Origin of the sequence: Bacteroides sp. AM41-16 (genome assembly GCF_003603495.1) — a bacterium.
GTDB lineage: Bacteria > Bacteroidota > Bacteroidia > Bacteroidales > Bacteroidaceae > Bacteroides > Bacteroides uniformis.
This window is the reverse complement of the sequence record NZ_QTNE01000030.1, coordinates 1-52,161: the sequence shown is the minus strand read 5'-3', so window position 1 is coordinate 52,161 and position 52,161 is coordinate 1. Positions and strand designations below refer to the sequence as shown.

Genomic DNA, 52,161 nt, shown 5'->3' with positions numbered 1-52,161 from the left:
TTATTAGTTTGTAAATGTGTCTACCTATATCAGGATAAGACAGTAAACAAGCGGTAAATACAATACGCTGATTTAAAGGGAAGTATTCAGTATAAGATTATGGCAGTATTTCACCTTCCGCTGTCACCTTTACGTAGATTTCCCTTTCCCCTTGCTCCATCTCTACCAAAAAGTAACTGCCATCGGGAGTCTCAATAAAGTCGGCATCATCAATGACATAACCGGGATGGGCAGCCGTAACGGCGTTCTTCACTACATCCTCCAGATGTCTCTTACTGATATCCCAGATAGTATAGGCCCATGCACCCTCAGCGGTGAACATCACATCCTTGCTGATACTTCCGTGCACGATTTCGACTTCCGTCATACCGTTCTTTTCTTTTTCAATATCCACAATGCGGGCATTGGGATATTTCTCTGCTATAAAATCTTTGATGGCAGCGGAAATATCAGAAGGGAGATAATCTTCGGGAGAACCGCCGTTGTGCGCATCGGCCACTTCCTTCACCAGAATGCCGTCCTCCGAATAATAGAGGTCCATTTCCTGATTACCTTTCTCCACTTCGATGATGTAGACAACAGCCATTTCCTTACGTTCCAGCTTGTCTACATCTTCCACCTTCCATACATTATAATAGGTACTACTCTCGTAAGAGCTTCTCACCGGAGCGGGAAGGTCTGCATAACGGAGGTCGGTTTCGGTCATCTGCCATACACCGTCTTTGGTGAACCAGGCCTCCTTTTCGAAATTGTCCTCATGGAAATCAGCCACATAATATGCACCTTTTGTTTCCCATTCTATACGCTGGGCATTGGGATGCTCCTTGGCCAACGCATTACTCAGTTCCGCGGGCACGGAGATTCCGTCGTTGTCGTCATCATCACAGCTTTGCAAGGCAAAGGCAAACACGCCTAACGCCAATAATAAGAAGTACTTTTCCAGTTTCATAGTCATTTCGTTTTTTTACATTATCAATACCAAGTTTGTTCATTTTGTATGGCAAAGATGAAGCCTAAATCTGGAAAGAATCTGGAAGAATACTCATATTTTGCAGAAAACAGCTATCTTTGTGCCACTAAAAGCGTTCATAACAAAAGAGATACATAATAACACAATGGAAAAGAAATTCAAACGTACCACCGTGACCTCGGCATTGCCGTATGCCAACGGCCCGGTTCATATCGGACACCTGGCAGGCGTTTATGTTCCTGCCGACATCTACGTCCGCTACCTGCGACTGAAAAAGGAAGATGTTATCTTCATCGGCGGCTCCGACGAACACGGAGTGCCCATCACCATCCGCGCCAAGAAGGAAGGCATCACCCCGCAAGACGTGGTGGACCGCTATCATACGCTTATAAAGAAGTCTTTCGAAGAGTTCGGCGTCTCCTTCGACGTGTACAGCCGTACTACCTCAAAGACGCATCACGACACGGCTTCCGACTTCTTCCGCAAGCTGTACGATAAGGGAGAATTCATCGAAAAGACCAGCATGCAGTATTACGACGAAGAAGCCAAGACCTTCCTTGCCGACCGCTACATCACCGGCGAGTGCCCCCACTGCCATGCCGAAGGCGCTTACGGCGACCAATGCGAGAAGTGCGGCACCAGCCTCAGCCCCACGGACCTGATTAATCCGAAGAGTGCCATCAGCGGCAGCCAGCCCGTGATGCGTGAGACGAAGCACTGGTATCTGCCGCTGGACAAACACGAGGAATGGCTTCGCCAATGGATTCTGGAAGACCATAAGGAGTGGCGTCCCAATGTTTATGGCCAATGCAAGAGCTGGCTCGACATGGGCTTGCAGCCGCGTGCCGTGAGCCGCGACCTGGATTGGGGTATTCCCGTTCCCGTAGAGGGTGCCGAGGGCAAAGTGCTCTATGTATGGTTCGACGCCCCTATCGGCTACATCAGCAACACCAAAGAGTTGCTGCCCGACACATGGGAGAAATGGTGGAAAGACCCCGAAACGCGTCTGGTACACTTCATCGGAAAAGACAATATCGTGTTCCACTGCATCGTGTTCCCCGCCATGCTGAAGGCAGAGGGTAGCTACATCCTGCCGGACAACGTGCCGAGCAACGAGTTCCTGAACCTGGAGGGCGACAAGATTTCCACTTCACGCAACTGGGCGGTATGGCTGCACGAGTATCTCGTTGACTTCCCCGGCAAGCAGGATGTGCTGCGCTACGTGCTGACCGCCAACGCACCGGAGACAAAAGACAACGACTTCACCTGGAAGGACTTCCAGGCACGTAATAACAACGAGCTGGTTGCCGTTTATGGCAACTTCGTGAACCGCGCCCTGCAACTCACCAAGAAGTACTTCGACAGCGTAGTGCCCGCCGCAGGCGAACTGAACGACTACGACCGCGAGACGCTGAAAGAATTTGCCGACGTCAAGGCAGAAGTGGAGAAGTTGCTGGACGTATTCAAATTCCGCGACGCACAGAAGGAAGCGATGAACCTTGCCCGCATCGGAAACAAATACCTTGCCGACACCGAGCCGTGGAAGCTTGCCAAGACAGACATGGAGCGCGTAGCCACCATTCTCCACATCTCGTTGCAGTTGGTCGCCAACCTTGCCATTGCTTTCGAACCGTTCCTGCCCTTCAGCAGCGAGAAGCTTCGCAAGATGCTGAACATGGACAGCTTTGACTGGGCAGAGCTGGGACACACCGACCTGTTGCCTGCCGGACATCAGCTGGGCACCCCCGAACTGCTGTTCGAAAAGATAGAAGACGACGTCATCCAGGCACAAGTAGACAAGCTGCTTGCCACCAAGAAGGCAAACGAAGCCGCCACCTACAAGGCAAACCCCATCAAGCCGACCATCGCCTTCGAAGACTTTGAAAAGCTGGATATCCGCGTAGGTACAGTGCTTGAATGCGAGGCAGTGCCCAAGATGAAGAAGCTGCTGAAGTTCAAGATTGCCGACGGGCTGGAAAACCGCACCATCGTCAGCGGCATTGCCCAGCACTACAAACCGGAAGAACTGGTAGGCAAGCAAGTGCTGTTCATCGCCAACCTCGCTCCACGCCAATTCAAGAACGGGCTGGTAAGTGAGGGAATGATTCTCTCTGCCGAGAATTATGACGGCTCGCTGGCGGTGACTTCACTGCTGAAAGAGGTGAAGCCGGGCAGCGAGGTGAAATAAAACAGTAACAAGGTAACGAGTTAACAAGGCTACAAGGAGGAAGGAAAAGCCTCGTGGCCTTGTTAACTCGTTGCCTTATCAACCAATAAACTATGTCCGATACATCACTCAAAGAAAAAACAGCCAAAGGCCTCTTCTGGGGAGGATTCAGCAACGGCATACAGCAGTTGTTAAATCTGGGATTCGGAATAGTCCTTGCCCGTCTGCTGGATGCTTCGGATTATGGTATGGTAGGGATGCTTACCATCTTCTCCGCCATTGCCGCCGCCTTGCAGGAGGGTGGGTTCATTTCGGCACTGACCAACCGGAAGGAGACTTTGCACAAGGATTACAACGCCGTGTTCTGGTTCAGCCTGATGTGCAGCACTACTATATATATATTACTCTTCTTTGCCGCACCGCTGATTGCCGACTTCTACGATACGCCCGAGCTGATACCGCTGTCCCGTCTCTCCTTCTTGGGATTCGTCATTTCCAGCATGAGCATTGCACCGAGGGCATATCTATTCAAGAACCTCAGAATCAAGGACACTACCGTCATTTCTATTTCAAGTCTGATAGTCTCCGGTATTGTGGGCATCACATTGGCGGCAAACGGATTCGCCTATTGGGGGATTGCATTGCAAAGCATCTCTTTCATCACCGTAATGACGATTCTTAACTTCTACTTCTCGCATTGGAGACCCCGCTTCCGGTTCGACTTCACACCCATTAAGGAGATGATAGGGTTCAGCAGTAAGATAATCATTACGAATATCTTCACCATAATCAATAACAATTTGTTTTCCGTCTTGTTGGGTAAGTTCTATTCGGAACGGGAAGTGGGTAACTTTACGCAGGCAAACAAGTGGAACGGCATGGGACATACCACGATTACGGGCATGATAAACGGCATTGCACAACCCGTCTTTACCCGGGTTGCCGACGACAAGGCACGGCAACTTGCCGTATTCAGAAAGCTGCTGCGCTTCACCGCCTTTATCTCTTTCCCCGCCATGCTGGGATTGAGCTTGGTATCGAAAGAACTGATTATAATCACTATCACGGAGAAGTGGCTGCCCAGTGCCGATATCTTGCAACTGTTATGTATTTGGGGAGCATTTATTCCCGTCATCAATCTGTTCTCCAACCTGCTCATCAGCCGGGGACATTCTTCTATCTATATGTGGAGCACCATCAGCTTGAGCCTGCTGCAAATAGCAGCTGTATGCGCCATATACCCATACGGGTTGGAATGGATGCTGCGTATTTTCGTCATTATCAATATCGGCTGGCTGTTTGTATGGTTCCGTTTTGTCAAGAGGGAGATAGGATTAAGACTGCGCGATATGCTGAAAGACATCTCTCCTTATCTCTCCCTATCCATTGTACTCGTAGTGTCAACTCACTATGCTACTCAGCCCATAGAAAACCTATACTTAAATATGGCAGCCAAAATCATTATGGTAGCTGGGCTTTATGCACTGGTTTTGTGGAAACTACAATCTACCATCTTCCGGGAAAGCATTGAATTCCTCTTAAAGAAAAAAAGAGCATGAGCCGCATAGCCTACATCATATCCGCCTACAAGGATGCCCCACACTTGGCACGCCTGGTTGCCGCACTGGATGACCGGGCAGACTTCTACGTGCACATCGACCTCAATGCCGATATACACCCTTTTGAAGAAGCCTTGGGAGACAAGGTCACTTTCGTGCCCCGCCACCGGATAAGCTGGGGAGGATGGGAACAAGTGGAATATCAGAAAGAATTGCTTGCCGCCGTATTGCACAGCGGCATCCCCTATACCCGTGTAGTATGCCTGAGCGGGCAAGACTATCCGTTATGGAACAACAACGCCATCCACCACTATTTCGAGGAGCATCAAGACACTGAATTCATCGGCGGTTTCAACCTGACACGCTGCACCGTGAAACAGCAGTTGCACAAGATAACCCATTACCACCCTTTCCGTGACCTGCCTTGGAAGAGTATATGGTGGAAGAACAAACTCATCGTAGCATCGCGCAAGCTGGCACAGATACTCCCCATCCGGAAAGCCCCTTTTGCACCCTTGGAGGGCAAGCAGGCAGATGTCTATTTCGGTTCCGACTATTGGGCCATCACGTTGCCCTGCGCACGATATGTATATGAAAAGTTGTGCACGGAGGAGAAGCTGGTGAAGTATTTCAGAACCAGCTTTGTACCCAGCGAACTGTGCATACAGACCATCGTATTCAACTCCCCTTTTGCCTCAAAAGGGCTTCTTTTAGAGGGAGAATACCCCGGACTTACCCGTCTCACCCCCTTGCACTACATAGACTACGGCGCATCCATCCGCGTGATGACACTCGAGGACCTGCCGGTATTGCAGCAGTCTGGAAAGATGTTCTGCCGGAAAGTGGTAAGCGGGGAGTCCGACACACTGATAGAAAAACTCAAGTCCGATTTCGCAAAAGAAGATTGAAATGGAAAGTGCTCCTTTCAACTATTATCATTATTTTTGCAGACATCAATCAAAAATGGTATCCATGGTGAAGCAATATACCCCAGAAGAACTGACCCAACTACATCAGGTGCTATACGAAATACTGGAAGAGATTGTGCGCATCTGCGACAAACACAATATTCCCTATTTTGTAATCGGCGGAACAGCAATAGGGGCACTCTATGACAAAGCGATTCTTCCTTGGGATGACGACATAGATATAGGTATGAAACGGGAAGACTACAATAAGTTTCTCCAGATAGCCTCCCAAGAACTGAGAGAACCATACTTTCTTTCATGGATACATACCGACCCTCATAGTCCTTATTACTTTGCCAAAGTCAAGAAAAACAACACCTTGTTTGTCGAAGAGATGTTTAAAGATGTACCTATGCATCAGGGAATCTTTGTCGATATATTCCCTTTTGACCGTATTCCAAACAATAAGCTATTAAGGAAGATACAATATGAAGCCGTCAACTTTCTGAAATGCTGCCTGATGGGAAAAGAGGTATGGCTATGGAAACACTTCGGAAAATGTCAAATATCCAACCCTACCAATCGTGGAGCTGTTGCCTGCCTTCTGAACCGGATAGTTGATATGACACTCTCTAAAAAGACAATCTACCGTTTGATGGTGATAATGCAAAGTTGTTTCAACTCATGGAAAACTTTGTATTACAACAATGTGATTACCACTACCGACCATGTTTTGGAGACGAGTCTCAACCATTTACAACCAATCAAATTCGGTCCACTTTATCTGAAAGCACCTGATGGATTGGAAAACTTTCTACGGTACAACTATCCCACTTTACACCGGTATACAGAAGAAGAGCAGGACAAGATAAACAATCATTATCCGGCAGTTCTTTCTTTCAACATACCAAATGACCATATAGCCACCTCCTAATCCAACAAAATTGCCATGAAACCAGCCCTTGTAGATGTATCTGTACTGATTCTTTTCTTCAACCGCCCCAAACTGCTGGCGCAAGTATTCGAACAAGTGAAGAAAGCACGCCCCGCACGACTGTTTCTCTATCAGGACGGCCCGCGCGGCGAACGCGACATGCCGGGCATAGAAGCTTGTCGCAAAGTAGTGGCAGACATCGACTGGGAATGCGAAGTACACCACAACTACCAAGAGAAGAACTACGGCTGCGACCCATCGGAATACATGGCACAGAAGTGGGCATTCTCCTTGTCGGACAAATGTATCGTGCTTGAGGATGACGACGTGCCTGCCGTCTCTTTCTTCGGCTTCTGCAAGGAACTGCTCGACAAGTATGAGCACGACACACGCATCAGCATAATTGCCGGATTCAACAACGAGGAGATTACACCGGACATCACTTCCGACTACTTCTTCGCCACCACCTTCTCCATCTGGGGATGGGCGAGCTGGCGGCGGGTGACGGACCAATGGGATGAATTCTACACCTTCCTGGACGACAAGGAGAACATGCGGCAACTGAAGAACCTCATCCACACACGGCGCTACCGCAAAGACTTCATCTACATGTGCCAACGCCACCGCGAACACGGGAAAGCCTATTACGAAACCATCTTCCACGCTTCCATGTTGTTCAATTCGGGTCTGAGCATCGTGCCCACCCGCAACATGATAAACAATCTGGGAGCCACTGCCGACTCCACCCACTTTGCCGGCTCCGTACACACCATGCCGCGCGGTTACCGCCGCATCTTCACCATGAAACGCTACGAAGTGGAGTTTCCGCTGAAGCACCCTCGCCACGTCATCGAGAACACTGCCTACAAGGATAGCGTTTACCGCATCATGGCATGGCGGCATCCCTGGATAAAGATTGCACGGTCGTTCGAGGAACTGGCGTTGAACCTACGGTACGGCAACTTCACCATCATATGGCAAACGCTGCAAAAGCGTATCCGGAAATGGATGAAACAAGACCGGCATCTGTAACAAGAAAAAACATTCAAAAAAGAAGAAACGAACAACAGTCATGAGAGTACTACTTATCAATACATCCGAACGCATCGGCGGCGCAGCCATCGCCGCCAGCCGTCTGATGGAATCACTCAAGAACCACGGCATCAAAGCCAAGCTGCTGGTACGCGACAAGCAGACCGACCAAATCTCCGTTGTGTCACTGGACCATAACTGGCGCATGGTGTGGAAGTTCGTCTGGGAGCGCATCGTCATCTGGAGCGCCAACCGCTTCAACAAGAAGAACATCTTTGCCGTAGACATTGCCAACACGGGGACAGACATCACCTCACTGCCCGAATTCCAGCAAGCAGACGTCATCCATCTGCACTGGATAAACCAAGGGATGCTCTCGCTGAAGAACATCGAGAAGATTCTCGCCTCGGGCAAGCCCGTCGTCTGGACCATGCACGACATGTGGCCCTGCACTGGCATCTGTCACCATGCCCGCGAGTGCACCCACTACCAGCAGGAATGCCACAACTGCCCCTTCATCCACGGAGGCAGAGGCAAACGTGACCTTTCCTACCGCATCTTCCACAAAAAGCAGGCATTGTATCGCAACCGTCACATCAACTTCGTCACCTGCAGCCGCTGGCTGGAAGAACGTGCCCGGACAAGCGCCCTCTTCTGCGGACATGCCGTGACGTGCATCCCCAACCCCATCAACACCAACCTCTTCAAGCCCCGCAACCGACAGGAAGCCCGCAGCCGTTGCCTACTGCCGCAAGACAAAAAGCTCATGTTGTTCGGCTCGGTGAAGATTACGGACAAACGGAAAGGCATCGACTACCTGATAGAATCGTGCCGACTGCTGGCTGACAAGCATCCCGAACTCCGGGAACAGTTGGGTGTCGTCGTCTTCGGCAACCAATCGCAACAACTGGAAAACCTGCTTCCATTCAAAGTCTACCCGCTGAACTTCGTCAGCAACGAACACCAACTGGTGAACATCTACAATGCCGTGGACATCTTCGTGACCCCCTCGCTGGAAGAGAACCTGCCGAACACCATCATGGAAGCCATGGCATGCGGCATTCCCTGCGTCGGATTCAACGTGGGCGGCATCCCTGAGATGATAGACCATCTGCACAACGGCTACGTGGCACAATACAAATCCTCGGAAGACTTTGCCAACGGCATCTACTGGACGCTGACCGAACCCGACTACCCCAGCCTCTCGGAACAAGCCTGCCGGAAAGCCATCTCCCACTATTCGGAGAACGTCGTCGCCAAGAAATACATTGACCTTTACAACAAAGTAACCGGAAGAAATGCATAACCACCCCACCCCGAAATTCAGCATCATCACCGTGACCTACAATGCCGAAGCGGTACTGGAGGACACGATTCAAAGCGTTATCTCGCAAACCTACCACCACGTAGAATACATCCTTGTGGACGGTGCGTCCAAAGACGGCACGCTCTCCATCATCGACCGTTACCGCGACCGCATCACCCGCATCGTGAGCGAACCGGACAAGGGACTGTACGACGCCATGAACAAAGGCATCCGCCTTGCCACCGGCGATTACCTCTGCTTCCTCAATGCCGGCGACAGCTTCCACGAGGACGACACCTTGCAGCAGATGGTGCGTTCCATCTCCGGCAACGAACTACCCGACGTGCTGTACGGCGAAACGGAACTGGTGGACAAGGAAGGTCACTTCATCCGCATGCGCCGCCTCGCCGCCCCGGAAGTGCTTACCTGGCGAAGCTTCAAGCAGGGCATGCTGGTCTGCCATCAGGCCTTCTTTGCCAAAGCTTCCCTTGTAGAACCCTACGACCTGCAATACCGCTTCTCCGCCGACTTCGACTGGTGCATCCGGGTGATGAAGAAGGCACGGACCTTGCACAATACCCATCTCACCCTCATCGACTATCTGGAAGAGGGAATGACCACCCAGAACCGGCAAGCATCCCTGCGCGAACGCTTCCGCATCATGGCGCGGCATTACGGACTGATGAGTACCGTAGCCCATCATGCCTGGTTCGTATTACGGGCCGTGATAAAGAAATAGCACAAATTTCGAGGACAAATATACTTTGTTCCCGCAAGACCTATACCTTGCGGGAATCTCCCCTATACCCAGCTCTCTACAGTATAGGAGTGAGTACCCAAAACATCCCCATGTTTTCACCTAAAACATCCGGATGTAATGGGGCAAAACATCCCCATGTTTTGGGGTAAAACATCCGGGTGTTTTGGAGAAAGACATCTGGATGTTCTGCATATTAAGTCCTATACCGTGAGGGGCTAAGTCCTAAGACGTAGGAGATTAAGTCCTAAGGCAAAGGAGGCTGGGTAACTGTAAGCAGCGCCTTCAACTCTTTTACCCCTTCCGAAGCTCCCTTTTGAATGACATGTATCGGACGCATGACGTGCGTGTCCACCGGCTTGGGGTCTATCAGATACACTTCGGCGGCACGGGGCACGTAGTTCAGCAGTCCCGCAGCGGGATAAACGTTCAGGCTGGTGCCGATGATGACGAAGATGTCCGCCTGCTCCACATACCGGATGGCAGTCTCAATCTCCGGCACCGACTCGCCAAACCACACGATGAACGGGCGGAGCTGCGTACCGTCGCCCGCCTTGTCGCCCAACTTTACTTCATATTCCTCCGGCGCCAGTTCCTTGACGAAATGCGGATTATAAGGGTCGCGGCTGGAACAAACCTTCGTCAGTTCCCCATGCAAGTGTATCACGTGCGTACTGCCGGCACGCTCGTGCAGATTATCTACGTTCTGGGTGACGACCGTTACATTGAAATCCCTCTCCAGGTCGGCAACGCCCAGATGCCCGGCATTCGGCACCACATCGAGCAACTGCTTGCGACGTTCGTTATAGAAATTAATGACCAGTTCCGGATTACGTGCATACCCCTCGGGAGTCGCCACCTGCTCCACCGGATATTTGTCCCATAATCCGCCCGCATCACGGAATGTGCTGATGCCGCTCTCGGCGCTCATACCAGCACCCGACAATATGACCAAGTTCTTCATTTTCCGCTCCTTTCCTTTATTAAAGTAAGACAAATATAAGAAGAATGTTCAAGTTGTGATATAAATAAGAAAAATTAAATACTTAAAAGCCTTATCATTCAAATAAAAGACGTACTTTTGCCACTCATAAATTTGCAATAGACTGGAAAAGAAACCAATCCGGTCGTCAACAAAAGAATCTTATGGACAAATTCAGTTATGCTATCGGCCTTGGAATAGGTCAGAATCTTTTAAGCATGGGTGCCAAAGGCATTGCAGTAGATGACTTTGCACAAGCAATCAAAGACGTTTTGGAGGGCAACCAGACGGCAATCAGCCACACAGAAGCCCGTGACATCGTCAACAAGTACTTCGCCGAACTGGAGGAGAAGATGAACGCAGCAAACATAGAAGCCGGCAAAAAGTTCCTGGAAGAGAACAAAAAACGCGAGGGAGTTGTTACGCTGCCCAGCGGACTTCAATACGAAGTTATCACGGAAGGAAACGTGGGCCGCTATGCCAAAGCCACCGACCAGGTGCAATGCCACTACGAAGGCACACTGATTGACGGAACGCTGTTCGACAGCTCCATCAAGCGCGGCCAGCCTGCCACGTTCGGTGTAAACCAAGTGATACCCGGTTGGGTGGAAGCCCTTCAGCTTATGCCCGAAGGTGCCAAGTGGAAACTCTACATCCCCAGCGACCTGGCATACGGAGCGCAGGGTGCCGGCGAGATGATTCCTCCCCACAGCACGCTCGTATTCGAAGTCGAATTACAGAAAATTTTATCTAAATAAACAACAAGTAAAAGCAAAATGAAAAAAGTAACATTTCTCATGGCTCTTGCAGTAGCTGCCGGTATGGCATCTTGTACTGCTCAAAGTCCGAAAGCTGATTTGAAGACGGACATCGACTCATTATCTTACGCCATCGGTATGGCACGTACAGAAGGTTTGGACCAGTATCTTGCACAGCAAGGAATTGACTCAACCCAGATGTCAGAATTCCTGAAAGGTTTCAACGAAGGCGCAGCCAAAATCGATAAGAAAGACGTGGCTTACATGGCCGGTCTGCAAGTAGGCCAGATGGTCAGCAAGCAATGGGTGGAAGGCTTCAACCAACAAATCTTCGGCAACGACTCTACACAGAGCATCAGCCGCGAAAATCTGCTGGCAGGTTTCGTAGCAGGTGTCATCGGCAAGGGTGGTGCTATGGATATGATGAAAGCTCAAGAGTACATGCGTACTCAGATGGATGCCATCAAAGAAAAAGCAACCGCAGAAAAGTATGCTGACAACAAAGCTGCCGGTGAAAAGTTCCTGGCTGAGAACAAGGCTAAAGAAGGTGTAGTAACTACCCCGAGCGGTCTGCAATACAAAATCATCACCAAGGGTAACGGTGCCGTTCCTGCTGACAGCAGCAAGGTGAAAGTAAACTACAAAGGTACGCTGATTGACGGAACAGAATTCGATAGCTCTTACAAGCGCAACGAACCTGCTACTTTCCGTGCCAACCAGGTAATCAAAGGCTGGACAGAGGCCCTCACCATGATGCCCGTCGGCTCTAAGTGGGAACTCTATATCCCCTACGACCTGGCATACGGTTCAAGAGAAACCGGTAGCCAAATCAAGCCGTTCTCTACTTTGATATTCGAAGTGGAACTGCTGGGTATCGAGAAGTAATGTAACAATCCGAAGGGAGGGGCAAAACCCTCTTGATACTTCTTTTAGGCGCGGATTACGAGGAATAACGCGGATTTGGTAAACTAAATCCGTGAAATCCGCGTAATCCGCGCCTTATCGTTACCCCTCACTTTTATTCATTTTTCCGTCCCTTTTTATAGATAAATTAAAATAAAGTCCTATATTTGCTTACTATTTGATAACAACAAGAACTTTACTTATTTACTATTATGGAAAAAATAGACAATCTTGACCGGCAGATTCTGGAAATCATTTCCCAAAATGCCCGTATCCCTTTCAAGGACGTAGCTGCTGAATGTGGCGTGTCACGTGCTGCCATCCATCAACGTGTACAGCGCCTGATTGACCTTGGCGTTATTGTTGGCTCAGGCTATCATGTAAATCCCAAGTCCCTTGGATACAGAACCTGCACTTACGTAGGAATCAAGCTGGAAAAGGGCTCCATGTATAAGACGGTAGTTGCCGAGCTGGGCAAGATTCCCGAAATCGTAGAATGCCACTTCACCACTGGTCCGTACACCATGCTGACCAAGGTATATGCCCGCGACAACGAGCATCTGATGGATTTGCTGAACAACAAGATGCAGGAGATTCCTGGCGTAACCGCTACCGAGACCTTGATTTCCCTGGAACAGAGCATCAAGAAGGAGATTCCTATTTGCCCCGAGAAATAACGAACAACAATGGATTTCTTGAACGAATATCATCTGTCGGGCCTTGTCATAGGTATCTGCACATTCCTCATCATCGGCTTGTTTCACCCCATAGTTGTGAAAGCCGAATATTATTGGGGCACCAAGTGCTGGTGGATTTTCCTTTTACTCGGCATCGGCGGCATCATTGCCTCCCTTTATACGGAGAACATCATGATAGCCTCCCTTTTGGGCGTCTTTGCATTTTCCTCGTTCTGGACCATCAAGGAGATATTCGAGCAGGAAGAACGAGTGAAAAAAGGCTGGTTTCCCAAGAATCCAAAACGAACTTATAAGTTCTAAGGACAAAGGTTATAAGGAATTTTATCCAAAAGTCTTGCATATTTCAATAGAAAATGCTACTTTTGTCCCCGCTATCCAAGCAAGGATGCATCGGACTTGTAGCTCAGTTGGTTAGAGCAACAGACTCATAATCTGGAGGTCCCTGGTTCAAGCCCAGGCTGGTCCACAAACTAAAAGGCTCATCTCTAACGAGATAGAGCCTTTTTTAGTTCATGGAGACCTCCGATTAAGGGTCTGTTGCTTGGTTATATTTAGTATTGTATTAGGTATTTGTTGACTAATTGTTGACTGATTTAAACATTACTAACATGCTGACTATCAAAGCCGAAATCAAGAAGAGTGAACTAAAAGTTGACGGAACGTACAATGTTAAGATTAGATTTACTTTAGACCGTAAGGTTAAAAGACTATCAACTAATCTATTTATAACTTCAAAAGACCTAACTAAATCCCTCAAATTTAAAGAGGACACTTCCATTAAAAGAGCGATAGATGGACTGGTGCTTTATTACAGAGAACAGTGTTTCAAACTACAATTAGACCAAAATCATTATTCGTTAGATGAGATAATTGAATTCTTAAACGGAGAACAAGAGAAGCAACAAACCATTGACTTTATAAAGTTCAGTCGTGAGTGGATAGCTTCTACCACCATAAAAGGAGCACCCAATTATACAACTGCCATCAATGCTTTGGTACGGTTTGTTGGCAAGGAAGAATTGGATATTAATTTGATTACCCTTGACTTCTTAGAAAGTTTTAAAGCATTCTTGAATAAAGAACGCGAGATACGGACTAAAAGATTAATGCAGCAGGGTAAACGGATACCTTCCAATCGTTCACTCTCTCTATATTTGATAAGCATTAAGAAGCTGTTCAATGAAGCCAAGAAGAAATACAATAAGAAGGAGAAGAATTTAATCCTAATCCCCAACTCACCCTTCATGGAACTTGAAATACCCAAGCAGGAAGCAACAAGAAAGAGAGCCATATCCGCAGATATTATAAAGAAGCTATGGAAGCTACCCTATAAAGATATGAAGAAAGGCTACAAATCTACCTGCCGTTATAATTTGGCAAAGGATTGTTTCATTCTATCATTCTGTCTTATGGGAATCAATTCAGCAGACCTTTACAATGCCACTGAAATGGAAGGTAATACAATCGTCTATAATCGTACCAAGACGAAAGACCGTAGATTGGATAAGGCTCAAATGAAGGTTGACATACCCAGATTAGTCCTGCCTCTTGTTGAGAAGTACAAGGACAAGACTGGTAAACGTCTCTTCAATTTCTATCAATATTATGCTGACGAGAAGGGTTTCAATAAGGCTATCAACTACGGCTTAAAAGAAATTGGTACAATATTAGAAATTGACGATTTGGAATACTACGCAGCAAGGCATAGTTGGGCTACCATTGCACTTAATAAAGTTGGCATTGATAAATATATAGTCCATGCAGCACTTAACCATATTGACGATGCAATGAAAGTAACGGACATCTATATTGAACGTGATTTCGTAAATGAGAACAAGGCTAATGCCAAAGTCGTGAAGTACGTGTTTGGAAAGCAGTAGTTACAATCTGTAGTAATTTATAATGCCGCTCTGTTGCATAATGGAGTGGCATTATTTATCTTTACGGCACTAATACAATTAACCATGCCAATAGATAATTTCACAACAGATAAATATGTAGGGCAAGAAGAGGAATTACTGGAATATGTAACTGTAATTGCCGATAAGTTTCACCCAGACATGGAAATTCAAGAAGATGGAAGCTCTGTTCTTTTACCGTCACAATCCCCTTATCAATTCATGCAACGGTACAATGCAGGTAAGCTAAATGTATTCTTCAATTATGACAACTATATGAGGAATGACAATATAGACAGTATTCAAGCCATCATAAAGGCATTGGGCATTGACTCCGATAAATTCTGGTATCTACTTCTGTTTATAAGCGATTACGTTAGTGGGAAGGCATTAAATACTTGGAAATTCAATGACACGTCCAAAGGAGAGATAACAAAGTTCATTGAAATGGTAAAGCTGAATGAAGCTGATTTTAATGATGCAATAGGTTTCTCCCATAAACTCCCAATGACATTAAGTTTACAAGTGAAAGGCAAACGACTAATCATCGATAACCCCAATACCATATCATTCATGGCGGCTTTCTGTGAGGAAGTATTGGCAGAGGTTTCAGAACATGGTTTGTTCAATCAAGCAAGGTTTGAGCCAAACGGCTACAATACATCAGACTCCGTACAGATATGGCTGTTCACCCAAATGCTACTGTACTTCTTTGAAGCCTATCCCCAGTTCGATAACCAGCGTGGCAAGAGCGGTGACACTCCCAAGAGCAAACTACTGTTCATATCCAAACTGGTCTATTTCACCAAGCTGACCAGAAATGAGGCATATAATGACAATGACGATAATATAAAGAAGATAATCAAGCAATACAAGGATACTAAGATAAACACAATAAACCCCATATACGGATAGTATAACTATCTGATAATTAAGCAATCCACTTTTATATTCTCTTAAGGGGAGTATAAAGGTGGATTATTTTATTCCCTAATGCCCTCCCCTAATATCCCCAACTTTGCAGCGTAATCGAAAGACAAACGGTGCGCACCACTCTCGATTCACAAAATAAACTAATGTCTAATTTCTAAATTTTAAGATTATGTCTAAATTTAGTTTACAAGGTTTGGGCACACCTAAAAGTGCATCCTACGACAATGAGAGTGCGTACAAAGAATTACTCTCAAGAATGGATAAAGGTGAACGGCTTACTATAGAAGTTTACACAGACAAGGATGGTTACTCCTCATTTGGTATTCAGACCGGGGTAGTATCTAAATTCAAGCTGAGACTCAACCAAGACATCTTACTCAAGATAATGCAATACTTGACCAACAATGAAACGGAGGATGTGAAAGTAGAGCCCAATGATGTAGAGCCTTATGGAGAAGGCAAGGACTTCACAATGGACTTGTTCAAGCTTATGGTCGATAATGGGTTCAAACCACAGACCGTTCCCTTGTTTAGAGCAGTCTATGGCAAGGTCAAATCGATATTCCATTTCCCCAAAGGACGGGTAGAGTTTAATCTTGAACGTACCGACGAACTGATGGACTACTTGGCAGATAAGCATCTGTTGTAATCTGTACACTCAAGGGGAGAGTTACCAGTAAAGCTCTCTCCTTGTTTCCCCCAATCAATAACATTTTAAAGATATACCATTATGAAGATTAATACTATAAAACTGAATAAAGACAAGAACGGTAAGGTTCCCTATCTGAAAACCATCCTTAAAGAGATACCGACCGATACGGTACTTTGTAAGACGCTGACAGGTTTAGGGGCTACCTATGGCGAGATTAAAGCCAAACGCCATTCCATAATCATCGAGCCTAATGTGTCAACCATCCAGTGCAAATGTGATGACCCGAAACACGTCCATGACAATCTGATAGGGGTAATTGAGAAAGTGGGAGTGGATGATATTAAGGAGTATATCATCGCTTCCGAAGGCAAGTTTTACAAATTCTTGGTAACTCCCGAATCATTCAGCAAGGTTAAAGCGGCATTCAAGGAGCTGGATATGTATATGTACAGTGAATGCTTCATGTTGATTGACGAATCCCACAAGCTCGTGAAGGATGCGGACTATAGGGAAAGCATTGACTTGCCTTTAGACGACTTCTTCCAGTTCAAAGGCAAGGCACTGGTATCTGCCACTCCGGTTGAACTGTCCGACCCACGGTTCAAGGATTTCCAGATGTTGGTGATTGAGCCACAATTTGACTATCATGTGGATATACATATCCAATACACCAATAACACACTGGAACGTTTCAAACGGACTATCCATGAATTTGACAGCGGTTGTGTCTGTATCTTCTTCAACTCTACGGATGCCATTCACGCCCTCATGAATAAGGCTGGAATACTTGAAGAATCCACCATATTCTGTGCTCCCAAGAGTGTCCGTAAGTTAAAGTATTCATTGAATTTCAAGAACGCCCATTCCAAATTCGACCCTAAACTAATGAAGAAGTTCAACTTCTTCACAAGCAGATTTAACGCAGGCATGGATATAGAACTGGACTACAAGCCCGACCTTATAATGATGTCCGACATGTATCTGGTTGAGCATACGGTGTTGGACCCCTATTCCGATATGATACAGATAATAGGCAGGTTCAGAAACGGGCTCAACCGCATTACGCACATTACCAATTCATTCAATGATTACACTTATAGAAGTAAGGAAGATGTATTGCGTGAAGTGAATACATACGAGGTTTGCTATAAATTCACAAGAAGGGAACTTAACAATGCCACTGATAACGGTGCTCAATATGCCTTCCGCAAATTACTTGAGACTTCCCCGTTCAACAAATTTCTGGATGCCAATAAGAGAAAGTCGTATTGTAAGGTAGATAACTATGTGAATGATGTAATGGTAAGGAATATATATCTGAATGAAGACACTCTGTTTGCTGTTTATACAGACGAGGCGCTGATGAGATACTTCTTTGCATTTAGGGGCTCATATCTGTATAAAGCAGGCAATGCGGAATGGCTGCAACTGCGTAACGCCAATAAGTCTATCATTTCCAAGAGGAAAGTGATAGTGGATATTTTGGAGAAGGTCTTACCTTATGAGACCGAATCCGACTATGAATTTAGGGATGGCATCTATGAGGCTGACCCTCTGATAGTGGAAGCGGTTGATACGTTAGGAATTGTAGAAGTACGCAAGCTGCGATACATCACCAATAACTTGAAGTTGGCTATCTATAAGGCTAAATGCAAGTCTCCACAAGTAACGGAGTTAATGCATGACTATTTCAAAGTTGGCGGCAGATACCTGCTGACCTATATAAAGGCTACAATCAAGCGGATTTATGAAGAATGCGGTATCGAACCCCCTAAAAGAGTAACGGCACAGACTTTGAATGATTACTTTAACTATACCCGAACCACCATCAACGGTAAGGAGGGTTTAAAGATAATCAGCGAACTTTATTAGCGAGGTCTGGGGAAATTCGGAGGAAGCTTACTTTATAGACCCCCTCCCAGAAATACCAGCCTCTCGGAATATACTACCTCCATATGCTTGTGATGTAGTAATAAATAGCTCCAACCTTCATGGGCATGGAGTTATTTGCATTTAGGGGCATTCCTGCTATCCTAAAGTCCAATACGCTGCATTATATACCCCAACTCAAATTAGGCAGTCTCTAAATAATACCCCCTCCCTTCCAGATACGGAAACTCTTTCCATACAGTTATTAAGACTGCATAAAGTGCAATTATCAGCCAGAAAGCAGGCATGAGGTGTATATTATGCGCTTAATTGTCATGTTACCCCTAATGTCCCTCACCTCTCTTAGATGGGAAATGAACGGTTTAACGCAATCGCATTCCAGACCGCAAACGCTTTGGCTACGGTATTACTGGCTACTACAGTAATGTCTGTGTATTACAGAGCACAATTGCGGAAGTCTATGGGGCATTACGTTATAAAGCGCGCCATTCCCTTTAATTCACTTATTACTAACCAATAAATTATCGCTTATGGAAGATTTAAAGGCAATTCTGACGGTTGGTGCAATACTCGTTGTACCGTTCATTGCAGCACCAAAGGCAATGTTTGCCATAGTGCTGTACATTATCATTTATATGGCATTCAGATGGAGAAATTTCTAATTATCAACTTAATAATTTACAGATTATGGAAGCATTACAGATTATGCCAGTCATGGCACAGAGAAGAAACTGCAATTTAGGCGAATTTGCAGAGGATGCAACGGTTGTAACGGACGATACAAAGGGGAAACGACCTCTGTTCATAGAGGCTAATACAGTTGAAGCGACCTTACAGCATTTGAGGGACGACTGTATAATTCCAGTATTCGCCAAAGACAACGAGGCTACACTGTCGCACGTCTCGTTCATTGAGACGGTGCAGGATGCAGCACATACTTTCTTTAACGGTGAACGGATAGGGCAGCCGGATATAAGGGTGTCACACGTTATCAAGGGTCGTATTCCAGAAGCAATACATAAGCCTGCCAATCAGTTATTGGAGAGTGACAAGACCATTTATTACGAGCGTTGCGCTTTCGTGATTGAAATACCTACCATCTACGAGACGGTGAACGGTAATAGGCTGACCCTTACTGTAGGTGGAGTTAGGGCTTATAACCATACCAATCTGTACAGTAAAAAGGGTGCAGAGCGTTTTAAGGTGTTCATAGGGTTTACATGCCAGGTATGCACCAACTTGTGCGTATCTACGGACGGTTATATTAGCTGTCTGGAGGTCACTAATACAAGTGAGCTGTATCGTGCTGTATTGGAAATGTTCAACAAGTACGACCCTGCCAAGCACATACATCTGATGCAGACACTTGGCAATACCAGTATGACAGAACATCAATTCTGCCAGTTACTTGGGAGAATGAGGCTTTACCCACTGTTACCGCAAGGCTATCAGAAAGCTATCCCCAGAATGCTGCTTACTGACACACAGATAAACAGTGTAGCCAAAGCATATATCAATGATGATAACTTTGGCAGTCTTGGCAGTGACCTATCCATGTGGAAGTTCTACAACCTGCTTACTGGCAGCAACAAGAGCAGCTACATAGACAGCTTTCTGGATAGAGCCTACAACGCTACAGAACTGGCAACGGGTATTGCATCCGCTCTGCATGGTGATGAAAGATACAGTTGGTTTCTTTCTTAGCTGTATCTGGAATTATACTCTATTACTGGTTTCTCAAAACTGGAGATTATGCTACGGAATTTATTCTATGTGTTACTGGCGACTTTGGTATTCTTCATTGCAATGGCATTGTTTCCATTTATAGCGGTGGGATATATCCTGCTGCTGGGCTATGCCATTGTTAAAGGATAGCTTGGTATGGAGGGCATCTATATAATAAGGTATAGGTGCTCTTTTTATTTATAAACCTCTTAAATATTAAAAGATATGGTAATAGAAGACAGTCGCGAATACAAGGCAGCGCAAGAACTTGAAAGAGCCTTGAACGATTATAGTTGGAATCCTAAAAGGTTTGCAGAGAGTACGAGGTATTATCACCGTACACTACAGCAGGAGCTTATGAGAACCATTGTGGCAATCATTCAAATGGTTGGTGATGAAAGCTATGGTACAGACCTTAGAAATCAAGCCTCACATGAACTTTGCAAAAAGATTATTGAGAGCGGTGCATTGGATGAAGCCTATTTGCCGTTCATATAGGCTTGAACGTAACAAAGGACATCATTAACTTGGTGTCCTTTATTTATTATATTCACTTCTGTTATTAGTGAATGTTTCTTTGATTATCAATAAGTTGGATATTTCAACTTAAAAATGATATTCACTTTTATTCATTTCATTATAAGACTGAACGTTATGTCACTTAAATATTCAAGTACAACCGCAGATTATCTGCAATGGAGCGAGGCAATGAACTTGATAAGGAAGTTAGCCAAAGACGGGAATTATAAAATCTCGCTTCTTGTTGCTCTGGGCTGTTTTACTGGCTTAAGAATATCTGACATTCTGGCTTTACGCTGGAAGCAGATATTAAATGCGGAGGAATTTACCGTTATCGAAATCAAGACGGGAAAGCAAAGGACTGTGAGAATTAACATGCAGCTACAGAAGCATATCTGTGACTGCTACAAGCATATCAGTCCTATAGGCATAGACGCGCCTATATTGGTAAGCCGGAAAGGTACGGTCTATTCCATACAGAGGATAAATGTAATCCTCAAAGAGGTTAAAAGGAAGTATAGGTTGCATATAGGCAACTTCTCATGCCACAGCCTTAGAAAGACTTTCGGCAGGCAGGTCTATAACATGAACAGCGAAAGTTCGGAGCTTGCACTTGTCAAACTCATGGAGCTATTCAATCATTCCAGTGTATCAATTACCAAGAGATACTTGGGATTAAGGCAGGAAGAACTACTTAATACCTATGACTGCCTTAGTTTTTGATTACTGGCGGTTGCGCTCACCAATTATTAAGAATGGAGTGGAACAGCCTTTTAAGCCAATAATTCAAGTTGGGAGTAAATTTCTACTTATATAGACCTTTTACAAATTTGCTCCTAACCTTGATTTATGGAGTAGGAATGCCTTTCTGCATTTAATAAACAATAAGTTCTTGCCAATCAAACGTAAATTCGTAACTTTGCAGCAATTCTAACAGCCTAATGCGTTGGGAAGTTGGAAGGACATATTAGTTAACGAAGAGCGTTTAAGATATTATCCTAAGTTGAAATCTGGACAATTTCATGCACAAGGATAATAGGCAAGGACGCTCACGTCAGTGTTATATATTCACCTCTGTAGGGTGAACTATATACATATCTGGCGTGGGCATTGTTTATTATTTGTGCAAGGCAGTCCAGAGCCTCAACTTGGTAATATTCAATGTTCCCACGCTTCTTTATTGTATAACGGTCAGTAAGGGAACACTGGCTACGATACAGATATTCACAAAACAGACAGTTCTATTTCTAACGTGGCAATCAATCAAATTGCGTGCAGCTTTATGCTGTGTACTCTGTGCACTTATTCAAGCCATTTCATCCATATATCCATATAAAAGAAGGCAAGAGTGTATAGAGTGGTAATAATTAATCTGATTAACTTATTTAAATCTGGTAGTAATGAATAGAAAGGACTTGGGGAAGATTTCCGTAATAGTCTCTACTTACAACCGTTGCGATGCTCTGCAAGTATGTTTACTCAGCTTGTTCAAGCAGACAGTCCTGCCCGATGAGGTCATTATAGGAGACGATGGCTCTACGGAAGAGACCGCCTCGTTGATAGCAAGGCTGCAAGAGCAGGCACCGTTTCCAATCATACATGTGTGGCATGAGGATAAAGGTTTCCGATTGGCTATGATGCGCAACAAGTGTGTAGCCCGTAGTACGGGAAACTATATCATAGAGATAGACGGTGATGTGTTCCTGCATCCAAAGCTGATAGCCGACCATCTCCGTGAAGCTGGCCGTGGCATTTACGTGAAAGGTGGAAGGGTAAACTTGGGCAAAGAGCTGACAGAGGAAATATGTAAGTCCGGTATGGTACGCCCGATTCATGTCTGGACGAAAGGAATTGAAAGCAAGCCGGAGAATGCAATCCATTGTATATGGCTGGCTCGCTTCTTGGCTCCGAGATACCGTAGAAAGCGTTCGGCTGCATTGGGCTGTAACATGTCCTTCTTCCGTGAGGATTTTATCAAGGTAAACGGTTATGATGAATTCTATGAGGGTTGGGGAAGTGAGGATATTGATTTGGGCAAGCGTCTGCTGAACAGTGGTTGCCGGAAACGGTATTTGAAGTTCGCAGGTATTGTTTACCACCTTTGGCATGAGGATAAGTTCATGTACAATAAGACAAAGAACTTGCAGTACATGAGAATGCTGGATGAACGGAAGACGGTACGCTGTACAAATGGAGTGGATAAATATTTATAAACTATATTACTAACTTAATTTATTAATTAAAATGAGAACATTAAGATTTATTGGAATGGCTATCGTAGCCGTAATTATGAGTGTTAACTTCGCAGCATGTAGTGATGATGACGAAGAAGAAAGTACACCTACTACAGAGAACATTGTAGGTCAATGGGTACTAACTTACGAAGAAGGGTATGAAATAGAGCCAGAATATCCTGAAGAAAACAGAGAATGGAGTCATGCACCTAAAGATGAATGCGAATATTTTGGTAATCTTACATTCAGAGCTGACGGTACATATACTGAATATGATTTGGATAATTCGGAATTAGATGAAGGGAAATGGGCATTGAGTAATAAGCTGCTGACACTTAGACCTATTGATGCCACTTATGCTCTTGATTTGAATGTTCTTGAAATATCCAACAGCAAGTTAGTTCTTGAATATATGGAGAAAGAGGATGATGGAGGGGTAGAATATGCTAAAATGACTTATAAAAGGAAATAAGTATTGAAGTATAAAGGCAGCATGGAATTAACTCCCTTGCTGCCTTGACTGTTTCCGCTTCTTGACTAATTTAGGCTTTCGTTTACTTGCCGCATCTTTAAAGAACTGTTCCAGTCTCTCTCTGGTAATAGGCAGGTAACTGACCTCTGTAACCATAGTTTCTTTAATCTCTTGTGGTAGGTAGTAGATAGTGTAACTTTTAGGAGAGTTCTTCTTGGTAAGTCTCATAATTGTATTAATTTGATAATTGAATTAATCTGATACGAAGTTAACCATATTACAGAGGGGAAACTAATGTTAATATCTCATTATTAAATACTGGAATGGAGAGATGGCTGTATTTCAACTATACACTACTTAGCCATTATAAAAGATAAAGAGGTTAATGGAGAGACCCATTTAACTCCATGTATGGACTAATACGACCTTTTAGAGAGGATACCCCCTATTACAGAAATGTTGAACAAATCCTTAAATCAAATGGAATGAAACATCTTAAAATAAACAAGAATTTGTATATTTGTATCGTAAATTTGATGTTGACTAATTGTTGACTAACAAGCTTACAAAGAGATTATAAACTTGTTGATAAATAGCCTTTTATAAAGTCTAAATATAAAGTCTCATAATCTGGAGGTCCCTGGTTCAAGCCCAGGCTGGTCCACAAACAAGAGGCTCATTCTTAATAGAATAGAGCCTCTTTTAATTTTTGGACTCCGCTATACAAGCCCGGTATTTGTGTAATAAAACAACCTTCATCATGAAATACGGAGTATCTCCAAATACACTGCTCATAACTGCCGGAACCATATGGTCATTGGCAGGAGTCAATATTCTGCGTATAGGCCTGACCTGCTGGATAGATGACGGACATTATTGGCTATTCAAAGTCTGCGAAGCCAGCCTGGTATTCCTTCTGTTCTTCGGCATTATTTTCCATAGGCTGTACAAGAAACATACTCTCCGTATCTCACAGAAGAAAGGGAAGCACTGCCCCTTTTCCTTTTTCGACGTAAAAGGATGGATTGTCATGATAGGCATGATTGCAATGGGAATTGTAATACGTACCTGCCACCTTCTGCCCGACTCCTTCATCGCAGTGTTCTATACCGGACTTTCTCTCGCGCTTCTCGGCACCGGGCTACGCTTCATCTGGTATTGGTGGAGGAACAGATAACTCCGGATTCACCGATTCCCATCCTATGCAGGCTCCGGCAAAGTGCTGACCGCCTCGCTCTTTATCCTTTCAGGCTTATTGCTATTCGCACGCAATATGGGTATCATCACCGAAGCATGGTTCAATATGCTGGTTGCCTGGCACTCCTTATTTATAATAGCAGGTATCTATACCATGATACGCAAGCACTATCTGTCAGGAGGTGTCCTATTGCTGGCGGGACTCTACCTCTTGGGAAGCAAACTCATGCTATTCCCCGGCAATTTCCAAGCCATGCTGTGGCCCTTGGCCCTTATCCTCATCGGCATCTTCTTTCTCAGACATCACCATAGGAGAAACTGGACACACCAAAGGACAGTGCATCGCCGTGCCAAGATGGTACAACGGATGATGAACAAGAGAATGGGAGAGCAAGAGGAACAACAATGCCAGTCTGACGACGGATTCCTCTACTCCAACAACTCCCTGAGTGCCGTACGCCACGTCGTACTCGACGAGCTTTTCAAGGGAGCGAACATACGCACCTATTTCGGCGGTACTACCATCGACCTGCGCCACACGAACATAGCACCCGGAGAAACCTACATAGACCTGGACTGCAGTTGGGGAAGAGTGGAACTGTACATACCCGCCGACTGGCAAGTACGCATAGAATGCAGCTGCTTTTGCGGTGGATGTGAAGACAAACGCTGGCAAGGCACACCTGCCAAACAAGAATGGTGCGTACTTATGATACGCGGAAACATATCCTTCGGAGGCCTTGAAATAAAAGATTAAGCGATGGAAGCACACCCGATAACAGATTATCTTTACCGCTGGGTACCGGCACTTGCCTACCTTGCATGGTTTATTGTAGGCACCGTCTCCATGTATAGAACGAATGTCATCGTAGCCATAGCCGGCGTTCTCTTCTGGCTGTCCGGCAGCTTCATGATATGCGACATAATGGTAAGAATAGCCGGAATAGCATACATCCCCTTTGCCCCCACCATTCCTTTCTGCCTCTTGTTCGGTATTCCTGCCTGGACAGCTATCCTTTTGTGGTATCATCTGCAGATTGTGGCAGGCACTTCATTACAAACAGAAAATTTCACCGCCCCGAGGCAGAAAAGGCCGCTCCCCTGCCACAAGAAGAAAGTATTGACCGGATCACGGTAAAAGACGGCTCCCGGATTCACATCATCAAAGTGGAAGACCTATTATACATCCAGGCTTGTGGGGACTACGCAACCCTGGTGACATCAGACGGAGAGTACATCAAGGAACAGACCATGAAAAACTTCGAGACACATTTGCCAGCAGATAACTTTGTCCGCATCCACCGCTCGAGCATTGTCAACGTAACCCAGATATCACGAGTAGAACAGTATGGAAAAGAGACCTACCAAGTGACGTTAAAAAGTGGCGTCAAGCTACGGGTAAGCCTCTCCAGATACCGGTTACTGAAGGAACGGTTGGGCATATAAATGCCGCAACCAGTCCTTCAGAATACTTCCTGCAGAGGAAAAAGACAATTAATCTTAAAATACAGCGGAATATATAACTTTGTCCAAAGTTATTTGTTCCTTTACCTTACTATGATGAAACATCTGTATTACATACTTATGTTTACCTTCCTCTGTCTGGGTTTGACTGCCATCTCCCAGGAGGAACAGCCGGACTCACGGAATACTACCATGAGTCCGGCGGGAATAGTTGTCGGAAGTCCGGCCTCCGAATGCTCCTTTACCGCCTACACACAGTGCGCATCGTACACAGCCACCCACCGTTCACTATTCAATGACGAAAATACCGACTGCTGGACCAACGAAGCGTTGTGTCCGAACAGCCTATACACACATAACCACGCCTCTCCGAAATTCCTGAAGATGAGAATTCTGAAACCAGCCGGGCAACTGGAGCATCTGCTTTCCAGCCATCTGTCTGCCGGAGAGAGCGCCAACCTTTCATTCAATCCCAGTGCCCTCCGCTATTCCTGCGGATACTACATCTATGCACTGCTGCATATCCTGATTTAGACTTTATCGGACTTATTGCAAACCATTACCGGAGGTGTACTGCATGTACATCTTTCGCTTTTTTATTATCCATTTCATCACATTAATATCATAACTATGTCCGATTTATTCCTCCCCACCCTTGAGATGATGGGGCTCACTTTTGCAATCGGTTTCTTTGTGGCATTCATCATCAAACTGATAGCCAGCGCAGCCGATTCACTCGATTTCTACAGTTCCCACCAGCAGGAGTTACTCCGCCTGCGCCGTATAAAGAAGTTCCGCCAGAAGATGGAACTGATGCTACACACCCCCTCCATGCACGGAAACATCTTCGGCAACGACACGCGCGAAGACTACAGCCGGGGTGTGGACCGTGAAAACGAAAAGCCTCGGGGCTATTACCACGGAGTAAGCCACGGTGTCTCCAAAAGAAACCTGGTAGACTACTTCTACCCAGAAGATACCCATATGATGTATCTGGAAGATGCCATCAGCCACCGTGACAACAAGAACAAGACTAAAAAGAACAACGACACCAAAAACAAAGACTAATCATGGAGAATATAGATTTTGCAACCTTGTTCCAAGGATTCGGAACAATGATGGAAAGCGGCTGGCTGCTCTCCTCTGCCCGTGTATTTTTAATAGCCCTGGGCCTGCTGCTCATATACCTGGGATGGAAAGGCGTACTGGAGCCTATGGTCATGATTCCCATGGGACTGGGTATGGTCGCCATTAATTGCGGCACCCTTTTCATGCCCGACGGTACATTGGGGAATCTCTTTCTGGACCCGATGCTTTCGGATACGGACGACTTGATGAACACCATGCAGATAGACTTCCTGCAACCGGTCTACACCCTGACCTTCAGCAACGGATTGATTGCATGCTTCGTATTTATGGGTATCGGTACCCTGCTCGATGTGGGCTTCCTGCTACAGAAACCGTTTGCCAGCATATTCCTTGCCCTATGTGCCGAATTGGGAACTTTCCTGACTGTACCCATCGCATCTGCATTGGGACTGTCCTTGAAAGAAAGCGCTTCCGTAGCCATGGTAGGAGGTGCGGACGGACCGATGGTGCTTTTCACTTCCTTGGCCCTGGCCAAACATCTGTTTGTACCCATCACAGTAGTGGCCTATCTCTATCTGGGACTGACATATGGCGGTTACCCCTATCTGGTGAAGCTGCTGGTGCCGAAACGCCTGCGCGCCATCAAGATGACGAGCAAGAAGCCGCCCAAAAACTATGATGCCAAAGTAAAACTGGCTTTCTCGGCTATATTGTGTGCTGTACTGTGTTTTCTGTTCCCGGTTGCCTCACCGCTGTTCTTCTCCTTGTTCCTCGGAGTGGCAGTACGCGAATCGGGGATGAAGCATATCTACGATTTTGTAAGCGGTCCGCTGTTGTATGGTTCTACTTTCATGCTCGGCCTGTTGTTGGGCGTACTTTGCGACGCACATCTGCTGCTCGACCCTAAAATTCTTAAATTGTTGGTATTGGGCATGGGCGCACTGTTGCTCTCCGGTATCGGCGGAATCATTGGAGGATACATCATGTACTTCATCAAGCGGGGCAATTACAATCCGGTCATCGGAATTGCAGCCGTGAGCTGCGTGCCTACTACGGCGAAGGTTGCCCAGAAGATAGTAAGCAAGGACAACCCCAATTCCTTCATCTTGGGAGATGCCTTGGGGGCTAATATTTCAGGAGTAATCACTTCGGCCATCATTACGGGTATCTATATTACTATAATTCCCTATCTGTAGCCTGCGTAGTGGGTTTAGGTGACGGAAAGAGGTTGTGGCAATCACAATCTCTTTCTTTTTATGATACATGGGGCAAGCTGTTGCATTTCAGATAAAATCCTTTACCTTTGCCGGCAAACACATTTATCAAGATATCAGGATGAAGAAAGTATTTAAATTGGCCGGAGGATTCATGGTCGGGGCATGCATCGGCTTTGTAGGAATAATAGGTGTAAGAGTCCTGGTTTTGGGAGACTCGTTCGACGGTTTACACAGCAAGTTTGCCGAAACCGGCATGCTGGAGACAGTAGGAGTTTCCTTGTTAGCCATACTGATTCTGCTGTTCTCCATCTTCCTGCAAGTGCTTCTGCACGAAGGCGGGCATCTTGTCTGCGGACTGGCAACCGGCTACCGCTTCGTCTCCTTCCGCATCTTCAACCTTACCTTCATACGGAAAGACGGGAAATTATGCATCAAGCGTTTCAGCCTTGCCGGAACGGGAGGCCAATGCCTGCTTACCCCACCCGAAAGGCCTCTTGAAGATATCCCAACCACCTTGTACAACCTGGGTGGAGTGCTTGCCAACCTGCTGACCGCCATCCTTGCCTTCCTCCCCCTGCTGACCGTAGACGGGCTGCCTTACCTGCTGAAATTCTTCCTTCTGATGCTCTCTTTGATTGGCATTCTCCTTGCAGGGATGAACGGCATCCCCATGAAGATGGGCGGCATCGGCAATGATGCCGACAACATGCGCCTGCTTCTCAAGGACAGCAAGAGCAAGCAGGCACTGGTCACCCAGCTGCGCATCAACGCATTGGTGCAAGAGGGCATGCGTCCTAAGGACATGCCTGCCGAATGGTTCAGCCAAACGGAAGACATCAACTACAAAGATGCCCTGCAGGTCACCATAGCCTTGATGAGCGCCTCGCGCCTGCTCGACTGCGAAGAATGGGAAGCCGCCTACAATGCATTTGAGAAAATAATGAGCCACCGGCACGAAGTCATCGGACTTTTGATAAAGGAAAACGCTTGCGAGCTGCTCTTCACCGCACTGGTGACAAAGAGGACCGCACGGGCAGAAGAATTATATACCGATGAGCTGGATACCTACATCCGGCAATATAAGGATGTGACGTCTTCCAAACAGCGGCTGCTCTGCGCCCTGGCACTCTACCGGGACAAGGACACAGCAAAGGCAAAGGAGATTTACGAAGCCACCTGCCAACGGAAAAACAAATACTTGATGCAGGGAGAAGTCAGTTCGGACATAGCCTTGATGAAATCAATCCTTACCGCCAAGAATGCCTTGTAAGATGGAACGATATTTCTTTTACTTGTTATATCTGCTGCTTGGCTGCTCACTATGCGGTTGTAGCAGAAAACAAGCGCCAAAGCAGACACAAGACCCAGATACGGAGACCACCATCCCGTACGCCGACACCATAGCGGCACCCGTCCCTCCGGCTCCGGCCAAAAGCCGAACAGCCCGCTACCTGGACTCCCTCGGTTTCGTCAGCATCGCCGAAGCGGACAGCAGCATCGCCATCGACTTGATGTACACCCGTGCCGACAATTTCACCGGAACCCTATTGTACGAAGACCTGAAAGAAGCCTACCTGCACCCCGATGCCATGAAAAGCCTGAAGCGGGCACAACGCCTGCTGAAAGAACAGTACCCCGGCTACAGCCTTATCGTCTACGACGCAGCGCGCCCCTTGTCCGTACAGCAGAAGATGTGGAACGTAGTGAAAGGAACCTCCAAATACATCTATGTCTCCAACCCCTCACGCGGCGGCGGCCTGCACAACTACGGGTTGGCAGTGGACATCAGCATACTCGACGATAAAGGAACCCCTCTGCCCATGGGCACCCCGGTAGACCATCTGGGCAGGGAAGCCCACATCACAGAAGAAGCCGTGCTCGTGGCACAAGGCAAGCTGACGGAACAAGAACGTGAAAACCGGCTGCTGCTCCGGCAGGTAATGAAAGAAGCCGGATTCCACCCGCTACCCAGCGAATGGTGGCACTTCAACCGCGTCAGCAGGCAGACGGCAAAGGAGCGATACCGGGTCATCCCTTAACTCTCACCCCCAGCTTGTCCGGAAACTTAAATTTGCTATCGCTTTGACGCGGATGACGCAGATGACGCGGATTTTTAATATTCTTAATCTGTATTATCAGCGTCATCTTTGTCTGAAAAATAATCAGACAGAAAGCTGCGAATTTATGCCCCACTTTGTCCTTTTTGAGATAACTTTGCATCAGAATAAATAAGCCAAGCCATGCCTTTATCCCAAGACACCCTCCGCTTCATCCGCGAGCATCGCCGCGACGACGTGCGCAGCCTTGCCTTGCAGGCACGCCGCTACCCTTCGGTAGACATGCCCGCCGCCATCACACAGATTTCCGGCTGGCAGATTGCCAAAGAGAAGATACCCGCATGGGCCGAGAACGAGCATATACTCTACCCCGCCCACCTTTCTCTGGAACAATGCTCCTCCCAAACAACGGCACAGTATAAAGCGGAGATTATAACTAACCTGCTACATACAGAACAAGAACATCCCGCGCAGAACAGTACCCCCGCATCAGCCGGCACCTTTACCGACCTCACCGGAGGTTTCGGCATCGACTGCGCCTATCTCTCCTCCCGCTTCGGGCATGCCACTTACGTCGAGCGCCAGGAAACCCTCTGCCAGATAGCCGCACACAACTTCCCTGTCCTCGGCCTGAACCACATCTCCGTCTGCCACGCAGACAGCGTCTGCCATCTGCAAGAGATGGAGCCCGTGGACTGTATATTCATAGACCCTGCCCGCCGCGACGGACACGGTGGAAAGACCGTAGCCATCGGCGACTGCGAACCCGATATAGCCGCCCTCGAAGAACTGCTGCTGCGCAAGGCAAGACACGTACTGGTAAAACTCTCCCCCATGCTCGACCTCACCCTTGCCCTGAACGATTTGAAGCATGTCCACCAGGCACACATCGTCTCCGTGGGCAACGAATGCAAGGAACTGCTGCTCTTGCTGGGACAAGGCGAAGGAGTGCCGGCAGACGACATCCCCATTCATTGCGTCAACTTCACCGGTGTACCGGCTCCCCAAGCCCTCGTCTTCACCCGCCGGCAGGAGAAGGAGCGTGCATGCCCCTACACCCCTCAACTGAAATCATACCTCTACGAACCGAATGCCTCCGTGCTGAAAGCCGGTGCATTCCGCAGCCTCTCCTCATTGTATAAGGTGGAAAAACTGCATCCCAACAGCCACCTCTACACCTCGGACCACTTCCTGCCGGACTTCCCCGGCCGCAAGTTCCGGATTACCTCCTCCTGCGGCTTCGGCAAGAAAGAAGTGAAAGAGATGCTGGCTGCCGAGAAAAAGGCGAACCTCACCGTGCGCAACTTCCCCGCCACCGTGGCCGAACTGCGCAAACGACTGAAATTGGCCGAAGGGGGAGGCACTTATCTCTTTGCCACTACTCTGGCAGACGAGAAGAAGGTACTTATCCGCTGCCAGGCTACGGGATAAGACACCAACCCCTATACCTTCCCCTGCACGAGATGTACATCTCATGTTGCTCGAGATGTACATCTCATACAGTCCGAGATGCACATCTCGTGCATCTTTAGCATCAGTCTGCCAGATGACGGCAAAGGGAGATACCGCCGAAAAGGTACTACCTCCAAGAATTTATGTAACCTCATTGTAACTGAATCGTTATCTGTTCTTCAACGCTCCGCAACCTCCACGTAACGGCAACCCTCTACTTTTGCGGCAGATTATTAACAGATAATAACAAGTATGAAACAGATTTTGAGAGCATTCTTATTCTTACTCCTATTCACCGCCACCGTCAATACGGCCATTGCCGACGAAAAAGCAAATGTCACGAAACAAGGAACTGTACGTGGACGCATCATCGACGCCACTAAACAAACTCTCCCGGGCGCATCCATCTACATCGAGAAACTACACACTGGCGTGACGAGCGACGTCAACGGCTTCTACACTTTCTCTAACCTTGACCCGGGAACCTATACAGTAAAGGTGAGCTACGTGGGCTACTCTCCCGTAGAACTGAAAATCACCATCCCCGCAGGCCGTACACTGGAAAAAGACGTCGTACTGAACGAAGGCGTGGAGTTGCAGGAAGTGGTGGTAGGCGGCGCCTTCCAGGGACAGCGCCGTGCCATCAACTCACAGAAAAACAACATGGGGATTACGAATGTAGTCTCTGCCGACCAGGTAGGCAAGTTCCCCGACTCCAACATCGGTGACGCCCTTAAACGCATCTCCGGCATCAACGTGCAGTACGACCAAGGCGAGGCACGCTTCGGGCAAGTGCGGGGCACGAGTGCCGACCTCAGCTCCGTCACCATCAACGGCAACCGCGTTCCCTCTGCCGAAGGCGATACGCGCAACGTACAGCTCGACCTCATTCCGGCAGACATGATTCAGACCATCGAAGTGAACAAGGTAGTAACCGCCGATATGGACGGCGACGCCATCGGCGGCAGCATCAACCTCGTCACCAAGAACTCCCCCTACAAGCGTACCATTGCCGCCACCGCCGGAACCGGCTACAACTGGGTGAGCGAAAAGGCGCAACTGAACCTTGGCTTCACCTACGGCGACCGCTTCTTCAACGACAAACTCGGCTTGATTGTATCGGCCTCCTATCAGAACTCACCTTCTGGTTCCTACGACACCGAATTTGTATGGGAGCAGGATGACAACGGCAAGACGTACGTCAACGACTACCAAATCCGCCAATACTACGTCACCCGCGAACGCCAAAGCTACTCCGCCGCACTGGACTGGGACATCAATGCCAACCACAAACTCACCTTCAAAGGCATCTTCAACAACCGCAACGACTGGGAGAACCGCTACCGTACCACGCTGAAAGACCTTGACCCCGACGGCAACGCCACCGTACGCATACAGACCAAAGCCGGTACGCCGGACAACCGTAACGCCCGCCTGGAACGCCAGCGCACCATGGACTTTGCCCTCGGCGGCGAACACCTCTTCGGCGCCCTCTCCATGGACTGGCACGCCAGCTATGCCAAAGCCAGCGAAGAACGTCCCAACGAACGCTACATCGACTTCCAACTGAAGAAACAGAAGTTCGACATGGACCTGAGCGACGAACGCCAACCCTTTGCCAGCCCCAAAACAGGCTCTACCATGACATTGAACGATGAATTCAGCCTGAAAGAGCTGACGGAACAGCAGGAAGACATCAAGGAGCAGGACCTGAAGTTCTCCGCCAACTTCAAACTTCCCTTCAAGAACGGCAACAAGCTGAAGTTCGGCGCAAAGGTAGTGCGCAAGACCAAGGATAAAGAAGTGGACTTCTACGAATACTCTCCTCTGGACGAGGATGCCTTCATGACGAACAGCCTAGCAAATACAGTGGACCAGACCAACAAGAACTTCATGCCCAACAACAAATACCAGGCAGGCATCTACGCCAGCAAGGAATACACCGGCTCTTTAGACTTGAACAACGCTTCCCTCTTTGAGAAAGAGCAGGTACAGGAAGAACTTGCCGGAAACTTCAACGCCCGCGAAACCGTGACTTCCGGCTACCTCCGCTTCGACCAAAAACTGACAAAAGACGTGGAACTGATGACCGGACTTCGCATAGAGAACACCAACCTTGCCTATACGGGACGCACCTACGATGCCGACGAAGACCTCACCAGCAAGACCGACCGTCAGCGCAACAGCTACATCAACTTCCTGTCGTCGCTGCTCGTAAAGTGGAATGTAAACGATGACTTCAAAGTGCGCGGTTCGTTTACCCAAACCTTGTCACGCCCCAAATACTCGGCCCTCGTGCCCAGTGTGAACATCAAACGTTCCGACAACGAAATCACCATCGGAAACCCGGAGCTGAAACCTACCGTCTCCTACAACTTCGACTTGAGTGCCGACTACTACTTCCGCAGCATCGGTCTGATAAGCGCCGGCATCTTCTACAAGAAGATAGACGACTTCATCGTAGACCAGGTGAGCACCAACTACGAATACCAGGGTAACACCTACACCCGCTTCACCCAACCCAAGAATGCGGGCAACGCCAACCTGGTAGGGGTAGAGTTATCCTACCAGCGCGACTTCAGCTTCATTGCTCCCGCTCTGAAATGTGTAGGTTTCTACGGAACGTACACCTACACCCACTCCCGTGTGGAAGACTTCAACTTCGAAGGCCGCGAGAATGAGAAAGACTTGAGCATGCCAGGCTCTCCGGAGCATACCGCAAATGCTTCCCTATACTTTGAGAAAGGCGGTCTGAATCTGCGCCTGAGCTATAACTTCGCTTCCGACTTCATCGACGAAATGGGAGAAAGCACCTTCTACGACCGCTACTACGACAAGGTGAACTATATGGACGTAAACGCCAGCTATACCTTCGGAAAGAAATTCAAGACTACCTTCTACGCCGAAGCCAACAACCTGCTGAACCAGCCGCTACGCTACTACCAGGGCACAAAAGACCGTACCATGCAGGCAGAATACTACGGCGTGAAAGTGAATGCGGGAGTGAAGATTAATTTTTAAACAGCGAATTCTATCTCAACAAGTTATCAACATTAACTACTCAACAATTTAATAATGACAATGAAGAAAATATTCCTTTTACTGTTTATTGCCCTACTCGGCAACGCAGCCATTGCCCAAATCACCGATTACTCCATCTTCGACAAGAAGTTCAACTTCTACGTAGCCAACGACCTCGGCCGTAACGGCTACTACGACCAAAAGCCCATCGCCGAACTGATGGGACAAATGGCAGAAGAAGTAGGCCCCGAATTCGTTCTTGCCACCGGCGATGTACACCACTTTGAAGGCGTACGTAGCGTGAACGACCCGCTTTGGATGACCAACTACGAACTTATTTACAGCCACCCGGAGCTGATGATAGACTGGTTCCCCCTGCTGGGCAACCACGAATACCGCGGCAATACGCAGGCTGTGCTCGACTACAGTAATATCAGCCGCCGCTGGACCATGCCCGCCCGTTATTATACCAAGACGTTCGAGGACAACGGCGCTACCATCCGCATCCTTTGGGTAGACACCGCCCCGATGATTGACAAATACCGCAACGAAAGCGAGACCTATCCCGATGCCTGCAAGCAGGATTACCAGCAACAACTTTCCTGGATAGATTCCGTACTGACTACCGCCAAAGAGGACTGGGTTATCGTTGCCGGACACCATCCCATCTATGCCGAAACCCCGAAGGACGAGAGCGAACGCGCGGATATGCAGGCACGTCTCGATCCCATCCTGCGCAAGCACAAGGTGGATATGTACATCTGCGGGCACATCCACAACTTCCAGCACGTACGCGTGGCAGGCAGCGACATCGACTATATCACCAATTCTGCCGGTTCGCTCGCCCGCAAGGTGAAGCCCATCGAAGGGACCGTATTCTGCAGCCCCGAACCGGGTTTCTCCATTGTATCGGCCAGCAAAAAGACACTGGAACTGCGCATGATTGACAAGAAAGGGAATGTATTGCACACGGTGACGCGCAGCAAATAATCCAAGCCGGCACGCAAGCAGGCGCATTCCCCCGAAGCCCTGCCGAACAACCACTTTCCTCCCACGAAGCAAAAGACCATGTTTCGTAGGAGGATTTTTCCATCTCATACGACAAAAACAAAGCCTATCCGCAGGAATACAAGAAAAAGCCCTATATTTGCATTTGTCAATACATAACTATGATGAAGAAGATACACTTCCTGCTACTAATCAGCCTGCTACTTGCCGCTTGCAGTGATGACGACAAAGAGAAACAACCCGCTTTTGTGACCAATATCACCATATCCGATGCCGGAAAGACCTTCAATCCCGGTGATGCCGTGACCGTCAAAGCCGACGGCTTGCAGAGCGGCGACCAAATCATATTGGACATCTACTGGCCGATAGCCGACAATCCTCTCTTTCCCGAAGGGTATTCACGCTACACACGCGCCGTTACCACGGAGCAAACCACCAACAGCATTACTTTCCTTGCCCCCGGACACTGGCCCGCCTCACGGGTAGAAATGTTCCTGGAACGGGCAGGACAGCTTCAGCCTCTCGGCCAGATTTCGGTAGCCGACGGACAATCCCCCGAAGAACCATATCTCTACGGTATCACCAACTCCCACGCCATTTACACACCGACCGTTCCCCGCGGCATCACCCGTATCGACCTGGTAACACAAGAAATATCGGAAGTAATCCAGTTCCATGACGACGAAGATTTCCACCTTGCCGCCAACATCCCCGGCACCAACATCCTCTGCGGGATACGGGAGAAAGACGGCAGTAGTTTCATCGACGGATACGACCTCTGCATGCACTATTGGTGTAACCCGGTAGAACGTAACGCAATTACCATCTGCTCGGACTTCAACAACACTGTTTCCCTGGAAATGGCCGGAGATAAGCTCCTCACCTACTGTAGCATCTCTTATCCGGTATATACCCGGTTGAATATGCCACCGATACATACTCCCGAAATACCATTACCGGATGGACTGAAGCCCGAATCCCTCTCACGCTATCCGGGCGTGATAGCCGACGCCCACATGCTGCTCTCGGCCAACAACGGCGACGGCACCTTCTCGCCCGTCGTGATAGACATCGCCAAAGAAAAGATGCACTGCTACGACCCCATCAAAGCCGAAGCCTTGATACCTTTCCGGATTATGGAACCATCCCCCGAAAACCCAAACAGCCTGCAATGCAAAGGAGGCTATATCGTTTCCCGTGCCAATGGTGGAGATACGCAATTCTGCTTATGGGATACTACTGCCGGAAACTTGAAAGAGCCTTTCGCCACCTACCCCAACGCCGTACGCTCCGCTGCCATGTACTACTCCAAGGACGGGCAGACAAGGAAACTCTACGTGCAGTTTGCAGGCTATCGTGAAGGCGACTTCATCGAAACTTATGATTTCCAGACAAAGGAATGGAGGATGTTTATGTTCTACGTACCGTTTGCAGAGATTTTACTGGCACGATAACCGGCTCCCTTACTGCTTTTTCTCCCGTAAGTCATCCTTGGGTATGGTCGTCTCACTGCCGTCACGCGTAGCTATGTAGTGAGGAGACATGATTTCGATGCCTGCTTCGTTGAAGGCATCCTGGATATTCTGATGCAAATCAGAGTAAATCTGGCTAAGGCTGTTGGCATCCCTGATATAGGCATTCACTTGATAAACCGGATAATAATCCTGAAGGGAAGTCTCCAATACAAACGGACGGGGATCATCTATCACTCCAGGAGTATTCAATGCAGCCTCTATCAACAGCTGATGTGTCTTCCGCCACGGAACATCGTAGCCAATACTGACCTCCGAATGGATAATCAATCCATACTCACGGGCAGACTGGCTGTAATTGACCGTATGGGAAGACATGATGAAAGAGTTCGGAATGGTCACCACCTCATTCTTCGGAGTACGGATGCGGGTGACGAGCGGTGTTTTCTCAATGATGTTGCCCGTAGTATCGTTCAGCTTGATGCGGTCACCCAGCTTGAAAGGCCGCATGTAGGTTATGACCAGTCCTGCAATGATATTGCCGATAACCGTACTGGAACCGAGCGAAACAATCAAGCCGACAAACACGGAGATTCCCTGGAAGACTCCCGACTTGGAACCCGGCAGATAAGGGTAAATCATGGCAATCATAAACGCATAAAGCAAGAAGCGCACAATATGATAGGTAGGAATGGCCCAATCCGGATAGAAGCCGTTTATCTTCAGCCGTTCAGCCTGCACCTCATTGGCAAGATAACGCACCAGTCTGACCAGATACTTCACCGCATAGCATATCACAAAGATAGTGAACAGATTGGGTATATAGTCGGCTATTCCATTCAAGATGACCTTTATAGGATTCCAGATGTAGGAGAATAATGTATAAGCCAAGCTCTTGGTCTGAGGGAAAATGGAGAATAATAACGGAACCGTCAGCAGCAACTGCAACAGCATGACTACATAACGCACCAGGTTGGCAACAAACACCAGCAGGTTGACCTGCTTCTGCGTATCCAGCAATTCATAATCCTGAATAGAGATCGGTTTCAGCTTGGTATCCTTCAGCTTCTGAATGCGTAGTTTGAGTTTTCTGAACAGCCAGTTGGTAAACTTGAACAAGAAGAACTGTCCCACAAGCACCAGGATAAAGTACAAGATACGCTTACCCAACTGCCACAAGCTATGCTCCTTCTGCATGGCTTTCAGTTTGTCCACCACGACATGCCTCTTGCTGGCGGCCAGCTGGTCGCGGGTACAGTTTTCCCACAAAGCATCCTGATCGGTAAAGGAAATGATGACCTTTTCGCCATACATCAAGTCTGTAACAATATCCGTACTCTCTAAATAAACAGAGTCCGGACGCAGATTGAAACGCGTGCCCAATGCTTCGATGACGTTGCTTACATCTTTGGCTCGCTGTTGGGGCGTATGCCCTCCACGCTTGGCATACAGATAGAACAAAGTGTCCTTCTCCACCACCACCGGAATACCCGGTGTCACCGTCCGCAACGAATCAATGCGTTGTTTCTGCAATGCCAGCTTCACCGAATCGGCCGCATAGCCCGCCAACTTCATCTGCTCCATTTCCATCCGCAGGTTCGCCTCATTCAGCCGGGCTGTTTCCAACTCCTGCCGGACAAGCGACAACTGAATCGAATCGGAGTCAGTCCTTGCCACTGTGACACTCCCCACACTATCCTCACCTAAAACACTGAGCACTTTATCTACCAACTGAGCTGACACTCCGTCTGCCAGCATCAACAGCCAACAAAGACAGAAAGCACGGATAACCTTCATATATAAACTTCTTGATTTGATTCTTTAATTATGCAAATATACCCAATAAATGCTTCAAACATACGGAATGTTTTTAACTTCCTATCCTAATCAACATAACTTTTTCATGCAAACATGAAAGTTCTGTATCCGGTTTGCATTATCTTTGTACTCAAAATTGACATACCTATGGATATATTGTTTCTTGTCGGAGGACTGCTCCTCATTCTTCTGGGTGCCAATGGCTTGACAGACGGTGCCGCATCCGTTGCCAAACGTTTCCATATACCGTCCATCGTCATCGGGCTTACCATTGTCGCCTTCGGTACTTCCGCACCGGAACTCACCGTCAGCATATCCTCTGCCCTAAAAGGCAGTGCAGACATTGCCATCGGCAATGTGGTGGGAAGCAATACGTTCAATACCCTGATGATTGTGGGTTGTACGGCCCTTTTTGCCCCGATAGCCATTACCCGTAACACACTGAAACGCGAAATACCCCTTTGCATCCTTTCATCCTTCGCCCTGCTGATTTGTGCCAACGACGTCTTACTGGACAGCAGTGGGGAGAACATACTCAGCATCACCGACGGCCTATTGCTGCTATGCTTCTTTACCATTTTTCTGAGTTATACTTTTGCCATTGCAAAAAGGGATGGAAGTATGAAGGAACCGGAAAAGGAGCACTTACAGGAAGAAGACGAAATCAGGCTGTTACCCGCGTGGAAATCCGCCCTATACATTCTCGGCGGACTTGCCGGCCTCATCATCGGAGGTAATTTCTTTGTAGACGGTGCCAGCGGCATAGCCCGCGGATTGGGTGTCAGCGAATCCATCATCGGTCTCACGCTCGTAGCAGGCGGCACTTCATTACCCGAACTCGCCACCTCCATCGTAGCCGCCTTGAAGAAAAACCCCGAAATAGCCATCGGAAACGTCATCGGAAGTAATCTCTTCAATATATTCTTCGTACTGGGTTGTTCGGCCTCCATCACTCCACTGCGTCTGACGGGCATCACCAATTTCGATTTGTGGGTACTCGTAGGGTCCAGCATCCTGCTTTGGCTGTTCGGTATCTTTTTCGGGAAACGCATCATCACCCGGGTGGAAGGAAGCATTCTGATTCTCTGCTACATTGCCTACACAGCGGTACTGATATACAACCTCTAACAGCAAATTTACAAACACCCTACGCGGTATTTTAAAGATTATCACGTATTTTTAAATAAGGCAAGCTGTACCTCGGCATAAAAAATAAGCAAGCTTATTTTGTTCTGCTCTCAGTTTGCATTACCTTTGTGGTCTCAATATTGAACAACTATGGCAATTACAATCAAGAAAGTAACCACAAGACGGGAACTGGAGCGCTTTATCCGTTTCAACTACCTGCTATACAAAAACAACCCTTATTCCGTCCCCGACCTTTTCGATGACATGCTCAACACCTTCAACAAGAAGAAAAACGCTGCATTCGAATTTTGTGAAGCCGACTATTTCCTGGCTTATCGGGAAGGTAAAATCGTAGGACGTGTAGCTGCCATCATCAACCACAAGGCAAACCAAACCTGGAACAAAAAGGAAGTCCGCTTCGGCTGGATAGACTTCATCGATGATGCGGAAGTCTCCGATGCCCTGATTCGCACCGTGGAAGAATGGGGAAAAGAACGGGGAATGACACATATACAAGGCCCGCTGGGATTCACAGATTTCGATGCCGAAGGTATGCTCATCGAAGGATTCGACCAGCTCAGCACCATGGCCACCATTTATAACTATCCCTACTATCCGCAACATCTGGAACGCATGGGCTTTGAGAAGGATGCCGATTGGGTGGAGTACAAAATCTACATTCCCGACGCCATACCCGACAAGCACAAGCGCATCTCCGACCTCATCCAGCGCAAGTATAACCTCAAGGTAAAGAAATACACATCTGCCAAGAAGATTGCCCAAGACTACGGTCAGGCCATCTTCGAACTGATGAACGAAGCCTATCAGCCACTCTATGGCTATTCTGCACTGAGCCAACGGCAGATTGACCAATACGTCAAGATGTACCTGCCCATCCTCGACCTACGCATGGTGACATTGATTACCGATGCCGATGACCAGCTGCTTGCCGTAGGCATTTCCATGCCGTCACTCGCCGAAGCGTTGCAAAAAGCCCACGGGCGCCTGCTTCCTATGGGTTGGTATCACCTGGCCAAGACCATCTTCTTGAAGAAATATCCCAAGATGCTCGATTTGCTGCTGGTTGCCGTGAAACCGGAGTATCAGAACAAGGGGGTAAATGCATTGTTGTTCTCCGACCTTATCCCCGTCTATCAGCAACTTGGTTTCGAGTATGCCGAGAGTAATCCGGAGCTGGAGCTGAACGGCAAGGTGCAAGCGCAGTGGGAGTACTTCAAGACGGAACAGCATAAACGGAGAAGATGCTTTGTGAAAGGAATAAAATAAGTTCTAAATCCAGAATATAAGCTTGTCAGAAGTCCATAAAAGACATTATTTTTTTGCGAACCCCCGAATTTCTCATTACCTTTGTCGCAATGCGCAATATGAAGGAATAACGTACTTATGGAAGATAACAACAATATGACCCTGCCGCTGGAAGAAGCAGACAACAATATCACAGAGAGCCCCGTTTCCAGCGTGGAATATACCGACGACAACATCCGCCACCTGGACGACATGGAGCATATCCGTGTCCGTTCCGGTATGTACATAGGCCGTCTGGGCGACGGCTCACAGAACGATGACGGCATCTATGTGTTGCTGAAAGAAGTGATGGACAACAGCATCGACGAGTTCAAGATGGGTGCCGGAAAGCGTATAGAAGTGACTATAGAAGACAGTCTGCGTGTCAGCGTACGCGACTATGGACGAGGCATTCCGCAAGGCAAACTGGTAGAGGCGGTCAGCAAACTGAATACCGGGGGTAAATATGACTCGAAGGCTTTCAAGAAAAGTGTCGGACTGAACGGCGTAGGTATCAAGGCAGTCAATGCGCTGAGCAGCCGCTTCGAAGTACGCAGCTACCGCGACGGCAAGGTACGTATCGCCATCTTTGAAAAAGGAACGCTGTTGAGTGATGTGACCGAAGACTCGACAGAAGAAAGCGGAACCTATATCTTCTTCGAACCGGACGCCACACTCTTCTTGAACTATTCCTTCCAGAACCAGTTCGTAGAAACCCTGCTGCGCAACTACACCTACCTGAATACGGGCCTCACCTTCATTTACAACGGCCAGCGCATCGTTTCCCGCCACGGGCTGGAGGACTTGCTGAAAGACAACATGACCAGCGAAGGCCTTTACGACATCATCCACCTGAAAGGAGAGGACATCGAGATTGCCTTCACACACACCAACCAATACGGCGAAGAGTACTACTCCTTTGTCAACGGGCAACACACCACCCAAGGCGGCACACACCAGACTGCCTTGAAGGAACACATTGCCCGTACCATCAAGGAGTTCTACAACAAGAACCAGGAATATGCCGACATCCGCAACGGACTGGTAGCCGCCATTGCCATCGACGTGGAGGAACCCATGTTCGAGAGCCAGACCAAAACGAAACTGGGCAGCAACAACATGTGGCCTGCCGCGCCGCAGGAACACAAGCCCGCCGGCCCCACGGTGAACAAATACGTAGGAGACTTCATCAAGACGGAAGTGGACAACTACCTCCACAAGAACCCGCTTGTGGCCGAAGTGATGCTGCAAAAGATACAAGACTCCGAGAAAGAGCGCAAAGCCATTGCCGGCGTCACCAAGCTGGCACGCGAACGCGCCAAGAAAGCCAACCTGCACAACCGCAAGCTGCGCGACTGCCGCTACCACTTGAGTGACGGTAAAGGCAAAGACCAGGAAACCGAATCCTGCATCTTCATTACCGAGGGAGACTCCGCCAGCGGTTCCATCACCAAGAGCCGCGACGTGAATACCCAAGCAGTATTCAGCCTGCGTGGTAAACCGCTAAATTCCTACGGACTCACCAAGAAAGTAGTTTATGAAAACGAAGAATTCAACTTGCTTCAAGCAGCCTTGAATATAGAAGACGGCATAGAGACACTGCGCTACAACAAAGTCATCGTAGCTACCGATGCCGATGTGGACGGCATGCACATCCGCCTGCTCATCATCACCTTCTTCCTGCAGTTCTTCCCCGACCTGATAAAGAAAGGGCATGTATATATCCTGCAAACCCCTCTCTTCCGCGTGCGCAACAAAAAGAAGACAAGTTATTGCTATACAGAGGAGGAACGTGTGAAAGCCATTGAAGAACTGGGTCCCAACCCCGAAATCACCCGATTCAAAGGTCTGGGAGAAATCTCGCCCGACGAGTTCAAGCATTTTATCGGCAAGGATATGCGTCTGGAACAAGTGTCCCTGCGCAAGACAGACCTCGTAAAAGAGCTGCTGGAATTCTACATGGGTAAGAATACCATGGAACGACAAAACTTTATTATCAACAACTTGGTTATAGAAGAAGATTTGGCATCATGAGAAGAGCTATCTTTCCGGGAACATTCGACCCGTTTACTATCGGACACTCTTCGGTAGTGAGCCGTGCACTGACTTTTATAGACGAAATCGTCATAGGCATCGGCATCAATGAAAATAAGAATACGTATTTCCCCTTGGAAAAGCGCGAACAAATGATACGAGACTACTACCGGAACGAGCCGCGCATCATTGTGCAGTCCTATGACTGCCTGACTATCGACTTTGCCCGGCAGGTAGATGCCAGTCTGATAATACGCGGCATACGCACCGTGAAGGATTTCGAATACGAGGAAACCATTGCCGACATCAACCGCAAACTGACCGGCATAGAAACCATCCTGCTCTTCACCGAGCCGGAACTTACCTGCGTCAGTTCCACCACCGTGCGCGAACTGCTGCAATACGGCAAGGACATAAGCATGTTCATACCGGAGGGAATGGAGATTAGGGATTAAGGATAAAGGATTAGGGATTAAAATGGAAATGATGAAAAAACTATTTACTATTATAATATGTATATGCGCGGTGACGGCACAAGCGCAAAAGCCGAACAATGAAGCCCTGCGCAAACTGCAAATGGCAGAGTTTGCCATCACCAACCTTTATGTGGACAAGGTGGATGAAGACAAGCTGGTGGAAGAAGCCATCATCAAGATGCTGGCACAACTCGACCCGCACTCCACCTACAACAACGCCGAAGAAGTGAAGAAGATGAACGAGCCGTTGCAAGGCAATTTCGAGGGCATCGGCGTACAGTTTCAGATGATAGAAGATACCCTGCTTGTGATACAACCCGTGAGCAACGGACCTTCCGAGAAGGTGGGCATCCTTGCCGGCGACCGTATCGTAGCCGTCAATGACAGCGCCATTGCCGGAGTAAAAATGAGCACGGAAGATATTATGAGCCGCCTGCGCGGACCGAAAGACTCGGAAGTGAAACTCACCATCGTGCGCCGTGGCGTGGACGACCAGCTGTACTTCACCGTGAAGCGTGACAAAATTCCCATCCTCAGCCTGGACGCATCTTACATGATACAACCCAAAACCGGCTATATCCGTATCAACCGCTTCGGGGCAACCACCGCCGAAGAGTTTGCAGAAGCCCTGAAAAGCCTGCAAAAGAAAGGAATGAAAGACCTCATCCTCGACCTGCAAGGAAATGGAGGAGGGTATCTGAATGCCGCCATCGACCTTGCCAACGAATTTCTGAAGCAAAAAGAACTCATCGTCTACACCGAAGGAAGGGCCGCACGCCGCAGTGATTTCTTTGCCAAAGGTACGGGCAACTTCAAGAACGGCCGTCTCATCATATTGGTGGACGAGTACTCCGCTTCTGCCAGTGAAATCGTGACCGGAGCCATCCAGGACTGGGACAGAGGCGTGGTAGTAGGACGCCGCACCTTCGGCAAGGGATTAGTACAGCGTCCTATCGACCTGCCGGACGGTTCCATGATTCGCCTCACTATCGCCCGCTACTATACTCCTTCGGGCCGTTGTATCCAGAAGCCTTACGACAGCACCGCCAACCTCGACGGCCGCCTAACCGGCGAGAACAGTCAGGATAAGTATAACCAGGAACTGATAGACCGCTTCAATCATGGAGAAATGATTCATGCGGACAGTATCCATTTTGCCGACTCCCTGAAAGCACAGACCAAGCGTATGGGACGTACCGTTTACGGAGGTGGAGGTATCATGCCCGACTTCTTCGTCCCCATCGACACTACCCAGTACACAGACTATCACCGCAACCTCGTAGCCAAAGGCGTGGTTATCAAAGCCACTACCGGCTACATCGAGAAGCACCGGAAGGAGTTGCAGAACAAATACAAGAAATTCGAAGCCTTCAACGAGAAGTTCGAGATAGACGATAACTTCCTTGCCGAAATACGTACGCTTGCCGACAAAGAGAAAATCAAGTTTGACGAGAAACAGTACAACCAATCCCTACCGCTCATCAAGACACAACTTAAAGCCTTGATAGCCCGTGACCTATGGGACATGAACGAATACTTCCAGGTGATGAACAGCACGAACCAGAGCGTGCAGCAAGCTCTAAAAGTGCTGAACGAAGGCATCTACAGCACTATTATCCAATAGCCGACTTGAAACAAACTTAGGCGCGGATTATGCGGATTTAGTTTATCTAACTCCGCGTATTCCGCGTAATTCGCGCCTAAAATCATTCTCCGAACAGCCACTTATTCAGCCACTTGTTGACGTAGATGTTGACCACAGCACATCCAGCACCGATTGCAGCCCCCGCCAACACATCTGACGGATAATGCACTCCCTCGTTCATACGGGAAACTCCCACGGAACAAGCCCACAGGGCAGACGGAGCTATCACATACCATTTAGGATACTTTACACTGAGCGAGGTGGCAAGGGCAAAAGCCGTCGCCGTATGTCCGGAAGGAAAAGACGGGCTGCCTTCATGGCTATATGCATGCACTCTGTCGGGATATTTATCATAAGGACGCTCACGGTCCACCAGATATTTCATTCCATAAGTCACAACAAAAGCCCCCGCTACACTTGTACCTACGTAGACCGCATCTTTCAGCAAACCCTTATCATGTTTTATCCAAGCGGCAACCGCCATCGCCACCGGAACACCGACAGCAACATAGGGCTCCGAACGTGAAATTATCTTATTATAGTTACGGACAAACTTGCCATCCCAACTGTTAACCCGATGCAAAGTGTTAATATCCCAATTCTGTGCCGAAAGACCGGATACAACAAGGCAGATAAAATATACAAAAAAAATAGCCTTTTTCATAAGTCCTTTATATTAGTTTGACGCAAAGATAGGACAAATAGATAGAGTTTTCACAAAAAAATTCTATCTTTGTTGCCACATTTATAATAATTCGCTAATCATTTCATGAGACTGGAAACTTGCTGCAACCGACAGATTGATTGTATGGTATGTCCCCAAAAATCAGAAGGAGTATTGGTTTACCGCCACTACCCCAAGGGACAACATTTCTCTGCTGAAAAGTGCACACAGAACTGCATGATATTTATGCTGAAAGGTGAATTACTTGTAAACAGTGACGAATATCCGGGCACCACTCTCCAAAGCCGCCAGCTCATCTTGCAAGCCATCGGCTCCAAAGTAGAACTCCTGGCTTTGACCGAAGTGGAATATATTGTCTATTGGTTCACCGAGCTTCCTCTGATTTGCGAAGAGCGCTACAAGGAGATACTGAAACGCTCGGAAGCCCCCTTGACTTATACCCCGCTTACCGCGATTTCCATGCTCGAAGGGCTCCTGAAAAGCCTTGCCTGCTACCTCAACGAGCAACCCTATGCGTGCAGCAAATACATTGAAATGAAATGCCAGGAATTGGTATACATATTGACATGCTACTATCCGCTACACCAAATCAGTACATTCTTCTACCCCATCAGCACTTATACGGAAAGCTTCCAATATTTCGTCATGCAGAACTACGACAAGGTGAAGAATGTGGAAGAGTTTGCCCACCTCGGTGGATATACCACCACCACATTCCGCCGTCTGTTTAAAAATATGTATGGGGTCCCGGTCTATGAATGGATTCTGGACAAGAAACGTGAAGGAATTCTGAACGACCTGCAATACACCAAACAACGCATTTCAGTCATCAGCGCCCGCTATGGCTTTGATTCCCTATCCCACTTTGCCCACTTCTGCAAAGACTCTTTCGGAGACACGCCCCGCGCCCTGAGAAAACGTTCGGCAAACGGAGAAAAGATTTCCATTATCTGCAAAGAGCAAGGCAAAGACCAGGAGGACGAGTAAACCTTTTACTTGTCCGTAAACTTCGCATTCTGCCGGATTACGGAATTATTTCTTTAATCGCTTGCTTTATCGCTGGATTTCTCCTATTTTTGCGAAACATTTACAGAAGTATCCTGATAGAACAAATTTTCAAACTATTAAATAACTTAAATTCAATCATTTATGTGGTTAAGTAATTCATCTGTAGGAAGGAAAGTGGTGATGAGCGTTACCGGTATCGCCCTTGTCCTGTTTCTGACATTTCACATGGCGATGAACCTGGTTGCATTAGTCTCGGCTAATGGCTACAACATGGTTTGTGAGTTCCTGGGAGCAAACTGGTACGCATTGGTGGCTACGGTAGGTCTGGCTGCCTTATTCATCATCCACATCATCTACGCTTTCTGGCTGACTATGCAGAACCGTAAGGCACGTGGTAGCGAACGCTATGCCGTTACGGAAAAGCCCAAGACTGTGGAATGGGCTTCTCAGAACATGCTCGTACTGGGTATCATCGTAATCGTGGGTTTGGGCCTGCACCTGGTAAACTTCTGGGCTAAAATGCAGCTTCCCGAGTTGATGCACAACATGGGCATGCATGCCGACACCCTCACGCTGGCATATGCAGCCAACGGTGTCTATCACATTCAAAACACCTTCAGCAATCCGGTATTCGTAGTGCTTTACCTCGTTTGGCTGGGCGCATTGTGGTTCCACCTCACTCACGGTTTCTGGAGCTCCATGCAGTCTTTGGGCTGGAACAACAAAGTATGGATTAACCGTTGGAAATGTATCTCCAACATCTATTCTACTATCGTTGTCCTCTGCTTCGCTCTGGTAGTTGTCGTATTCTTTGCAAAATCATTGTGCGGCGCTTGCTAAATTCAAATTGTAAATGACTAAATTGTAAATTGCATTATGACTAAGATAGATTCTAAAATACCGGAAGGACCGGTGGCTGAGAAATGGACCAATTATAAGGCTCACCAAAAATTAGTAAACCCTGCCAACAAACGTCGTCTGGACATCATCGTAGTAGGAACCGGACTTGCCGGTGCCAGTGCTGCCGCCTCTCTGGGCGAAATGGGTTTCAGAGTATTCAACTTCTGCATCCAGGACTCTCCGCGCCGTGCACACTCCATCGCTGCACAAGGTGGTATCAATGCTGCTAAGAATTACCAAAACGACGGTGACTCTGTATACCGTCTGTTCTACGATACAGTAAAGGGTGGCGACTACCGTGCCCGCGAAGCTAACGTTTACCGTCTGGCTGAAGTATCCAACAATATTATCGACCAATGCGTTGCACAAGGTGTTCCTTTCGCCCGCGAATACGGCGGTACACTGGACAACCGTTCTTTCGGTGGTGCTCAGGTATCCCGTACTTTCTATGCCAAGGGTCAGACCGGACAACAGCTGTTGCTGGGTGCATACTCTGCATTGAGCCGCCAGGTGAACGTAGGCACTGTGAAACTGTATACCCGCTACGAAATGGAAGACGTTGTCCTCATTGACGGACGTGCCCGCGGTATCATTGCAAAGAACCTCGTTACCGGTAAATTGGAACGTTTTGCCGCCCACGCTGTGGTAATCGCTACCGGTGGTTACGGCAATGCCTACTTCCTTTCTACCAATGCAATGGCATGTAACTGCTCTGCAGCAATGGCTTGCTACCGTAAAGGTGCCTGGTTTGCCAACCCTGCTTACGTACAGATTCACCCCACTTGTATCCCGGTTCACGGTGACAAGCAGTCTAAGCTGACTTTGATGTCCGAATCTCTGCGTAACGATGGTCGTATCTGGGTTCCGAAGAAGCTGGAAGATGCCAAGAAACTGCAGGAAGGTACACTGCAAGGAAAAGATATTCCCGAGGAAGACCGCGACTACTACCTGGAACGCCGTTATCCAGCATTCGGTAACCTCGTTCCGCGTGACGTTGCCAGCCGCGCAGCCAAAGAACGCTGCGACAAGGGTTATGGCGTGAACAACACCGGCCTTGCCGTATTCCTTGACTTCTCCGAAGCTATCAACCGTCTGGGTAAAGATGTCGTTGCACAACGTTACGGCAACCTCTTCGATATGTATGAAGAAATCACTGATGTCAGCCCATACGAAAACCCGATGATGATTTATCCGGCTATCCACTATACCATGGGCGGTATCTGGGTTGACTATGAACTGATGACCTCCATCAAGGGTCTGTTCGCTATTGGTGAATGTAACTTCTCCGACCACGGTGCAAACCGCCTCGGTGCTTCTGCGCTGATGCAAGGTCTGGCCGACGGTTACTTCGTATTGCCTTACACTATCCAGAATTACCTGGCCGACCAGATTACAGTTCCCCGTTTCTCTACCGACCTGCCCGAATTTGCAGCTGCAGAAAAGGCTGTTCAGGACAAGATTGACTGGATGATGAATATTAAGGGTAAGAAGTCTGTAGACTCTATCCACAAGGAACTGGGCCACATCATGTGGGAATATGTAGGCATGGGACGTACGGCTGAAGGCTTGAAGGAAGGTCTGAAGAAGCTGAAAGAAGTCCGCAAGGAGTTCGAGAAAGAACTGTTCATCCCGGGCGACAAGGAAGGTATGAATGTAGAACTCGACAAGGCTATCCGTCTGTACGACTTCATCACTATGGGCGAGCTGGTTGCTTACGATGCACTGAACCGTAACGAAAGCTGCGGTGGTCACTTCCGTGAAGAATATCAGACTGAAGAAGGCGAAGCCAAGCGTGACGATGAAAACTACTTCTACGTGGCTTGCTGGGAATATCAGGGTTCTGACGAAAAGGAACCGGTATTGCTGAAAGAGCCGCTGGTTTACGAAGCAATCAAGGTACAGACTCGTAACTACAAGAGCTAATCGGGAAGTTGAACATTTAAAGAATTAAAGAAAATGGATAAAAATATATCATTTACGCTCAAGGTATGGCGCCAGAAGGGTCCGAAAGCAAAAGGCGCTTTTGAAACATACCAAATGAAAGATATCCCGGGCGATACTTCATTCCTCGAAATGCTGGATATCCTGAACGAACAGCTGATTTCTGAAGGTAAAGAACCGGTTGTATTCGACCACGACTGCCGCGAAGGTATCTGCGGTATGTGTTCGCTCTACATCAACGGACATCCCCACGGTCCTGCAACCGGCGCTACGACTTGCCAGATTTATATGCGTCGTTTCAACGACGGCGATACCATCACTGTTGAACCGTGGCGCTCTGCCGGTTTCCCGGTTATCAAGGACTTGATGGTCGACCGTACGGCCTACGACAAGATTATGCAGGCAGGCGGCTACGTCAGCGTACGTACCGGTGCTCCCCAGGATGCCAACGCTATCCTGATTCCGAAGCCCATCGCTGACGAGGCTATGGATGCTGCCAGCTGTATCGGTTGTGGTGCTTGTGTGGCTGCTTGTAAGAACGGTTCTGCTATGCTGTTCGTTTCTGCCAAGGTGAGCCAGCTGAACCTGTTGCCCCAAGGCAAACCGGAAGCATTGCGCCGTGCCAAGGCTATGTTGAGCAAGATGGACGAACTCGGTTTCGGTAACTGTACAAACACTCGTGCGTGCGAAGCTGAATGCCCGAAGAATGTTTCCATCAGCAACATTGCTCGCCTGAACCGCGACTTTATCATTGCGAAACTGAAAGACTAATCCGGTCTTTCTGCAAATAATATAGGATGCGCTTCGGATAAACCTTTTGAGCAAGCTCAGATTTATCACTCAGCTTTCACTATATTTGATTAATATCACAAGAGACTCCTCTGCCGGGAAACCGCCGGAGGAGTTTTTTTATGACATGCCGTTTACTTCAGATAAATTGCCGGCACGCAAGCTACGGGGAGAAGCCCCGAAATTCTTTTTGCAGAAATTGGAAAAATGAGGCAGCGATTCAAAGCCATATTTATAGCAAATCTCTGATATAGAAGCATCCGTATAACGAAGTTCATAAACCACGCTTTCCTTCCTCCGTTCCATCATCCACTCGTACACCGGTTGATGAAAAACAGAATTGAATATACGCCGGAAAGTAGCTACTGTATATCCTCCCAACTGGGCAAGTTCCTCTACCGTCTTGACTTTGGCATGATTCTGCAAGACAAAGTAGTGGAAGGAATTAGTATACTGGGCAAGAGGATGTATCAGCATGGAAAGCTCATAGTCGGAGTAGTAATTTCCAAGAATGAAAGCAAGTTCTTTCCGTTTGAAACAAAGCATTTCCCGGCAAATCTTCTCCTCGGACAAATAGGCCTTGGAACTTTCCAGAAAGAGCTGCAACTCGGGAGTAATGGTCAAAGGATAGAATATCAATGGAGGGGTAACCTCTTTCATAATATGGTTATACCGGTCCTCACAGAAGAATTCAGGCTTACTGAACCGGTAACAAACGCATTCCACATCCGTCATGGCAAGTATTTCGTACTTGGAACCAATAGCTTGAAGGATGAACTCACCTGCATGCAACACAGTTCCCGCATACTCCTTACTGTTGACAAGCACTTCTCCTTTCAGCAGGAAAATTATAATATTTTCCTCACACTTTCGCGCCGGCAGATGGAATCCTCTGAGGTGGGAAGCATATATTATTGCATTGTCCACAGCCTTGGGACATTGAGCGCATTGTTTTTTACCTCTGCAAGCAGAAGAGTTGGGCATCGGCAAGTAGATTTGTTTGTTTGTTGCAGTGACAAAAATAGATAAATAATACTCATAAAAGAAACATTCCCCGAAAACTTTCATAAAGAAGTTTCGGGGAATGAATAAAATAGAAGTAATTCAGTTTTTTAGGCAGTATCCATAATTTTGTGTAAATAGAAACGGGATTCAGTT

Annotated in this window: 47 protein-coding genes, 1 tRNA gene and 1 pseudogene; 43 read left to right on the top strand and 6 right to left on the bottom strand. The window is 47.7% G+C overall.

The genetic code is table 11. The annotated features are described in order from the left end of the window. Positions 1–97: 97 nt before the first annotated feature. Entirely contained in the window at positions 98–949 is an 852-nt protein-coding gene (locus tag DW896_RS20310) for a PepSY-like domain-containing protein (protein ID WP_005834354.1), read from the bottom strand. 166 nt (positions 950–1,115) lie between these two features. Between DW896_RS20310 and metG the strand changes: the two genes are divergently transcribed. The 7 genes from metG to DW896_RS20275 all read left to right on the top strand — a co-directional run bounded on the left by metG (position 1,116) and on the right by DW896_RS20275 (position 9,615). Next, complete coding sequence (metG, locus tag DW896_RS20305; protein ID WP_009037611.1) at positions 1,116–3,158, top strand: methionine--tRNA ligase; 2,043 nt, start codon at positions 1,116–1,118, stop codon at positions 3,156–3,158. 92 nt (positions 3,159–3,250) lie between these two features. Beyond that, positions 3,251–4,696: a lipopolysaccharide biosynthesis protein gene (locus DW896_RS20300; RefSeq protein WP_117969061.1), complete on the top strand. Its 1,446-nt coding sequence runs from the start codon at positions 3,251–3,253 to the stop codon at positions 4,694–4,696. Further along, positions 4,693–5,604, top strand: a complete 912-nt coding sequence (locus DW896_RS20295; RefSeq protein ID WP_009037609.1) for a beta-1,6-N-acetylglucosaminyltransferase — start codon at positions 4,693–4,695, stop codon at positions 5,602–5,604. Before DW896_RS20300 ends, DW896_RS20295 begins: the two co-directional genes overlap by 4 nt. A gap of 64 nt (positions 5,605–5,668) precedes the next feature. Beyond that, the gene (locus tag DW896_RS20290; RefSeq protein WP_005834345.1) at positions 5,669–6,538 is read left to right on the top strand and encodes a phosphorylcholine transferase LicD; all 870 of its coding nucleotides are present in this window, start codon (positions 5,669–5,671) and stop codon (positions 6,536–6,538) included. Between the two features lie 15 nt (positions 6,539–6,553). Further along, entirely contained in the window at positions 6,554–7,570 is a 1,017-nt protein-coding gene (locus tag DW896_RS20285) for a hypothetical protein (RefSeq protein WP_008662502.1), read from the top strand. Between the two features lie 40 nt (positions 7,571–7,610). Next, positions 7,611–8,876 (top strand): glycosyltransferase family 4 protein, encoded by a 1,266-nt coding sequence (locus tag DW896_RS20280; RefSeq protein WP_005830834.1) that lies wholly within the window; start codon positions 7,611–7,613, stop codon positions 8,874–8,876. Next, positions 8,869–9,615, top strand: coding sequence for a glycosyltransferase family 2 protein (locus DW896_RS20275; RefSeq protein ID WP_022400784.1), 747 nt, complete (start codon positions 8,869–8,871; stop codon positions 9,613–9,615). The genes DW896_RS20280 and DW896_RS20275 overlap by 8 nt, the downstream gene beginning before the upstream one ends. Before the next feature lie 265 nt (positions 9,616–9,880). Here DW896_RS20275 and DW896_RS20270 read toward each other — a convergent pair whose 3' ends face one another. Further along, on the bottom strand, positions 9,881–10,597 hold the full coding sequence (locus DW896_RS20270; RefSeq protein WP_008662496.1) for an NAD-dependent deacylase: 717 nt from the start codon (positions 10,595–10,597) through the stop codon (positions 9,881–9,883). A gap of 182 nt (positions 10,598–10,779) precedes the next feature. Here DW896_RS20270 and DW896_RS20265 point away from each other — a divergent pair, with 182 nt between their 5' ends. The 15 genes from DW896_RS20265 (at position 10,780) to DW896_RS20200 (ending at position 23,297) form a co-directional block, all read left to right on the top strand. Then, complete coding sequence (locus DW896_RS20265; RefSeq protein ID WP_044468323.1) at positions 10,780–11,373, top strand: FKBP-type peptidyl-prolyl cis-trans isomerase; 594 nt, start codon at positions 10,780–10,782, stop codon at positions 11,371–11,373. 18 nt (positions 11,374–11,391) lie between these two features. After that, positions 11,392–12,258 carry an FKBP-type peptidyl-prolyl cis-trans isomerase gene (locus DW896_RS20260; RefSeq protein WP_005830844.1) on the top strand — a complete coding sequence of 289 codons (867 nt, stop codon included), beginning with the start codon at positions 11,392–11,394 and terminating at the stop codon, positions 12,256–12,258. 230 nt (positions 12,259–12,488) lie between these two features. Next, complete coding sequence (locus DW896_RS20255; protein ID WP_005830846.1) at positions 12,489–12,953, top strand: Lrp/AsnC family transcriptional regulator; 465 nt, start codon at positions 12,489–12,491, stop codon at positions 12,951–12,953. A 9-nt stretch (positions 12,954–12,962) separates the two neighbouring features. Next, positions 12,963–13,274, top strand: coding sequence for a DUF4491 family protein (locus DW896_RS20250; protein ID WP_005830847.1), 312 nt, complete (start codon positions 12,963–12,965; stop codon positions 13,272–13,274). A 92-nt stretch (positions 13,275–13,366) separates the two neighbouring features. Then, a tRNA-Ile gene (locus DW896_RS20245) sits at positions 13,367–13,440 on the top strand. Positions 13,441–13,582: 142 nt separating this feature from the next. Next, positions 13,583–14,854, top strand: coding sequence for a phage integrase SAM-like domain-containing protein (locus DW896_RS20240; RefSeq protein ID WP_034529244.1), 1,272 nt, complete (start codon positions 13,583–13,585; stop codon positions 14,852–14,854). Positions 14,855–14,938: 84 nt separating this feature from the next. Next, complete coding sequence (locus tag DW896_RS20235; RefSeq protein ID WP_009037605.1) at positions 14,939–15,787, top strand: hypothetical protein; 849 nt, start codon at positions 14,939–14,941, stop codon at positions 15,785–15,787. 187 nt (positions 15,788–15,974) lie between these two features. Then, entirely contained in the window at positions 15,975–16,454 is a 480-nt protein-coding gene (locus DW896_RS20230; RefSeq protein WP_009037604.1) for a hypothetical protein, read from the top strand. A gap of 81 nt (positions 16,455–16,535) precedes the next feature. Next, positions 16,536–18,329: a hypothetical protein gene (locus tag DW896_RS20225; protein ID WP_119993737.1), complete on the top strand. Its 1,794-nt coding sequence runs from the start codon at positions 16,536–16,538 to the stop codon at positions 18,327–18,329. A gap of 705 nt (positions 18,330–19,034) precedes the next feature. Next, positions 19,035–20,051, top strand: a complete 1,017-nt coding sequence (locus tag DW896_RS20220; protein ID WP_009037603.1) for a DUF3871 family protein — start codon at positions 19,035–19,037, stop codon at positions 20,049–20,051. A 48-nt stretch (positions 20,052–20,099) separates the two neighbouring features. Beyond that, entirely contained in the window at positions 20,100–20,222 is a 123-nt protein-coding gene (locus tag DW896_RS21835; protein WP_255342452.1) for a hypothetical protein, read from the top strand. A 75-nt stretch (positions 20,223–20,297) separates the two neighbouring features. Further along, a complete protein-coding gene (locus DW896_RS20215) occupies positions 20,298–20,570 on the top strand; it encodes a hypothetical protein (RefSeq protein ID WP_009037602.1) in 273 nt (90 codons plus the stop codon). 156 nt (positions 20,571–20,726) lie between these two features. Next, on the top strand, positions 20,727–21,314 hold the full coding sequence (locus DW896_RS20210) for a tyrosine-type recombinase/integrase (RefSeq protein ID WP_009037601.1): 588 nt from the start codon (positions 20,727–20,729) through the stop codon (positions 21,312–21,314). A gap of 677 nt (positions 21,315–21,991) precedes the next feature. Continuing rightward, positions 21,992–22,804 carry a glycosyltransferase family 2 protein gene (locus DW896_RS20205; protein WP_008665367.1) on the top strand — a complete coding sequence of 271 codons (813 nt, stop codon included), beginning with the start codon at positions 21,992–21,994 and terminating at the stop codon, positions 22,802–22,804. A gap of 31 nt (positions 22,805–22,835) precedes the next feature. After that, positions 22,836–23,297, top strand: a complete 462-nt coding sequence (locus DW896_RS20200; RefSeq protein WP_009037600.1) for a lipocalin family protein — start codon at positions 22,836–22,838, stop codon at positions 23,295–23,297. Positions 23,298–23,324: 27 nt separating this feature from the next. Here DW896_RS20200 and DW896_RS20195 read toward each other — a convergent pair whose 3' ends face one another. Beyond that, complete coding sequence (locus DW896_RS20195) at positions 23,325–23,525, bottom strand: hypothetical protein (RefSeq protein WP_008665371.1); 201 nt, start codon at positions 23,523–23,525, stop codon at positions 23,325–23,327. Between the two features lie 532 nt (positions 23,526–24,057). Between DW896_RS20195 and DW896_RS20190 the strand changes: the two genes are divergently transcribed. The 12 genes and pseudogenes from DW896_RS20190 (at position 24,058) to DW896_RS20130 (ending at position 37,256) form a co-directional block, all read left to right on the top strand. After that, complete coding sequence (locus DW896_RS20190; protein ID WP_005834337.1) at positions 24,058–24,474, top strand: hypothetical protein; 417 nt, start codon at positions 24,058–24,060, stop codon at positions 24,472–24,474. A gap of 6 nt (positions 24,475–24,480) precedes the next feature. Further along, positions 24,481–25,251 (top strand): LiaI-LiaF-like domain-containing protein, encoded by a 771-nt coding sequence (locus DW896_RS20185; protein ID WP_034529241.1) that lies wholly within the window; start codon positions 24,481–24,483, stop codon positions 25,249–25,251. 3 nt (positions 25,252–25,254) lie between these two features. Beyond that, positions 25,255–25,940, top strand: a pseudogene (locus tag DW896_RS21925) (LytR/AlgR family response regulator transcription factor). A 111-nt stretch (positions 25,941–26,051) separates the two neighbouring features. Then, on the top strand, positions 26,052–26,492 hold the full coding sequence (locus DW896_RS20175; protein ID WP_196029313.1) for a hypothetical protein: 441 nt from the start codon (positions 26,052–26,054) through the stop codon (positions 26,490–26,492). 96 nt (positions 26,493–26,588) lie between these two features. After that, positions 26,589–27,026 (top strand): hypothetical protein, encoded by a 438-nt coding sequence (locus DW896_RS20170; RefSeq protein ID WP_005830882.1) that lies wholly within the window; start codon positions 26,589–26,591, stop codon positions 27,024–27,026. Positions 27,027–27,028: 2 nt separating this feature from the next. Beyond that, complete coding sequence (locus DW896_RS20165; protein ID WP_005830884.1) at positions 27,029–28,243, top strand: sodium ion-translocating decarboxylase subunit beta; 1,215 nt, start codon at positions 27,029–27,031, stop codon at positions 28,241–28,243. 139 nt (positions 28,244–28,382) lie between these two features. Further along, entirely contained in the window at positions 28,383–29,534 is a 1,152-nt protein-coding gene (locus DW896_RS20160; RefSeq protein WP_034526008.1) for a hypothetical protein, read from the top strand. A gap of 1 nt (position 29,535) precedes the next feature. Beyond that, positions 29,536–30,303: a M15 family metallopeptidase gene (locus DW896_RS20155; RefSeq protein WP_022400968.1), complete on the top strand. Its 768-nt coding sequence runs from the start codon at positions 29,536–29,538 to the stop codon at positions 30,301–30,303. A gap of 201 nt (positions 30,304–30,504) precedes the next feature. Then, complete coding sequence (locus tag DW896_RS20145; RefSeq protein ID WP_117713775.1) at positions 30,505–31,752, top strand: SAM-dependent methyltransferase; 1,248 nt, start codon at positions 30,505–30,507, stop codon at positions 31,750–31,752. A gap of 273 nt (positions 31,753–32,025) precedes the next feature. After that, positions 32,026–34,794 carry a TonB-dependent receptor gene (locus DW896_RS20140; protein WP_119993735.1) on the top strand — a complete coding sequence of 923 codons (2,769 nt, stop codon included), beginning with the start codon at positions 32,026–32,028 and terminating at the stop codon, positions 34,792–34,794. A 60-nt stretch (positions 34,795–34,854) separates the two neighbouring features. Beyond that, positions 34,855–35,784, top strand: a complete 930-nt coding sequence (locus tag DW896_RS20135; RefSeq protein ID WP_034532659.1) for a metallophosphoesterase — start codon at positions 34,855–34,857, stop codon at positions 35,782–35,784. Between the two features lie 179 nt (positions 35,785–35,963). Further along, positions 35,964–37,256 carry a WD40-like domain containing protein gene (locus tag DW896_RS20130; protein ID WP_034522959.1) on the top strand — a complete coding sequence of 431 codons (1,293 nt, stop codon included), beginning with the start codon at positions 35,964–35,966 and terminating at the stop codon, positions 37,254–37,256. Between the two features lie 9 nt (positions 37,257–37,265). Here DW896_RS20130 and DW896_RS20125 read toward each other — a convergent pair whose 3' ends face one another. After that, on the bottom strand, positions 37,266–39,071 hold the full coding sequence (locus tag DW896_RS20125; RefSeq protein ID WP_005830910.1) for a mechanosensitive ion channel family protein: 1,806 nt from the start codon (positions 39,069–39,071) through the stop codon (positions 37,266–37,268). A 168-nt stretch (positions 39,072–39,239) separates the two neighbouring features. Between DW896_RS20125 and DW896_RS20120 the strand changes: the two genes are divergently transcribed. From DW896_RS20120 to DW896_RS20100, 5 genes are all read left to right on the top strand, one after another. Then, entirely contained in the window at positions 39,240–40,220 is a 981-nt protein-coding gene (locus DW896_RS20120; RefSeq protein WP_050756856.1) for a calcium/sodium antiporter, read from the top strand. A 150-nt stretch (positions 40,221–40,370) separates the two neighbouring features. After that, a complete protein-coding gene (locus tag DW896_RS20115; protein WP_005830912.1) occupies positions 40,371–41,507 on the top strand; it encodes a hypothetical protein in 1,137 nt (378 codons plus the stop codon). Positions 41,508–41,624: 117 nt separating this feature from the next. Continuing rightward, positions 41,625–43,559 (top strand): DNA topoisomerase IV subunit B, encoded by a 1,935-nt coding sequence (locus DW896_RS20110; protein ID WP_005834312.1) that lies wholly within the window; start codon positions 41,625–41,627, stop codon positions 43,557–43,559. Continuing rightward, positions 43,556–44,014, top strand: a complete 459-nt coding sequence (gene coaD, locus DW896_RS20105; protein ID WP_005830918.1) for a pantetheine-phosphate adenylyltransferase — start codon at positions 43,556–43,558, stop codon at positions 44,012–44,014. Before DW896_RS20110 ends, coaD begins: the two co-directional genes overlap by 4 nt. A 31-nt stretch (positions 44,015–44,045) precedes the next feature. After that, positions 44,046–45,659 carry a S41 family peptidase gene (locus DW896_RS20100; protein WP_034529349.1) on the top strand — a complete coding sequence of 538 codons (1,614 nt, stop codon included), beginning with the start codon at positions 44,046–44,048 and terminating at the stop codon, positions 45,657–45,659. An 82-nt stretch (positions 45,660–45,741) separates the two neighbouring features. Here DW896_RS20100 and DW896_RS20095 read toward each other — a convergent pair whose 3' ends face one another. Continuing rightward, complete coding sequence (locus tag DW896_RS20095; protein ID WP_005830921.1) at positions 45,742–46,344, bottom strand: phosphatase PAP2 family protein; 603 nt, start codon at positions 46,342–46,344, stop codon at positions 45,742–45,744. A 105-nt stretch (positions 46,345–46,449) separates the two neighbouring features. Between DW896_RS20095 and DW896_RS20090 the strand changes: the two genes are divergently transcribed. From DW896_RS20090 to DW896_RS20075, 4 genes are all read left to right on the top strand, one after another. After that, on the top strand, positions 46,450–47,352 hold the full coding sequence (locus tag DW896_RS20090; protein WP_005834304.1) for an AraC family transcriptional regulator: 903 nt from the start codon (positions 46,450–46,452) through the stop codon (positions 47,350–47,352). 162 nt (positions 47,353–47,514) lie between these two features. Beyond that, entirely contained in the window at positions 47,515–48,213 is a 699-nt protein-coding gene (locus DW896_RS20085; protein WP_005830923.1) for a succinate dehydrogenase/fumarate reductase cytochrome b subunit, read from the top strand. Between the two features lie 36 nt (positions 48,214–48,249). Then, positions 48,250–50,196, top strand: a complete 1,947-nt coding sequence (locus DW896_RS20080; protein WP_005834301.1) for a fumarate reductase/succinate dehydrogenase flavoprotein subunit — start codon at positions 48,250–48,252, stop codon at positions 50,194–50,196. A gap of 33 nt (positions 50,197–50,229) precedes the next feature. Further along, the gene (locus DW896_RS20075) at positions 50,230–50,985 is read left to right on the top strand and encodes a succinate dehydrogenase/fumarate reductase iron-sulfur subunit (protein WP_005830925.1); all 756 of its coding nucleotides are present in this window, start codon (positions 50,230–50,232) and stop codon (positions 50,983–50,985) included. A 138-nt stretch (positions 50,986–51,123) separates the two neighbouring features. Here the strand turns inward: DW896_RS20075 and DW896_RS20070 are convergent, their stop codons facing one another. Beyond that, positions 51,124–51,987, bottom strand: a complete 864-nt coding sequence (locus DW896_RS20070; RefSeq protein ID WP_005834297.1) for a helix-turn-helix transcriptional regulator — start codon at positions 51,985–51,987, stop codon at positions 51,124–51,126. Between the last annotated feature and the right edge of the window lie 174 nt (positions 51,988–52,161).

Bases quoted from the DNA above. Each gene is read 5' to 3' on its own strand.
- DW896_RS20310 (WP_005834354.1), bottom strand. From the start codon at position 949: ATGAAACTGGAAAAGTACTTCTTATTATTGGCGTTAGGCGTGTTTGCC.
- metG (WP_009037611.1), top strand. From the start codon at position 1,116: ATGGAAAAGAAATTCAAACGTACCACCGTGACCTCGGCATTGCCGTAT.
- DW896_RS20300 (WP_117969061.1), top strand. From the start codon at position 3,251: ATGTCCGATACATCACTCAAAGAAAAAACAGCCAAAGGCCTCTTCTGG.
- DW896_RS20295 (WP_009037609.1), top strand. From the start codon at position 4,693: ATGAGCCGCATAGCCTACATCATATCCGCCTACAAGGATGCCCCACAC.
- DW896_RS20290 (WP_005834345.1), top strand. From the start codon at position 5,669: ATGGTGAAGCAATATACCCCAGAAGAACTGACCCAACTACATCAGGTG.
- DW896_RS20285 (WP_008662502.1), top strand. From the start codon at position 6,554: ATGAAACCAGCCCTTGTAGATGTATCTGTACTGATTCTTTTCTTCAAC.
- DW896_RS20280 (WP_005830834.1), top strand. From the start codon at position 7,611: ATGAGAGTACTACTTATCAATACATCCGAACGCATCGGCGGCGCAGCC.
- DW896_RS20275 (WP_022400784.1), top strand. From the start codon at position 8,869: ATGCATAACCACCCCACCCCGAAATTCAGCATCATCACCGTGACCTAC.
- DW896_RS20270 (WP_008662496.1), bottom strand. From the start codon at position 10,597: ATGAAGAACTTGGTCATATTGTCGGGTGCTGGTATGAGCGCCGAGAGC.
- DW896_RS20265 (WP_044468323.1), top strand. From the start codon at position 10,780: ATGGACAAATTCAGTTATGCTATCGGCCTTGGAATAGGTCAGAATCTT.
- DW896_RS20260 (WP_005830844.1), top strand. From the start codon at position 11,392: ATGAAAAAAGTAACATTTCTCATGGCTCTTGCAGTAGCTGCCGGTATG.
- DW896_RS20255 (WP_005830846.1), top strand. From the start codon at position 12,489: ATGGAAAAAATAGACAATCTTGACCGGCAGATTCTGGAAATCATTTCC.
- DW896_RS20250 (WP_005830847.1), top strand. From the start codon at position 12,963: ATGGATTTCTTGAACGAATATCATCTGTCGGGCCTTGTCATAGGTATC.
- DW896_RS20240 (WP_034529244.1), top strand. From the start codon at position 13,583: ATGCTGACTATCAAAGCCGAAATCAAGAAGAGTGAACTAAAAGTTGAC.
- DW896_RS20235 (WP_009037605.1), top strand. From the start codon at position 14,939: ATGCCAATAGATAATTTCACAACAGATAAATATGTAGGGCAAGAAGAG.
- DW896_RS20230 (WP_009037604.1), top strand. From the start codon at position 15,975: ATGTCTAAATTTAGTTTACAAGGTTTGGGCACACCTAAAAGTGCATCC.
- DW896_RS20225 (WP_119993737.1), top strand. From the start codon at position 16,536: ATGAAGATTAATACTATAAAACTGAATAAAGACAAGAACGGTAAGGTT.
- DW896_RS20220 (WP_009037603.1), top strand. From the start codon at position 19,035: ATGGAAGCATTACAGATTATGCCAGTCATGGCACAGAGAAGAAACTGC.
- DW896_RS21835 (WP_255342452.1), top strand. From the start codon at position 20,100: ATGCTACGGAATTTATTCTATGTGTTACTGGCGACTTTGGTATTCTTC.
- DW896_RS20215 (WP_009037602.1), top strand. From the start codon at position 20,298: ATGGTAATAGAAGACAGTCGCGAATACAAGGCAGCGCAAGAACTTGAA.
- DW896_RS20210 (WP_009037601.1), top strand. From the start codon at position 20,727: ATGTCACTTAAATATTCAAGTACAACCGCAGATTATCTGCAATGGAGC.
- DW896_RS20205 (WP_008665367.1), top strand. From the start codon at position 21,992: ATGAATAGAAAGGACTTGGGGAAGATTTCCGTAATAGTCTCTACTTAC.
- DW896_RS20200 (WP_009037600.1), top strand. From the start codon at position 22,836: ATGAGAACATTAAGATTTATTGGAATGGCTATCGTAGCCGTAATTATG.
- DW896_RS20195 (WP_008665371.1), bottom strand. From the start codon at position 23,525: ATGAGACTTACCAAGAAGAACTCTCCTAAAAGTTACACTATCTACTAC.
- DW896_RS20190 (WP_005834337.1), top strand. From the start codon at position 24,058: ATGAAATACGGAGTATCTCCAAATACACTGCTCATAACTGCCGGAACC.
- DW896_RS20175 (WP_196029313.1), top strand. From the start codon at position 26,052: ATGATGAAACATCTGTATTACATACTTATGTTTACCTTCCTCTGTCTG.
- DW896_RS20170 (WP_005830882.1), top strand. From the start codon at position 26,589: ATGTCCGATTTATTCCTCCCCACCCTTGAGATGATGGGGCTCACTTTT.
- DW896_RS20165 (WP_005830884.1), top strand. From the start codon at position 27,029: ATGGAGAATATAGATTTTGCAACCTTGTTCCAAGGATTCGGAACAATG.
- DW896_RS20160 (WP_034526008.1), top strand. From the start codon at position 28,383: ATGAAGAAAGTATTTAAATTGGCCGGAGGATTCATGGTCGGGGCATGC.
- DW896_RS20155 (WP_022400968.1), top strand. From the start codon at position 29,536: ATGGAACGATATTTCTTTTACTTGTTATATCTGCTGCTTGGCTGCTCA.
- DW896_RS20145 (WP_117713775.1), top strand. From the start codon at position 30,505: ATGCCTTTATCCCAAGACACCCTCCGCTTCATCCGCGAGCATCGCCGC.
- DW896_RS20140 (WP_119993735.1), top strand. From the start codon at position 32,026: ATGAAACAGATTTTGAGAGCATTCTTATTCTTACTCCTATTCACCGCC.
- DW896_RS20135 (WP_034532659.1), top strand. From the start codon at position 34,855: ATGAAGAAAATATTCCTTTTACTGTTTATTGCCCTACTCGGCAACGCA.
- DW896_RS20130 (WP_034522959.1), top strand. From the start codon at position 35,964: ATGATGAAGAAGATACACTTCCTGCTACTAATCAGCCTGCTACTTGCC.
- DW896_RS20125 (WP_005830910.1), bottom strand. From the start codon at position 39,071: ATGAAGGTTATCCGTGCTTTCTGTCTTTGTTGGCTGTTGATGCTGGCA.
- DW896_RS20120 (WP_050756856.1), top strand. From the start codon at position 39,240: ATGGATATATTGTTTCTTGTCGGAGGACTGCTCCTCATTCTTCTGGGT.
- DW896_RS20115 (WP_005830912.1), top strand. From the start codon at position 40,371: ATGGCAATTACAATCAAGAAAGTAACCACAAGACGGGAACTGGAGCGC.
- DW896_RS20110 (WP_005834312.1), top strand. From the start codon at position 41,625: ATGGAAGATAACAACAATATGACCCTGCCGCTGGAAGAAGCAGACAAC.
- coaD (WP_005830918.1), top strand. From the start codon at position 43,556: ATGAGAAGAGCTATCTTTCCGGGAACATTCGACCCGTTTACTATCGGA.
- DW896_RS20100 (WP_034529349.1), top strand. From the start codon at position 44,046: ATGAAAAAACTATTTACTATTATAATATGTATATGCGCGGTGACGGCA.
- DW896_RS20095 (WP_005830921.1), bottom strand. From the start codon at position 46,344: ATGAAAAAGGCTATTTTTTTTGTATATTTTATCTGCCTTGTTGTATCC.
- DW896_RS20090 (WP_005834304.1), top strand. From the start codon at position 46,450: ATGAGACTGGAAACTTGCTGCAACCGACAGATTGATTGTATGGTATGT.
- DW896_RS20085 (WP_005830923.1), top strand. From the start codon at position 47,515: ATGTGGTTAAGTAATTCATCTGTAGGAAGGAAAGTGGTGATGAGCGTT.
- DW896_RS20080 (WP_005834301.1), top strand. From the start codon at position 48,250: ATGACTAAGATAGATTCTAAAATACCGGAAGGACCGGTGGCTGAGAAA.
- DW896_RS20075 (WP_005830925.1), top strand. From the start codon at position 50,230: ATGGATAAAAATATATCATTTACGCTCAAGGTATGGCGCCAGAAGGGT.
- DW896_RS20070 (WP_005834297.1), bottom strand. From the start codon at position 51,987: ATGCCCAACTCTTCTGCTTGCAGAGGTAAAAAACAATGCGCTCAATGT.